Annotated in this window: 49 protein-coding genes and 1 pseudogene (2 of these 50 running past the window's edge); 17 read left to right on the top strand and 33 right to left on the bottom strand. The window is 71.0% G+C overall.

What is annotated here, in order from left to right; genetic code table 11:
- The 3 genes in view from ABZ877_RS21915 to ABZ877_RS21905 are tightly spaced (each overlapping or abutting the next) and all read right to left on the bottom strand, a layout consistent with a single transcriptional unit that may run on beyond the window.
- Positions 1 to 903 carry the 5' portion of an NADH-quinone oxidoreductase subunit C gene (locus tag ABZ877_RS21915; protein ID WP_361073725.1) on the bottom strand. Its footprint begins 456 nt before the window's first position, so the window shows 903 of its 1,359 coding nt (coding positions 1-903); the start codon lies at positions 901 to 903; its stop codon lies beyond the left edge, outside the window.
- Complete coding sequence (locus tag ABZ877_RS21910; RefSeq protein WP_361073723.1) at positions 900 to 1,541, bottom strand: NADH-quinone oxidoreductase subunit B family protein; 642 nt, start codon at positions 1,539 to 1,541, stop codon at positions 900 to 902. The genes ABZ877_RS21915 and ABZ877_RS21910 overlap by 4 nt, the downstream gene beginning before the upstream one ends.
- Entirely contained in the window at positions 1,532 to 1,945 is a 414-nt protein-coding gene (locus ABZ877_RS21905) for an NADH-quinone oxidoreductase subunit A (RefSeq protein WP_361073721.1), read from the bottom strand. Before ABZ877_RS21905 ends, ABZ877_RS21910 begins: the two co-directional genes overlap by 10 nt.
- A gap of 220 nt (positions 1,946 to 2,165) precedes the next feature.
- On the opposite strand from ABZ877_RS21905, the gene ABZ877_RS21900 reads away from it, so the two are divergent.
- The 5 genes from ABZ877_RS21900 (at position 2,166) to ABZ877_RS21880 (ending at position 9,017) form a co-directional block, all read left to right on the top strand.
- Entirely contained in the window at positions 2,166 to 3,332 is a 1,167-nt protein-coding gene (locus tag ABZ877_RS21900; protein WP_361073719.1) for a sensor domain-containing protein, read from the top strand.
- Positions 3,333 to 3,526: 194 nt separating this feature from the next.
- Positions 3,527 to 4,888 carry a sensor domain-containing protein gene (locus ABZ877_RS21895; protein ID WP_361073717.1) on the top strand — a complete coding sequence of 454 codons (1,362 nt, stop codon included), beginning with the start codon at positions 3,527 to 3,529 and terminating at the stop codon, positions 4,886 to 4,888.
- Positions 4,889 to 5,011: 123 nt separating this feature from the next.
- Positions 5,012 to 5,671 (top strand): response regulator transcription factor, encoded by a 660-nt coding sequence (locus ABZ877_RS21890; RefSeq protein WP_361073772.1) that lies wholly within the window; start codon positions 5,012 to 5,014, stop codon positions 5,669 to 5,671.
- A 276-nt stretch (positions 5,672 to 5,947) separates the two neighbouring features.
- Positions 5,948 to 7,900 (top strand): 2-oxoacid:acceptor oxidoreductase subunit alpha, encoded by a 1,953-nt coding sequence (locus ABZ877_RS21885; RefSeq protein ID WP_361073714.1) that lies wholly within the window; start codon positions 5,948 to 5,950, stop codon positions 7,898 to 7,900.
- 115 nt (positions 7,901 to 8,015) lie between these two features.
- On the top strand, positions 8,016 to 9,017 hold the full coding sequence (locus ABZ877_RS21880; RefSeq protein WP_361073770.1) for a 2-oxoacid:ferredoxin oxidoreductase subunit beta: 1,002 nt from the start codon (positions 8,016 to 8,018) through the stop codon (positions 9,015 to 9,017).
- A gap of 74 nt (positions 9,018 to 9,091) precedes the next feature.
- On the opposite strand, the gene ABZ877_RS21875 is transcribed toward ABZ877_RS21880, so the two are convergent.
- Positions 9,092 to 9,463 carry a helix-turn-helix domain-containing protein gene (locus tag ABZ877_RS21875; RefSeq protein ID WP_361073712.1) on the bottom strand — a complete coding sequence of 124 codons (372 nt, stop codon included), beginning with the start codon at positions 9,461 to 9,463 and terminating at the stop codon, positions 9,092 to 9,094.
- Between the two features lie 100 nt (positions 9,464 to 9,563).
- Here ABZ877_RS21875 and ABZ877_RS21870 point away from each other — a divergent pair, with 100 nt between their 5' ends.
- From ABZ877_RS21870 to ABZ877_RS21850, 5 genes are all read left to right on the top strand, one after another.
- Entirely contained in the window at positions 9,564 to 10,421 is an 858-nt protein-coding gene (locus tag ABZ877_RS21870) for an SDR family oxidoreductase (protein WP_361073710.1), read from the top strand.
- A 216-nt stretch (positions 10,422 to 10,637) separates the two neighbouring features.
- Positions 10,638 to 11,570: an EamA family transporter RarD gene (gene rarD / locus ABZ877_RS21865; protein WP_361073768.1), complete on the top strand. Its 933-nt coding sequence runs from the start codon at positions 10,638 to 10,640 to the stop codon at positions 11,568 to 11,570.
- A gap of 37 nt (positions 11,571 to 11,607) precedes the next feature.
- Positions 11,608 to 12,057, top strand: a complete 450-nt coding sequence (locus tag ABZ877_RS21860) for a VOC family protein (protein ID WP_361073708.1) — start codon at positions 11,608 to 11,610, stop codon at positions 12,055 to 12,057.
- Positions 12,058 to 12,720: 663 nt separating this feature from the next.
- A complete protein-coding gene (locus ABZ877_RS21855) occupies positions 12,721 to 13,689 on the top strand; it encodes a M28 family metallopeptidase (protein ID WP_361073706.1) in 969 nt (322 codons plus the stop codon).
- A 95-nt stretch (positions 13,690 to 13,784) separates the two neighbouring features.
- Positions 13,785 to 14,372: an NAD(P)H-dependent oxidoreductase gene (locus tag ABZ877_RS21850; RefSeq protein WP_361073704.1), complete on the top strand. Its 588-nt coding sequence runs from the start codon at positions 13,785 to 13,787 to the stop codon at positions 14,370 to 14,372.
- Here the strand turns inward: ABZ877_RS21850 and ABZ877_RS21845 are convergent, their stop codons facing one another.
- From ABZ877_RS21845 to ABZ877_RS21830, 4 genes are all read right to left on the bottom strand, one after another.
- The gene (locus tag ABZ877_RS21845) at positions 14,373 to 15,251 is read right to left on the bottom strand and encodes an ABC transporter permease (protein ID WP_361073702.1); all 879 of its coding nucleotides are present in this window, start codon (positions 15,249 to 15,251) and stop codon (positions 14,373 to 14,375) included.
- Positions 15,238 to 16,176: an ABC transporter ATP-binding protein gene (locus tag ABZ877_RS21840; protein WP_361073700.1), complete on the bottom strand. Its 939-nt coding sequence runs from the start codon at positions 16,174 to 16,176 to the stop codon at positions 15,238 to 15,240. The genes ABZ877_RS21845 and ABZ877_RS21840 overlap by 14 nt, the downstream gene beginning before the upstream one ends.
- Before the next feature lie 87 nt (positions 16,177 to 16,263).
- A complete protein-coding gene (locus tag ABZ877_RS21835; RefSeq protein WP_361073698.1) occupies positions 16,264 to 17,463 on the bottom strand; it encodes a DUF2092 domain-containing protein in 1,200 nt (399 codons plus the stop codon).
- A gap of 189 nt (positions 17,464 to 17,652) precedes the next feature.
- Positions 17,653 to 18,663 carry a polyprenyl synthetase family protein gene (locus ABZ877_RS21830; RefSeq protein WP_361073697.1) on the bottom strand — a complete coding sequence of 337 codons (1,011 nt, stop codon included), beginning with the start codon at positions 18,661 to 18,663 and terminating at the stop codon, positions 17,653 to 17,655.
- Between the two features lie 235 nt (positions 18,664 to 18,898).
- Between ABZ877_RS21830 and ABZ877_RS21825 the strand changes: the two genes are divergently transcribed.
- Both ABZ877_RS21825 and ABZ877_RS21820 read left to right on the top strand, forming a co-directional pair.
- Positions 18,899 to 20,419, top strand: a complete 1,521-nt coding sequence (locus tag ABZ877_RS21825) for a peptide MFS transporter (RefSeq protein WP_361073695.1) — start codon at positions 18,899 to 18,901, stop codon at positions 20,417 to 20,419.
- A 27-nt stretch (positions 20,420 to 20,446) separates the two neighbouring features.
- On the top strand, positions 20,447 to 22,453 hold the full coding sequence (locus ABZ877_RS21820; protein ID WP_361073693.1) for a CocE/NonD family hydrolase: 2,007 nt from the start codon (positions 20,447 to 20,449) through the stop codon (positions 22,451 to 22,453).
- Between the two features lie 15 nt (positions 22,454 to 22,468).
- On the opposite strand, the gene ABZ877_RS21815 is transcribed toward ABZ877_RS21820, so the two are convergent.
- The 4 genes from ABZ877_RS21815 to ABZ877_RS21800 form a co-directional block, all read right to left on the bottom strand.
- Entirely contained in the window at positions 22,469 to 23,272 is an 804-nt protein-coding gene (locus ABZ877_RS21815; protein ID WP_361073691.1) for an HAD family hydrolase, read from the bottom strand.
- Between the two features lie 347 nt (positions 23,273 to 23,619).
- A complete protein-coding gene (locus tag ABZ877_RS21810; RefSeq protein ID WP_361073689.1) occupies positions 23,620 to 24,609 on the bottom strand; it encodes a hypothetical protein in 990 nt (329 codons plus the stop codon).
- A gap of 220 nt (positions 24,610 to 24,829) precedes the next feature.
- Entirely contained in the window at positions 24,830 to 26,002 is a 1,173-nt protein-coding gene (locus ABZ877_RS21805; RefSeq protein WP_361073687.1) for an NAD(P)-binding domain-containing protein, read from the bottom strand.
- A complete protein-coding gene (locus ABZ877_RS21800; RefSeq protein ID WP_361073685.1) occupies positions 25,999 to 27,267 on the bottom strand; it encodes an ATP-grasp domain-containing protein in 1,269 nt (422 codons plus the stop codon). Before ABZ877_RS21800 ends, ABZ877_RS21805 begins: the two co-directional genes overlap by 4 nt.
- Before the next feature lie 142 nt (positions 27,268 to 27,409).
- Here ABZ877_RS21800 and fahA point away from each other — a divergent pair, with 142 nt between their 5' ends.
- Positions 27,410 to 28,669, top strand: a complete 1,260-nt coding sequence (fahA, locus tag ABZ877_RS21795) for a fumarylacetoacetase (RefSeq protein WP_361073683.1) — start codon at positions 27,410 to 27,412, stop codon at positions 28,667 to 28,669.
- Between the two features lie 130 nt (positions 28,670 to 28,799).
- Here the strand turns inward: fahA and recQ are convergent, their stop codons facing one another.
- A complete protein-coding gene (gene recQ, locus ABZ877_RS21790; protein ID WP_361073681.1) occupies positions 28,800 to 30,743 on the bottom strand; it encodes a DNA helicase RecQ in 1,944 nt (647 codons plus the stop codon).
- Between the two features lie 205 nt (positions 30,744 to 30,948).
- On the opposite strand from recQ, the gene ABZ877_RS21785 reads away from it, so the two are divergent.
- Positions 30,949 to 31,563 (top strand): Uma2 family endonuclease, encoded by a 615-nt coding sequence (locus tag ABZ877_RS21785; RefSeq protein WP_361073679.1) that lies wholly within the window; start codon positions 30,949 to 30,951, stop codon positions 31,561 to 31,563.
- Positions 31,564 to 31,633: 70 nt separating this feature from the next.
- Here ABZ877_RS21785 and nuoN read toward each other — a convergent pair whose 3' ends face one another.
- The 14 genes from nuoN to ABZ877_RS21715 are packed head-to-tail and all read right to left on the bottom strand — an operon-like array spanning position 31,634 to position 47,705.
- Positions 31,634 to 33,283, bottom strand: a complete 1,650-nt coding sequence (gene nuoN / locus ABZ877_RS21780; RefSeq protein ID WP_361073677.1) for an NADH-quinone oxidoreductase subunit NuoN — start codon at positions 33,281 to 33,283, stop codon at positions 31,634 to 31,636.
- Positions 33,280 to 34,875, bottom strand: a complete 1,596-nt coding sequence (locus ABZ877_RS21775; RefSeq protein ID WP_361073676.1) for an NADH-quinone oxidoreductase subunit M — start codon at positions 34,873 to 34,875, stop codon at positions 33,280 to 33,282. Before ABZ877_RS21775 ends, nuoN begins: the two co-directional genes overlap by 4 nt.
- Positions 34,876 to 34,880: 5 nt before the next feature.
- Positions 34,881 to 36,833 (bottom strand): NADH-quinone oxidoreductase subunit L, encoded by a 1,953-nt coding sequence (nuoL, locus tag ABZ877_RS21770; protein WP_361073673.1) that lies wholly within the window; start codon positions 36,831 to 36,833, stop codon positions 34,881 to 34,883.
- 15 nt (positions 36,834 to 36,848) lie between these two features.
- The gene (gene nuoK / locus ABZ877_RS21765; RefSeq protein ID WP_003974374.1) at positions 36,849 to 37,148 is read right to left on the bottom strand and encodes an NADH-quinone oxidoreductase subunit NuoK; all 300 of its coding nucleotides are present in this window, start codon (positions 37,146 to 37,148) and stop codon (positions 36,849 to 36,851) included.
- On the bottom strand, positions 37,145 to 37,969 hold the full coding sequence (locus tag ABZ877_RS21760; protein ID WP_361073671.1) for an NADH-quinone oxidoreductase subunit J: 825 nt from the start codon (positions 37,967 to 37,969) through the stop codon (positions 37,145 to 37,147). The genes nuoK and ABZ877_RS21760 overlap by 4 nt, the downstream gene beginning before the upstream one ends.
- The gene (gene nuoI, locus ABZ877_RS21755) at positions 37,969 to 38,610 is read right to left on the bottom strand and encodes an NADH-quinone oxidoreductase subunit NuoI (RefSeq protein WP_361073669.1); all 642 of its coding nucleotides are present in this window, start codon (positions 38,608 to 38,610) and stop codon (positions 37,969 to 37,971) included. Before nuoI ends, ABZ877_RS21760 begins: the two co-directional genes overlap by 1 nt.
- A complete protein-coding gene (nuoH, locus tag ABZ877_RS21750) occupies positions 38,603 to 39,976 on the bottom strand; it encodes an NADH-quinone oxidoreductase subunit NuoH (protein ID WP_361073766.1) in 1,374 nt (457 codons plus the stop codon). Before nuoH ends, nuoI begins: the two co-directional genes overlap by 8 nt.
- Positions 39,977 to 39,987: 11 nt before the next feature.
- Positions 39,988 to 42,489 (bottom strand): NADH-quinone oxidoreductase subunit G, encoded by a 2,502-nt coding sequence (locus ABZ877_RS21745; RefSeq protein ID WP_361073668.1) that lies wholly within the window; start codon positions 42,487 to 42,489, stop codon positions 39,988 to 39,990.
- Positions 42,486 to 43,844 (bottom strand): NADH-quinone oxidoreductase subunit NuoF, encoded by a 1,359-nt coding sequence (gene nuoF / locus ABZ877_RS21740; RefSeq protein WP_361073666.1) that lies wholly within the window; start codon positions 43,842 to 43,844, stop codon positions 42,486 to 42,488. Before nuoF ends, ABZ877_RS21745 begins: the two co-directional genes overlap by 4 nt.
- Positions 43,844 to 44,704: an NADH-quinone oxidoreductase subunit NuoE gene (gene nuoE, locus ABZ877_RS21735; RefSeq protein WP_361073664.1), complete on the bottom strand. Its 861-nt coding sequence runs from the start codon at positions 44,702 to 44,704 to the stop codon at positions 43,844 to 43,846. The genes nuoF and nuoE overlap by 1 nt, the downstream gene beginning before the upstream one ends.
- Complete coding sequence (locus ABZ877_RS21730; RefSeq protein ID WP_361073662.1) at positions 44,701 to 46,023, bottom strand: NADH-quinone oxidoreductase subunit D; 1,323 nt, start codon at positions 46,021 to 46,023, stop codon at positions 44,701 to 44,703. Before ABZ877_RS21730 ends, nuoE begins: the two co-directional genes overlap by 4 nt.
- Positions 46,020 to 46,760 (bottom strand): NADH-quinone oxidoreductase subunit C, encoded by a 741-nt coding sequence (locus ABZ877_RS21725; RefSeq protein ID WP_361073660.1) that lies wholly within the window; start codon positions 46,758 to 46,760, stop codon positions 46,020 to 46,022. The genes ABZ877_RS21730 and ABZ877_RS21725 overlap by 4 nt, the downstream gene beginning before the upstream one ends.
- The gene (locus tag ABZ877_RS21720; RefSeq protein WP_006133126.1) at positions 46,757 to 47,311 is read right to left on the bottom strand and encodes an NADH-quinone oxidoreductase subunit B; all 555 of its coding nucleotides are present in this window, start codon (positions 47,309 to 47,311) and stop codon (positions 46,757 to 46,759) included. The genes ABZ877_RS21725 and ABZ877_RS21720 overlap by 4 nt, the downstream gene beginning before the upstream one ends.
- 34 nt (positions 47,312 to 47,345) lie before the next feature.
- On the bottom strand, positions 47,346 to 47,705 hold the full coding sequence (locus ABZ877_RS21715) for an NADH-quinone oxidoreductase subunit A (protein WP_007383963.1): 360 nt from the start codon (positions 47,703 to 47,705) through the stop codon (positions 47,346 to 47,348).
- A 687-nt stretch (positions 47,706 to 48,392) separates the two neighbouring features.
- On the opposite strand from ABZ877_RS21715, the gene ABZ877_RS21710 reads away from it, so the two are divergent.
- Positions 48,393 to 49,250 carry a C40 family peptidase gene (locus ABZ877_RS21710; RefSeq protein WP_361073658.1) on the top strand — a complete coding sequence of 286 codons (858 nt, stop codon included), beginning with the start codon at positions 48,393 to 48,395 and terminating at the stop codon, positions 49,248 to 49,250.
- A gap of 78 nt (positions 49,251 to 49,328) precedes the next feature.
- On the opposite strand, the gene ABZ877_RS21705 is transcribed toward ABZ877_RS21710, so the two are convergent.
- Complete coding sequence (locus ABZ877_RS21705) at positions 49,329 to 49,655, bottom strand: putative quinol monooxygenase (protein WP_361073656.1); 327 nt, start codon at positions 49,653 to 49,655, stop codon at positions 49,329 to 49,331.
- A 34-nt stretch (positions 49,656 to 49,689) separates the two neighbouring features.
- On the bottom strand, positions 49,690 to 50,994 hold the full coding sequence (locus tag ABZ877_RS21700) for a geranylgeranyl reductase family protein (protein WP_361073654.1): 1,305 nt from the start codon (positions 50,992 to 50,994) through the stop codon (positions 49,690 to 49,692).
- Between the two features lie 96 nt (positions 50,995 to 51,090).
- Between ABZ877_RS21700 and ABZ877_RS21695 the strand changes: the two genes are divergently transcribed.
- Together ABZ877_RS21695 and ABZ877_RS21690 are read left to right on the top strand one after the other, a co-directional pair.
- Complete coding sequence (locus ABZ877_RS21695; RefSeq protein WP_361073652.1) at positions 51,091 to 51,594, top strand: GNAT family N-acetyltransferase; 504 nt, start codon at positions 51,091 to 51,093, stop codon at positions 51,592 to 51,594.
- Positions 51,595 to 51,768: 174 nt separating this feature from the next.
- Positions 51,769 to 52,119: a serine/threonine kinase gene (locus tag ABZ877_RS21690; RefSeq protein WP_361073764.1), complete on the top strand. Its 351-nt coding sequence runs from the start codon at positions 51,769 to 51,771 to the stop codon at positions 52,117 to 52,119.
- Here ABZ877_RS21690 and ABZ877_RS21685 read toward each other — a convergent pair.
- The 4 genes and pseudogenes from ABZ877_RS21685 to ABZ877_RS21670 all read right to left on the bottom strand — a co-directional run.
- Positions 52,103 to 55,012: a hypothetical protein gene (locus tag ABZ877_RS21685; RefSeq protein ID WP_361073774.1), complete on the bottom strand. Its 2,910-nt coding sequence runs from the start codon at positions 55,010 to 55,012 to the stop codon at positions 52,103 to 52,105. The two genes, ABZ877_RS21690 and ABZ877_RS21685, sit on opposite strands and share 17 nt — an antisense overlap.
- A 126-nt stretch (positions 55,013 to 55,138) precedes the next feature.
- A pseudogene (locus ABZ877_RS21680) lies at positions 55,139 to 55,207 on the bottom strand (zinc-ribbon domain-containing protein); the annotation flags it as partial.
- 130 nt (positions 55,208 to 55,337) lie between these two features.
- Positions 55,338 to 56,027, bottom strand: a complete 690-nt coding sequence (locus ABZ877_RS21675; RefSeq protein ID WP_361073650.1) for a demethylmenaquinone methyltransferase — start codon at positions 56,025 to 56,027, stop codon at positions 55,338 to 55,340.
- A gap of 612 nt (positions 56,028 to 56,639) precedes the next feature.
- Positions 56,640 to 57,219, bottom strand: the 3' portion of a protein-coding gene (locus ABZ877_RS21670; RefSeq protein WP_361073648.1) for a hypothetical protein. The gene runs 11 nt beyond the window's last position; 580 of the gene's 591 nt are visible here — the last part of the coding sequence; its start codon lies off the right edge, out of view — the gene reads right to left on this strand; it ends in the stop codon at positions 56,640 to 56,642.

Genomic DNA, 57,219 nt, shown 5'->3' with positions numbered 1-57,219 from the left:
GCTCCCCGGCGCCGCCGAAGCCGACGGCCGCTGACTCGCCGACCCCTCCGACACACTCCGCGACCGCCGCGCCGGGGTCGCGGACGCCTCCGCCGCACCCGCATCCGGACCACCCACCGGAGCCCCCGGCACCGCCGAAGCCGCCGGCCGCTGACTCGCCGACCCCTCCGACACGCTCCGCGCTCGCCGCGCCGGACGCGCCGGAGTCTCCGCCGCATCCGCACCGCTCGCCGGGGTCGCCGGGGTCGCCGAAGCCGCCGAGCGGCTCCGCCGTACCGGTCGCTCCCCCGCCCCCGCCGCGCCGCGCGCGGGCCGGGTCGGGGCCGGAGGGAGTTGGCCCTTCTGGGGGCCCCATTCGTTCGGGTCGGGGACGCCGGGGGGCAGCATCTGGCGGCGCTTGGGGGCGCCGTGTCCCGCCGAGGACTCGCCCGGCTCCTTCGCGCCCGGCCATGCCTTCGCGACCCGCGCCGCGAGGACGAAGTCCTTGCGCAGGGGGTGGCCCTCGAAGCCGTCGGGGAGGAGCAGCGGGACCAGGTGCGGGTGGCCCTCGAAGGTGACGCCGAACATTTCGTGCGTCTCGCGTTCGTGCCAGGCCGCGCCCGCGTACACGTCGACGGCCGAGGCGAGGACCGGCGCGGAGTGCGGGACGGTCGTGCGCAGCAGCAGGCGGCGTACGGAACCGGGGGCGACGGCGGCGACGTGCGCGCAGACGCGGAAGCCGGTCTCCGGTTCGTCGACGGCGCTCAGCCAGTCGAAGTAGGTGCAGCCCAGGCGCGTACGGGCGGTTTCGAGGGCGGTGGTCCAGGTGGCGGCGGGGACGTCGACGGTCAGGAGGTCGTACGCCTCCTCGACCGTCGCCTCGGCGCCGAACAGCTCCTCGACCGGGTCCGGCAGCCAGTTCACCGCTCCCCCTCGGGGGACTCGGCGGGCGGCTGGACGAGACCGCTGTTCAGCGCGGCCGCCGAAGGACGTCCGGCCGCCGCGTCCGCGGACGCGGACCCGTACCGCTCGCCGAGCGACTCGCGGGCGATCTTCTCCTGGAGCTTGAGGATGCCCTGGAGCAGCGCCTCGGGCCGGGGCGGGCACCCGGGCACGTACACGTCGACGGGGATGATCTGGTCGACGCCCTTGGTCACCGAGTACGAGTCCCAGTACGGGCCGCCGCAGTTGGAGCAGGCGCCGAAGGAGATGACGTACTTGGGCTCGGGCATCTGCTCGTACAGGCGTTTGACGGCCGGGGCCATCTTGTCGGTGACCGTGCCGGAGACGACCATCAGGTCGGCCTGGCGCGGGCCGGGCGCGAACGGGATGACGCCGAGCCGGATGAAGTCGTGCCGGGCCATGGACGCGGCGATGAACTCGATGGCGCAGCAGGCGAGGCCGAAGTTGAAGACCCAGAGGGAGTAGCGGCGGCCCCAGTTCAGGACCACCTTCATCGGCTCGGGCGCCAGACGGGAGAGCACGCCGAGCCGCTTCGGCTCCGGCAGGAGAACGGGAGCGGAGACGGGCTCGGGCTCGGGGGTCACGCGGCTCACGTCCATGTGAGGACGCCCTTCTTGTATGCGTACAGCAGGCCCACGGCGAGGAAGCCGAGGAAGATGAACATCTCCACGAGCGTCGTCGCGCCGTAGCCGGGCGCGGCGAAGACCGTCGCCCAGGGGAAGAGGAAGATCGAGTCGACGGCGAAGATCACGTAGAGGAAGGCGTAGACGTAGTAGCGGACCTGGGTGTGGGCCCAGCCCTCGCCGACGGGGTCGACGCCGCACTCGTACGTCAGGAGCTTCTCGGGGGTCGGCACCACCGGGCGCAGCAGCCGTCCCGCGCCGAAGGCGACCGCGACGAAGAGCACGCCGACGACGGCGAGCAGTCCGACCACCGAGTACGAGTGGAAGTAGTCGGCCGCGCCGACGGTCACGGCCGCCCGGTCCGTCACGTCCGTCGCCACGTCTGTCGGCACCTCTTACGCCCCTCGCGTGTTCGTGTGTTCGTGTTCGACGATGTACGCACGGGAGTCTAGGGCCTGTTAAAGGGAGGGTAAGCAGCCCGTACGGAGCGCGGCGGCCGAAAGTGGCGCTGGGCCCCTTCCGGGGTGGGGTTATCCCCCGTCCGTCCCCGGCAGCCCACCTCATGGCGTCCCGGCCCGCGCGCAAGGCACTCTTTCGCTTATGACCGACCGACTCGACTTCTCCGGCGACCGCGAGGTGTCGCCGCCGCGCTTCGCCTACGACGCGCACACCTGGAAGGAGATCTCGTTCCTCCTGTCCAGCTTCCCCCTGGCCCTGTTCGGTTTCGTGTACGCGGTCACGCTGCTCGCGGTCGGCGCGGGGCTGACCGTCACGGTGATCGGGCTGCCGCTGATCGCGGCGGGGCTCTCCGGGGCGCGCATGCTCGGCAAGGCGGAGCGGGCGCGGGCCCGGCGGCTGCTGGGGGTGCGGGTCGAGGAGCCGAGCCCGTTGCCGCGCCGGAAGGGGGACGGTTTCCTCGGCTGGCTGTGGACCGCGCTGAAGGACTCGGTGGGCTGGCGCACGGTGCTGTACGAGGTGATGCGGCTGCCCTGGGGCATCCTGACGTTCGCGGTGACGCTGACCGGCCTGTTCGTGCTGTGGCCGGTGCTCCCGTTCATCGTCCGGGGGCTGACCAACGCGGACCGGGCGATGGTGCGCGGCCTGCTCTCGCCCTCCGACGAGCTGGAGCGGCGGATCGCCGAGCTGGAGTCGGACCGGGGTGTCGTGGTGGACACGGCCGCCGCCGATCTGCGCCGCATCGAGCGTGATCTGCACGACGGCGCGCAGGCCCGCCTCGTCAACCTCGCCATGGGGCTCGGCCTCGCCAAGGAGAAGCTCCTGGAGGACCCGGACGCGGCGGCGGACATGGTCGACGAGGCGCACGGCGAGGTGAAGCTCGCGTTGCAGGAGCTGCGGGACCTGGCGCGCGGCATCCATCCGGCGGTCCTCACCGACCGCGGTCTGGACGCGGCGCTGTCCTCGGTGGCGTCGCGGTGCACGGTCCCGGTGAAGGTGACCGCGGATCTGCCGGCGCGGCCCGCCGCCGCGATCGAGGGCATCGCCTACTTCACCGTCTCCGAGCTGCTCCAGAACGTCAGCAAGCACAGCCGCGCCACGACGGCCTCCGTCGACGTGTGGCGGGCGGACGACCGGCTGCTCATCCAGGTGCACGACGACGGCCGGGGCGGCGCCAGCGTCGACAAGGGCACCGGCATGGCGGGGCTCGCGGAGCGGCTCGGCGCGGTCGACGGCCTGTTCGTCGTGGACTCCCCCGAGGGCGGCGGAACGACGGTCACCGCCGAACTGCCCTGGCGCGACCGCTCGTAGCGGCCGTAGCGGAGGCCGGGGGTGGGGAAAACCCCCGGTCCAAGACGCCGACCCGCCGCATGGCCGAAGGACCCCGCCGCCCGGGATTCTGAAGACGGACAAGGACAGAGACGGGAACGGGACGGCGGCGCGGCGCACGCGACGACCCACCGGACACGATCACGACCGGACACGATCAGGAACGGACGACGCCCATGGCCACGCACCAGTACGGATACCGCAGCGAGTACTCGTACGACGACGAGCCGCGCCCCGCGCGCCACGGGCTCGGCCGGCTGCCGGCCGGGCTGCGCGCCCCGGTCGAGGGACGGGCCTGGCGCGAGTTCGCCTACCTGCTGCTGAGCCTGCCGATCGCCATCGCGGCGTTCGTCTGGTCGGTGACGATGCTCTCGCTCGGCGCGGGGCTCCTCATCACCTTCATCGGCGTGCCGGTGCTCGCCGCGGCGCTGGCCGGGGCGCGCGGCATCGGCGCCCTGGAGCGGGCGCGGGCGCGGGCCCTGCTCGGCCTGGAGATCGGCTCGCCGGAACCGGTGCGGCCCCGCACGGGCGGCCCGCTCGCCTGGCTCGGCGCGACACTCAAGAGCGGCGTCTCGTGGCGCCACGCCGTCTACACGGTGCTGCACTTCCCGTGGGCGGTCTTCGCGTTCTCCGTGGCGGTCACGTTCTGGACGACCGGCTGGACGCTGCTCACGTATCCGCTGTGGCAGTGGGTCTACCCGATGTACGGCGGCCAGGGCGGTCTGCAGTTGTACGGGGACGAGGCGCACTCCGTGTACCTCGACAACCCGTTCGAGATCACGCTGACCGCGGCCGTCGGGCTGCTCGTCACGCTGGCCACGCCGTGGATCGTGCGGGCGCTGACCACGGTGGACCGGCTCCTCGTCGTCGGGCTGCTCGGCCCGTCGCGGCTCGCCACGCGCGTGGTGGAGCTGGAGTCCGACCGCGGCGTCGTCGTGGACACGGCCGCCGCCGACCTGCGCCGCATCGAGCGCGACCTGCACGACGGCGCGCAGGCCCGCCTCGTCAACCTCGCCATGGACCTGGGTCTCGCGAAGGAGAAGCTGAGCGAGGACCCGCAGACGGCGGCGCGGATGGTCGACGAGGCGCACGGCGAGGTGAAGACGGCCCTCCAGGAGCTGCGCGACCTGGCGCGCGGCATCCACCCCGCGGTCCTCACCGACCGCGGCCTGGACGCGGCCCTGTCCGCGGTCGCCTCGCGCTGCACGGTCCCGGTGACCGTCGAGGTCGACCTCCGCGAGCGCCCGGCGCCCGCCATCGAGGGCATCGCCTACTTCACCGTCTCCGAGCTGCTGCAGAACATCAGCAAGCACAGCCGGGCGACGCGCGCCGGCGTCGACGTCTGGCGCTCCGGCGACCGCCTCATGCTCCAGGTCAGCGACAACGGGGTGGGCGGCGCGGACGCCTCCGCCGGTTCCGGGCTCGCGGGCCTCGCCGAGCGGCTCGACGCGGTCGACGGCATCCTCCTCGTCGACTCGCCGCCGGCCGGTCCGACCCGGGTCACGGCGGAGCTGCCCTGGCGCTCCGTACGGCTCTGAGCGCCTCCTTTTCCGCCGCGTGGGAGCAGCCCGGCCCGGTTCCTGGAATGCTGGCCCTGTCAGAACTGGCCCCTGTGACAGGTGCACAGGGGCGCTGGGGGGCCGAGAAACGTGGAGGACAGGGTGCGGGTGGTCATCGCCGAGGATTCAGTGCTGCTCAGGGAGGGCCTGACCCGGTTGCTGACCGACCGCGGGCACGAGGTCGTCGCCGGTGTCGGTGACGGGGAGGCGCTGGTCAAGACCATCACCGACCTCGGGGCGCAGGATCTGCTCCCCGACGTGGTCGTCGCGGACGTACGGATGCCGCCGACGCACACGGACGAGGGGGTGCGCGCCGCGGTGCAACTGCGCGGCCGGTACCCCGGGCTCGGGGTGCTGGTCCTTTCGCAGTACGTGGAGGAGCAGTACGCCACCGAGCTGCTCGCGGGGTCGAGCCGCGGGGTGGGCTATCTGCTCAAGGACCGGGTGGCCGAGGTGCGGGAGTTCGTGGACGCGGTGGTCCGCGTCGCGGAGGGCGGCACGGCGCTCGACCCGGAGGTGGTCGCGCAGTTGCTCGGGCGCAGCCGCAAGCAGGACGTGCTCGCCAACCTCACGCCGCGCGAGCGGGAGGTCCTCGGCCTGATGGCGGAGGGCCGGACGAACTCGGCGATCGCCCGTCAGCTCGTCGTCAGCGACGGCGCGGTCGAGAAGCACGTCAGCAACATCTTCCTGAAGCTGGGGCTCTCGCCGAGCGACGGGGACCACCGGCGTGTTCTGGCCGTTCTGACCTATCTGCGGAACTGACCGGCTGACACCGCGTCAGCGGGTGCGGCGGGGGCGGGAACCGGCCAGGATCCCGCCCAGAACCGGGGAGCGCGCGCGGAGCGTCCTCCAGAACGTCTCGAGCGGCGCTCCACAGGGGCGGCAGATCATGGCAAAACGGGACGACATGCCGTCTCAATTCTAAGGCCATCATGCGAACGTTCAGAGGTAGGCACCCCTTGCAGACGTAGGGTGGGCCTGGGGAAGGCCAGTGGGACGGCCCTGCCCGAACAGCCGCCTCGAGGGAGGTCCAGTTCAGTGACCAGCCAGGTCAGTAGTCCAGCCGAGCAGGCAGGCGGGACCGACAGCGCAGTGGTCGGGGAACAGCGCACAGCCGCGGGTGAAGGTGGATCGGGCAAGGACGTCCGGCGTCTGGACCGGGTGATCATCCGTTTCGCGGGTGACTCCGGTGACGGCATGCAGCTCACGGGCGACCGGTTCACATCCGAGACGGCGACGTTCGGCAACGACCTGTCGACGCTGCCGAACTTCCCCGCCGAGATCCGGGCGCCCGCCGGGACGCTGCCGGGCGTGTCGTCGTTCCAGCTGCACTTCGCCGATCACGACATCCTCACCCCCGGCGACGCGCCGGACGTACTGGTGGCGATGAACCCGGCGGCGCTGAAGGCGAACATCGCGGACGTGCCCCGCGGCGCCGAGATCATCGTCAACACCGACGAGTTCACCAAGCGGGCGATGGCCAAGGTCGGCTACGCCGCCTCCCCGCTGGAGGACGGCTCGCTGGACGGCTACTCGGTGCATCCGGTGCCGCTGACCACCCTGACGGTGGAGGCGCTCAAGGAGTTCGAGCTGTCCCGCAAGGAGGCCGAGCGCAGCAAGAACATGTTCGCGCTGGGCCTGCTTTCGTGGATGTACCACCGGCCGACCGAGGGCACCGAGCGGTTCCTGAAGCAGAAGTTCGCCAAGAAGCCCGAGATCATGAAGGCGAACCTGGCGGCGTTCCACGCGGGCTGGAACTTCGGCGAGACCACCGAGGACTTCGCGGTCTCCTACGAGATCGCCCCCGCCGCCTCCGCGTTCCCCACGGGCACCTACCGCAACATCTCGGGGAACCTGGCGCTCGCCTACGGGCTGATCGCCGCCTCCCAGCAGGCCGACCTGCCGCTGTACCTGGGCTCCTACCCGATCACCCCGGCCTCGGACATCCTGCACGAGCTGTCCCGGCACAAGAACTTCGGCGTGCGCACCTTCCAGGCCGAGGACGAGATCGCCGGGATCGGGGCGGCCCTCGGCGCCGCGTTCGGCGGTGCGCTGGCGGTCACCACCACCTCCGGGCCGGGCGTGGCGCTGAAGTCGGAGACCATCGGGCTCGCCGTCTCGCTCGAACTGCCGCTGCTGGTCGTGGACATCCAGCGCGGCGGGCCCTCGACCGGCCTGCCGACCAAGACCGAGCAGGCCGACCTGTTGCAGGCCATGTACGGGCGCAACGGTGAGGCACCGGTCCCGGTCGTCGCCCCGCGCACCCCGGCGGACTGCTTCGACGCGGCCCTGGAGGCGGCCCGCATCGCGGTCACCTACCGCACCCCGGTCTTCCTCCTCTCCGACGGCTACCTGGCCAACGGCTCGGAACCGTGGCGCATCCCGGAGCTGGACGAACTGCCTGACCTGCGCACCCAGTTCGCCTCCGGCCCCAATCACACGCTGGACGACGGCACCGAGGTGTTCTGGCCCTACAAGCGGGACGCGGAGACGCTCGCGCGGCCGTGGGCGGTGCCGGGCACGCCGGGACTCGAACACCGCATCGGCGGCATCGAGAAGCAGGACGGCAGCGGGAACATCTCCTACGACCCCGCCAACCACGACTTCATGGTCCGCACCCGGCAGGCCAAGGTCGACGGCATCAAGGTGCCCGACATCGAGGCCGACGACCCGTCCGGGACGGCCACCACCCTTGTCCTCGGCTGGGGTTCGACGTACGGGCCGATCACCGCGGCGGTGCGGCGGCTGCGCGGCGCCGGCGAGCGCATCGCGCAGGCCCATCTGCGCCACCTCAACCCCTTCCCGCGGAATCTCGGCGAGGTCCTGAGGCGTTACGACAAGGTGGTGATCCCCGAGATGAACCTCGGTCAGCTCGCCACCCTCATCCGGGCCAGGTACCTGGTGGACGCCCACAGCTACAACCAGGTCAACGGAATGCCGTTCAAGGCCGAACAGCTCGCCACGGCTCTCAAGGAGGCCATCGATGGCTGATACGCGGACCAGGGAGTCCACGGAGGAGACGGAGAAGGCGGAGGGGGCCGGCAAGGCCGGGGGCGGCGCGGAGACGCTCCTGTCGCTCGTCCCCAAGGCCGAGGCCAAGCAGTCCATGAAGGACTTCAAGTCCGACCAGGAAGTGCGCTGGTGCCCCGGATGCGGTGACTACGCGATCCTCGCCGCCGTGCAGGGCTTCATGCCCGAACTCGGCCTGGCCAAGGAGAACATCGTCTTCGTCTCCGGCATCGGCTGCTCCTCCCGCTTCCCGTACTACATGAACACCTACGGGATGCACTCCATCCACGGCCGTGCCCCCGCCATCGCCACCGGCCTCGCCTCCTCCCGCCGCGACCTGTCCGTGTGGGTCGTGACGGGGGACGGCGACGCGCTCTCCATCGGCGGCAACCACCTCATCCACGCCCTGCGCCGCAACGTCAACCTCAAGATCCTGCTCTTCAACAACCGGATCTACGGGCTGACCAAGGGGCAGTACTCGCCGACGTCGGAAGTCGGGAAGATCACCAAGTCGACGCCGATGGGCTCGCTCGACGCCCCCTTCAACCCGGTGTCGCTCGCCCTCGGCGCCGAGGCGTCCTTCGTCGCCCGGACCGTCGACTCCGACCGCAAGCACCTCACCGAGGTCCTGCGGCGGGCCGCCGCGCACCCCGGCACCGCGCTGGTCGAGATCTACCAGAACTGCAACATCTTCAACGACGGCGCCTTCGAGGTCCTCAAGGACAAGCAGCAGGCCGAGGAAGCCGTGATCCGGCTCGAACACGGACAGCCGATCACCTTCGGCACGGAAGGGTCCAAGGGCGTGGTGCGGGACGCGGCCACCGGGGATCTGAAGGTCGTCGCGGTGACCGACGAGAACCGGGGCGACGTCCTCGTGCACGACGCGCACGCCGCCTCCCCGACCACCGCGTTCGCCCTGTCCCGGCTCGCCGACCCCGACACGCTGCACCACACGCCCATCGGCGTCCTGCGCGACGTCGAACGGCCCGTCTACGACACCCAGATGGCCGACCAGCTCGACACCGCCATCGAACAGCACGGCAAGGGCGACCTCGCCGCGCTGCTCGCCGGCGGGGACACCTGGACCGTGGTCGGCTGAGGCCGGTCCGGCACAGCCGTGCCGTGCCGTCGAGGGCCCGGACGCTTTGTCGCGTCCGGGCTCTTTCGCGTTTCTTACGCCGTCGGGCTTGATCGCGTCTCGTCGTACCTCGCGCGCGCCTGCGCCACGTCCGCCATGCGGCGCTCCGTCCAGTCCGACAGCGCCCGCACCTGCGCCGCCGCCTCCCTGCCGAGGTCCGTCAGCGAGTAGTCGACGCGGGGCGGGATGACCGGCTTGGCGTCGCGGTGCACCATGCCGTCGCGCTCCAGCGTCTGCAACGTCTGCGTCAGCATCTTCTCGCTGACCGTGCCGATCTCCCGGCGCAGCTCGCTGAACCGGTACGACCGCTCCTCCAGCGCGAGCAGCACGAGCACACCCCAGCGGCTCGTCACGTGCTCCAGGACCAGGCGCTGCGGGCAGTCGACGTCAATGGCGCTCACCTTCATGCCAGTACCTTACTTCAAAGTGGGTACTTTCGAAATGACAGTGCAGGTCTTACGGTGAGGAGCGAATCGTTTCGTAAAGGTCTATCGGGAGATATCCGTCATGAGCCTCGTCATCACCGGAGCCACCGGGCACCTCGGCCGTCTCGTCGTCGAAGGGCTGCTCGACGCGGGCGTGCCCGCCGGTGAGATCGCCGCCGTCGTCCGCGACAAGGAGAAGGCCGCCCCGCTCGCGGCCCGCGGCGTCGAACTGCGCGTCGCCGACTACAACGCCCCCGAGACGCTGGGCGACGCCTTCCGCGCCGGCGACAAGGTGCTGCTGATCTCCGGCAGCGAGGTCGGGCGGCGCGCCGCGCAGCACCAGGCCGTCATCGACGCCGCGAAGGCCGCCGGCGTCGCCTCGCTCGCCTACACCGGCATCCTCGGCGGGCCCGACGCCGACTTCGCGCTCGCCGACGAGCACAAGGTCACCGAGCAGGCGATCCTCGACTCCGGCCTGCCGTACACGTTCCTGCGCAACGGCTGGTACCACGAGAACTACACCGGGAACCTCGGCGTCGTCCTCGAACACGGCGCCGTCGTCGCCTCCGCCGGCGAGGGCCGGGTCGCCTCCGCCTCCCGCGCCGACTACGCGGCCGCCGCGGTCGCCGTCCTCACCGGTACGGGGCATGAGGGCCGCGCGTACGAGCTGAGCGGGGACGAGGCCTGGTCGCTCGCCGAGTACGCCGCCGAGGTCGCCAAGCAGTCCGGGAAGGACGTCGTGTACCGGGCCGTGACGCCGGAGCAGAACCTGGAGGTGCTCCTCGGCGCCGGGCTGCCCCAGCCGTTCGCCGAGATCCTCGTCGGGGTCGACACCGCCATCGGGCGAGGGCTGCTCGCCCGGCGCAACGGGGATCTGGCGCGGCTCATCGGGCGGCCCACTACACCTGTCGCCGACGCGATCGCCGACGCGCTGAAGTGACGGCGTGACCGTACGGCGTGAACCGTCAGGACCGTATGGCGATACGGGCATGACATGGGCGGGCTCGCGGCGCTACCTTTCTCGTGGCCGCCGCGGGGCTGCCAGCCAGTGTCATGAGGAGGGTCCGTGCGGGACGGTTCGCCCACAGCGGCTTCGGCCGGGGTCAAGAAGAGCGAGGCTCGTACGGGGCTGATCAACGGGTTCGCCGCCTACGGCATGTGGGGGCTCGTGCCCCTCTTCTGGCCGCTGCTCAAACCCGCCGGGTCCGTCGAGATCCTCGCCCACCGCATGGTGTGGTCGCTGGCCTTCGTCGGCGTCGCCATGCTGTTCGTCCGCCGGTGGGGATGGGCGCGTGAACTGCTGCGGCAGCCCAGGCGGCTAGGACTCGTCGCGCTCGGCGCCGCCGTGATCACCGTCAACTGGGGCGTCTACATCTGGTCCGTGAACTCCGGGCACGTCGTGGAGGCGTCCCTCGGGTACTTCATCAACCCCCTCGTCTCCATCGCGCTCGGCGTCCTCCTCCTCAAGGAGCGGCTGCGGCCCGCGCAATGGGCCGCCGTCGGGGTCGGGCTGCTCGCCGTCCTCGTCCTCGCCATCGGGTACGGGCAGCCGCCCTGGATCTCGCTCGTCCTCGCGTTCTCCTTCGGGACGTACGGGCTCGTGAAGAAGAAGGTCAATCTCGGCGGGCTCGAATCCCTCGCCGCCGAGACGGCCGTCCAGTTCCTGCCCGCGCTCGGGTACCTGCTGTGGCTCGCGGCGCAGGGGCGGTCCACGTTCGGCTCCGAAGGTGTCGGGCACGCCGCGCTGCTCGCCTCCACCGGGCTCGTCACCGCCGTGCCCCTCGTCTGCTTCGGCGCGGCGGCGATCCGGGTGCCGCTGTCCACGCTCGGGCTGCTGCAGTACCTCGCGCCCGTCTTCCAGTTCGTCCTCGGGATCCTCTACTTCCATGAGGAGATGCCGGCGGAACGGTGGGCCGGGTTCGGGCTGGTGTGGCTGGCGCTGGCGGTGCTGACCTGGGATGCGTTGCGCTCCGCTCGGGTTGGGCGGGTTGCGTTGGCGCGGGCGGCGGCGGAAGCGGAAGCGGGGGTTGTGGCGGCGGGGGCGGTTGAGGCGGCCGGGGAGGTCGAGGTTCAGGCGCGGCTGAAGTAGGACGGTGGCTGACCTATTTCGTGTCTACAACTAATGCATGACCTTTGACTGGAAGCTCGTCGTCGATGCCGCCGATCCTCATGCCCAGGTGGAGTTCTGGGCCGCCGCCCTCGGCTACGAGATCGAGGACAACTCCGCGTTGATCGAACGGCTCCTCGGGTTCGGGGCCGTACGCCCCGACGAGACCGTCGAACGGTGGGGGCGGCTCGCCTTCCGCGACCTCGTCGCCGTCCGGCACCCCGGCGATCCCGTCGACGAACAGACGGGGACGGGGCTCGGGCGGCGGATCCTGTTCCAGCGGGTGCCCGAGGCCAAGTCCGGCAAGAACCGGCTGCACATCGATGTGCATGTCGGGGCGGACCGGCGGGCGGCGGAGGTCGAACGGCTCGTGGGGGCCGGGGGGCGGGTCGTGCGGGAGGTGGAGGAGCGCGGGGGGCGATGGGTGCTGATGCGGGACCCTGAGGGGAATGAGTTCTGCGTGCAGTGAGTACGCGGCCGGCTGGGATGGTGGGTCGGGGCCGCGCCGGGGTACCTCCTCGGCCGGATAGGTCCGATCGCCCGCTGTCCGCCCAGAGGTCGCGTACCCGGCCCGGGATTCCGGCGGTGTCCTGCGGGGGCACCCCGCCACGTCCCCTCCCGCCGCCACGCGTGTGCACCCCGGTGGCCCATACGGTCACCAAATCCGGCCTCGGCGGGTGCACTGAACCCGACCCCATGCCGCCGCCTTGGGCAACCCGCCGCTCCCCGCACCTCCCACCCCGGGGGCGCCCCGCCCCGCCTTGGGCAGTCTGCCGCCTGGGGCGGCACGGGTGGGCAAGGCGGCACCCCAGCGCCGGGCCACCGGTGAAACAGGCTCCCGCGAGTGTCCCGGTCGGTGGCATCCAGCGCCGGAAGGTTCGTGGGAGAGGCCCGCACATGGGTCCGGGTGACCCGGGGACGGGTAAGCGGCCCGCACGGCACAAGCGACCCGGGCAAAACACCCGCCCCCCTAATTCGATCCGGTCACCTCCCCCACCCCGCCCCACCGCATACCCCGACCTCAGACCAACCCCGCCCGGTATGCGGACACGGGTGACCAGAATCCGCTCTTGACGCTGCGTCAGACCCCCAGCACCATCGGGCCACCCAAAAAGGAACCAGGAGCCCCCACATGCCCCTGCACCCCAACCCCATACGCGCGCGGCTGACCGCCGCCGCCCTCCTCACGGCCGCCGCCCTGATCGGCACGGGAGCCACCCCGGTCGGCGCGGCCCCGGCCCCGAATCCGGCCCCGGCCCCGCTCGCCGCCCCGGACATCCCCGTCGCCTCCGTCAAGGCGCATCTCAGCTCCTTCCAGTCCATCGCCACCGCGAACGGCGGCAACCGCGCCCACGGCCGCCCCGGCTACAAGGCTTCCCTGGACTATGTGAAGGGCAAGCTGGACGCCGCCGGGTTCACGACCTCCGTCAAGCAGTTCACGTCCGGCGGTCGCACCGGCTACAACCTCGTCGCCGACTGGCCCGGCGGCGACACCAACCAGGTCGTCATGGCCGGCGCCCACCTGGACAGCGTCACCGCGGGCCCGGGCATCAACGACAACGGTTCGGGTTCGGCCGCGATCCTGGAGACCGCGCTGGCGGTGTCCCGCGCCCAGTTCAAGCCGACGAAGCATCTGCGGTTCGCCTGGTGGGGCGCCGAGGAGCTGGGCATGGTCGGGTCGCGGAACTACGTGAACTCGTTGTCCGTGACCGATCGGTCGCGGATCGCCGGGTATCTGAACTTCGACATGATCGGGTCGCCCAACCCCGGCTACTTCGTCTACGACGACGATCCCGCCCTGGAGAAGGTGTTCAAGGACTACTACGCCGGGATCGGCGTTCCCACCGAGATCGAGACCGAGGGGGACGGCCGCTCCGACCACGCCCCGTTCAAGAACGCCGGGATCCCGGTCGGCGGTCTGTTCAGTGGCGCCGACTACTACAAGACCACCGCCCAGGCCCAGAAGTGGGGCGGCACCGCGGGCCGCGCGTTCGACCCCTGCTACCACTCGTCCTGCGACCGGTCCACGAACATCGACACCACCGCCCTCGACCGCAACAGTGACGCCATCGCCCACGCCGTCTGGGAGTTGGCCCAGTAGGCCCTCTCCCCCGGTCCCCTTCCGCGAGCTACTTGCGCGTGCATATACTGCACGCGCAAGTAGCTCGTCGCGTCCGTCCACGCGCAGGGGGAACCATGTCCGACCGCACTTTCCTGTTCCTGCTCGGCAGCAGCCGCAGCGGTGGCAACACCGAGATCCTCGCCCGCGCCGCCGCCGAGCAACTGCCCTCCGGCGTCGAGCAGCGGTGGATCGATCTGGCCGCGCATCCGCTCCCCGACTTCGAGGACCTGCGGCACGACTCCGACCACGTACGGCCGCAGGGCGATGACGTCGCACTGTTGCTCGACGCCACGCTCGCCGCCACCGACATCGTCATCGCGTCGCCGCTGTACTGGTATTCGCTCTCCGCCTCGACCAAGCGCTACCTGGACTACTGGTCGGGCTGGCTGCGCACCCCGGGCGTCGACTTCAAGGGCACCCTCGCCGGGCGCACCCTGTGGGGCGTGACCGCGCTCGCGGACGAGGAGGACGGCGTCGCCGATCCGCTGATCGCCACGCTGCGCAACTCGGCCGCGTTCATGCGGATGCGCTTCGGCGGCGTGCTCCTCGGCAACGGCAGCAAGCCCGGTGACGTACGCAAGGACACACGGGCGCTGGCCCGCGCCAAGACGTTCTTCGCGCAGGAGGCGCCGCTCGCCCGGTTCCCGTACGAGGAGGAGTAGTCACGCGGTGATGTCCTTCGCCGTGAAGCGGGCCCATGCCGCCGAGCCGAAGACCGCCGCGTACAGCGCCTGGAGTTCGAGGTTCTTGACCAGGTCGTCCCAGTAGACGGGGTCCCGCATCAGGTCCGCGAAGGACAGCCAGTGGTGGGAGAAGAGGTAGGGCTGGATCGCGTGGAGCTGCGGGATCTGGTCCAGGATCTGGACCGTGATCAGCAGGCCGACCGTGGTCGCCATCGCCGCGATGCCGCTGTTGGTGAGGGTCGAGATGAACAGGCCGAGCGCCGCGATGCCGATGAGCGACGCCGCCACCGTGAGGGCGATCAGCAGTGCTCGCCACAGGCCCTCGCCGAAGGTGATGCGCGTTCCGGAGATCGTCACCATGTCGCCGAGCGGGAAGAGGAGTGCTCCTGTCAGCAGTGCCGAGACCGCCACGACCAGGGTGGCCAGGACGCAGAACGCCAGGGTCGTCGCGTACTTCGTCAGGAGCAGGCGGGTGCGGCCCGCCGGGGCCACGAGGAGGTAGCGCAGGGTTCCGGCGTTCGCCTCGCCCGCCACCGCGTCGCCCGCTATCACCCCGACCGCCATGGGCAGGAAGAACGGGAGCGTCGCCGCCAGCGCGGTGAACACCAGGAACAGTCCGTTGTTGGTGATCTGCGCGATGAACGCCGGGCCGCCGCCCTCGGGGCCGCCGCCGACCGACGAGCCGTCGCTCGTCTCGATCCTCACCGCCACGCCGATCAGGACGGGCACGCCCGCCAGGACCGCGAGCAGGGCGAGCGTGCGCCAGCGGCGCAGCGTCGTCGTCAGCTCGTTGCGCAGCAGGCCCAGGGTCCAGAGCGGGTGCGGACGGTCCCTCACGACCGGGTCAGCCTGCGACATCGAAGCCCTCTCCTGTCAGGGCCACGAAGGCGTCCTCCAGCGATGCCCGCCGCACGCCGAAGCCTCGTACGCGGACGCCCGCGGTGACCAGCGCCGTGTTCAGGTCCGACAGTTCCGTGCCGGGCGGCGGAGGGTCCGCCGTCACCTCCGTGTCCGTCGTCTCCAGGACGGTGATGCCCTGTTCCTTCAGTACGCGCGCCGCGTCCGCCGGGTCCGGGGTCGTCACCGTCAGCTTGCCCCGCGCCCCCGCCGCCAGCTCCGCCACCGGGCCCTGCGTGAGGAGGCGGCCCTGCGCCATCACCGCCGCGTGCGTGCAGACCTGTTCGATCTCGTCGAGGAGGTGGGAGGAGAGGAAGACCGTGGTGCCGTCCGACGCCAGCGCGCGGACGAGTGTGCGGATCTCGCGCATGCCCTGCGGGTCCAGGCCGTTCGTCGGCTCGTCCAGGACCAGGAGGCGGCGCGGTTGCAGGAGCGCCGCGGCCAGGCCGAGGCGCTGCTTCATGCCGAGGGAGTACGCCTTCGCCTTCTTCGTCGCCGCGGCCGTCAGGCCGACCCGGTCCAGGGCCCGCGCGACCCGCGCCGTACGGGTGCGGGGGTCCGCGGTCGGGTCCGCCGCGTCGTAGCGGAGCAGGTTGTCGCGGCCGTTCAGGAAGCCGTACAGGGCCGGGCCCTCGATGAGCGCGCCGACGTGCGGCAGGACGGTGCCGGCGGCGCGCGGCATCGGGTGTCCGAGGACCCGGGCGGTGCCCGAGGTCGGTTCGATCAGGCCCATCAGCATGCGGATGGTGGTGGTCTTGCCCGAGCCGTTCGGCCCGAGGAAGCCGAAGACGGCGCCTTCCGGGACGGTGAGGCTCAGCCGGTCGACGGCGAGCTGGCCGCCCCGGTACCGCTTGGTCAGCTCCCGGGTCTCGATGACCGGCGCCATGCCCCTCCCCTGTCACATGCGCTGTCACGTGCGGTGGCGGGGGACCGCGCGCACCGGTCCCCCGCCCGCTGGCTCACCGCTGTCGCGTCAGCCCGCGTCGGCCGCCTTCACCAGCGCGGACTTGGTGACCGCGCCCGCGTACACCTTCCCGTCCTCGGTGATCAGTACGTTCACCAGGCGGGTCGAGTAGACGGTGCCGGAGCCGAACGCCCCGGTGACCTTGTCGCCGAGGGAGTTCAGGAACTTCTGCGCGTCGGCCGGCATGCCGTCCGGTGCGGAGCCGGAGGCCAGGCCCGCCGCGTCCGCGCCGCCGGGCAGCTTCAGCTCGGCGATGGACGTCCAGCCCTTGCCGAGCACGTCGAACCCGTCGAGGCCGGTGGCGCTCGGGGTCCGTCCGGCCCGGCCGTGGTCCTGCTTCGGCAGGTCGTCGGCCTCGGTGACCTTCGTGCCCTTGGAGGGCTTGAAGTCGAAGGTGGACGCCTTCGGCCTGGAGAAGTCGACCTTGGTGAAGCCCGCGTCGATCACGGCGGCGCCGCCGCTCGCCGGGGTCAGCGTGAACTTCAGCGGCGTACCCGTCTTCGCGTCCACGGAGACCGTGACCGCGCCGACCGTCGACCCCGGCTGCTTCGGCTTGATCTGGAGCCGGTACGCGTCACGGCCCGCGACCTGCGCCGTCCCGTCGACCGTGAACGACGTGGTGTCGGCGGACGCCTTCAGGATCTCGTCCGTGAGCTGCTTCGGTGTCGCCGGGACGTCCCTCGACCGCTTCTTCGCGCCCTCGTCCGGCTTCTGCTCGGCCTTCGCGTGGAACGCCTGGTCGGAGGCGCTGTCGTAGGCCCAGACGTCCGCGCCGTCGTGGATCACGCTGTACTCGGACGCGTCGTCCAGGATCGACAGCTTCTGGCGGTCCTCGCCGTCCGCGGCGACGCGGAGGGTGTGCGTGCCGGTGGCGAGCTCCGTCAGCTTGTCGCGCGGGTCCGCCGAGGCCGAGCCCTTCTCCCCGCCGTTCCCGCCGGTCAGGCCCGCGGCCGCGTCGCCGAACGACGGCAGGCCGAGGTCCGTGTGGATCTTGATGGTGCCGGACAACCGCTCGGTGTCCGACTTGGCAATCTTCTCGATGAGTTCCTGGGCCGTGATCTTCGGCAAGTCCGGGTCGCCGGAGTCGGCGAGCGCCGGGACGAGCCCGATCGTCGCCGCCGCCACCCCCACGACGGCCACGGGGACCGCGTACCGGCCCAGCTTGCGGCGCCCGGCGCCCTGGCTGCTGTCGGAATCGTACGGTGCCATGCTGATGCCCTACCTCCGTCTTCGGCGGCGGCGCCCTGCGTACTCGTCCACCCCAAGCCGCCATTCTCACCCGAATTGGTAAGGAGTGGTGTACCCAATCTGACCAAACCGGCCACCACGAAGCGTCAGACCGCGGGATCAACTCGGCGTACACCCAGGGGATGACACGCACTCCTCCCCTCTCAGGGTTCAGCCCGCCCGGTGCACCACCGCGTCGCAGAGTTCGACGAGCGCGGCCTTCGCCTCGCACTCCGGGAGCGGGGTCAGGGTGGCGCGGGCCTCCTGCGCGTACCGCACGGTGTCGCGGCGGGCCTGCTCCAGGGCCGGGTGGGCGCGGAGCCGGGAGATCGCGTCGGCGAGCTTGGCGTCGTCGGAGAGGTCGGAGTCGAGGAGGTCGACGAGGGCCTGGTCCTCGGGCAGGCCGAGCAGGCGGGCGCGCTCGCGCAGGCGCAGGACCGGCAGCGTGGGGATGCCCTCGCGCAGGTCGGTGCCGGGGGTCTTGCCGGACTCGTGGGAGTCGGAGGCGATGTCGAGCACGTCGTCGGCGAGCTGGAAGGCGACGCCGAGCCGCTCCCCGTACTGGGTGAGGACGTCGACGACCGTCTCGTCGGCGCCGGACATCATGGCGCCGAAGCGGCAGGCCACGGCGATGAGCGAGCCCGTCTTGCCGCTGAGCACGTCCAGGTAGTGGTCGACCGGGTCGCGGCCGTCGGCCGGGCCCGCGGTCTCCAGGATCTGGCCGGTGACCAGGCGCTCGAACGCCTCCGCCTGGATGCGGACGGCGTCCGGGCCGAGGTCGGCGAGGATGTGCGAGGCGCGGGCGAAGAGGAAGTCACCGGTGAGGACGGCGACGGAGTTGCCCCAGCGCTGGTTGGCGCTCTCCACGCCGCGCCGCACGTCCGCCTCGTCCATCACGTCGTCGTGGTAGAGCGTCGCGAGGTGCGTCAGCTCGACGACGACGGCGGAGGGCACGATGCCCGGCGCGTACGGGTCGCCGAACTGGGCGGCGAGCGTCACGAGCAGGGGCCTGAAGCGCTTGCCGCCGGCCCGCACCAGATGCTGGGCGGCCTCGGTGATGAAGGGGACCTCGCTCTTGGTGGCTTCGAGCAGCCCCTCCTCGACAGCCGTCAAACCGGCCTGGACATCGGCTTCGAGAGCCTGGTCCCGCACGCTAAGACCGAAAGTCCCGACGACGGTCACGAGAGGTTCTCCTGTCTGCTGACGATCACGACGCTCACATGGCGAACTCGGTCGATCATTTGGTCTTCACTCGGTCGATGACACGGTTTGTCGATGTGTCGCTGCCATCACTCAAGTCAGCGTATCCGGTCGCGTTTCGATCACAGGGGGCGCCCGCCCGGACAACCCGGACCAGGCGGCTCGATGACACCCCCGGTATGTTCTTGATCAGCCCATACGACCGGGAGTACGCATTTTGTCCCGCACCACCGACACCACCGGCCCCGGCTCCGGCTCCGAAGCGGGGGCCCAGCCGCCGCCCGGCGACGGCACCGCCTTCCTCGGACAGCCGCGCGGTCTGCTCACGCTGTCCGGCCTGGAGGTCTGGGAGCGGTTCTCGTTCCTCGGCATGCAGGCCATCCTCGTGCTGTTCTTCGCCGACACCGTCGCACACGGCGGCATGGGAATGTCCGCGGGGACCGCCGCGTCGGTCTCCGCCGCCTACGGCACGCTCGTCTACCTGGTCTCCGTCGCCGGCGGCTGGCTCGCCGACCGCATCCTCGGCTCGTACCGCGCCGTGCTCTGGGGCGGCGTCCTCATCGCCTGCGGCCACTACTCGATGGCCGTGCCCACCGCCGCGATGACCTGGGTCGGGCTCGGCCTGATCAGCGCCGGCACCGGGCTGCTCAAGCCGAACGTCGCCTCGATGGTCGGCAAGCTCTACCGCACCGACGACGAGCGCCGCGACGCCGGGTTCGCGCTGTACTACATGGGCATCAACATCGGCGCCTTCGCCGGACCGCTGATCACCGGCTGGCTCGGCGACCACAAGGGCTGGCACTGGGGGTTCTCCGCCGCCGCCGTCGGCATGACCCTCGGCCTGATCCAGTACGTGGCCGGACGGCGTCACCTGGCCGGACGCAAGCACGCCGCCGAGTACGCGCTCGCGCCCGAGGGGATGCGGCGCGCGGTGCGGATGATCGTCGCGGGCGTGGTCGTCGTGGCCGCCCTCGCCGTGCTGCTCGCCTCCGTGGGCTGGCTGACCATGGACCGGTTCGTGGACTGCCTCACGGTCATCTCGGTGATCGCACCCGTCGTCTACTTCACGGTGATGTTCCGCAGCCCGCGCGTCACGGCCGAGGAGCGCGGGCGGCTCCGCCCCTACCTGGTCCTCTTCATCGCGTCGGTGGCCTTCAACTTCATCCTCTTCCAGGCCTACTCGACCATGATCCTGCTGGCCTCCACCAACGCCGAGACCTCGCTCCTCGGCTTCCACTTCCCGGCCGGCTGGTACGCCTCCGCGCTCGGTGCCTTCGAGGTCGCCCTCGCGCCCGTCGTCGCCGGGGTGTGGGCGCGGATGGGGCGCCGCCAGCCGCACGCCTCCAACAAGATCGCGTTCGGCGTCGTCCTCGGCGGTCTGTCGTTCCTGCTCATGGTCGTGCCGACCGCCGGGCACGGCGGGGGCGCGTACCGGATGGCCGTCTGGTGGATCGTCGGCTCCTACCTGCTGCTCGGGCTCGGCGACATCCTCGTGGAGACCTCCGGCATGTCGGCCACCACGAAGCTCGCCCCGCGCGCCTTCGCCAGCCAGACCATGTCCCTCTGGTTCCTCTCGCTCGCCCTCGCCAACGGCATCCAGGCCCAGACCGTGAAGTTCTACGGCGAGGTGTCCGACCCCGCCTACTTCGGCGTCAACGGCGCGATCGCCGTCGCGGTCGGGGCCGGCGTCATCGCCCTGGCGCCGTGGCTGCGCCGCACCATGCACCCCGTTCACTGAGCCCTCCGACGCCAGCGAGGTTCCGCCATGAGTACTCCGAAGATCCAGACGACATTCCCGTACGGGACGGTCCGCGAGGACATCCGCGTACCCCTCTCGGACGGGACGACGCTCTTCGCGCGCGTCTGGCGGCCGGTCACCGACGAACCCGTGCCGGTCCTCCTCGAATACCTGCCGTACCGGCTCTCCGACTGGACGGCGCCCCGCGACTGGCAGCGCCACCCCTGGTACGCGGGGCACGGCTACGCCTCCGTCCGCGTCGATGTGCGCGGGCACGGCAACTCCGAGGGGATGCCGGGCGACGAGTACGACGCGCAGGAGCTCAGCGACGGCGTGGAGGTCGTCAACTGGCTGGCCGCGCAGGAGTGGTCCTCGGGCAAGGTCGGCATGTTCGGCATCTCCTGGGGCGGGTTCAACTCCCTCCAGATCGCGGCCCTCGCGCCCGAGCCGCTCAAGGCGATCGTCACCGTGTGCTCCACGGACGACCGCTATGACAACGACGTGCACTACATGGGAGGTTCCGTCCTCGCGGTGGACATGCACGCGTGGGCGGCGACCATGCTCGCCTTCGTGTCGCGCCCGCCCGACCCGATGTTCGTCGGCGACCACTGGCGGCAGATGTGGACGGACCGCCTGGAGGCCGTCGAACCGTTCGTCCACACCTGGCTGACCCACCAGACCCGTGACGCCTACTGGCGCCACGGCAGCGTCTGCGAGGACTACTCCGCGATCAAGGCGGGCGTCCTCGCGGTCGGCGGCTGGCACGACCCGTACCGCGACACGGTCCTGCGGCTGGTGGAGGCGCTTCCCGACGATCAAGTACGCGGCATCATCGGCCCCTGGTCGCACCAGTACCCGGACCGGGGCCTGCCGCCGGGCCCGGCGATCGGCTTCCTCCAGGAGACTCTGCGCTGGTGGGACCACTGGCTGAAGGGTGACGACACCACGAACGTCATGTCCGAGCCCAAGCTCCGCTCCTGGATCAGCGACTCCCACCCGCCCGCCACCGTCTACGAGGAGCTGCCGGGCCACTGGGTCGGCGACCCGTCCTGGCCCTCCCCCAACGTCTCCCCCGTCACCTACGCCCTCCAGGGCAGCCCCGTCCTGGTGCGCTCCCCGCAGCAGACGGGCCTCGACGCGGGCCGCTTCTTCCCCTTCGGCAACGACGCGGACCTGCCGCCCGACCAGCGCGACGAGGACGCCAAGTCGGCCTGCTTCGAGTTCGAGGTCGAGGAGGACGTACGGGTCCTGGGCCGCCCGCGCATCACGGCCCGGATCACCAGCCAGGTCCCGCGCGGCCAGGTCATCGCCCGGCTCTGCGACATCGCCCCCGACGGCTCCTCCACCCTGGTCACCCGGGGCGTGCTCAACCTGGGCGCGCGCCACGGCCGGGCCGCGTCCGTCCCCTGGCTGCCGGGCACGACCGAGGACGTCACCTTCGAGCTGAACGGCATCGGCCACACCTTCCCCGCCGGACACCGCATCCGCCTCGCCGTCTCCTCCGTCTACTGGCCCTGGATCTGGCCCCAACCCGGCTCGGCCAACGGCTTCACCCTCGACCCGGCGGGCAGTTCCCTCGAACTCCCGGTGCGCAACGGCGATCTCGGCGGCGTCATCTCCTTCGGCGAGCCCGAGCAGTCCGAACCGCTCGGCGTCGTGTACCCGGCGTCGCTCGACGAGCCGCGCCCCGAACGCCTCGTCGTCCGCGACGTCGCCAAGGGCGAATGGCGCCTGGAGGTCGACCCCCGCTACGGCGGCACCCGCGTCTACCCCGACGGCCTCGAATTCACCGAGGACGCCTTGGAGACGTACACCATCCAGGAGGACGACCCGCTGACCGCCCGCACCCGCTCCGACTGGTCGATCCGGCTCCACCGGCCGGAACTGGCGTGGGACGCGACCGTCCGGAGCCGCTCGGAAATCGCTTGCACGGAAGACGAGTTCGTCACGACGAGTGAGGTCGTGTGCCGCGACGGGGGTGAGGTGGTGTTCCACCGGACGTGGGAGAAGCGGATCCCGCGGACGGCGGGGTGATTCCGGCATCGCCGCTCAGGTGTACAGCCGCTCCAGGACCACGGCCACCCCGTCCTCCTCGTTGGACGCCGTGACCTCGTCGGCGACGGCCTTCAGCTCCGGGTGCGCGTTGGCCATGGCCACGCCGCGCGCCGCCCAGCCGAACATCGGGACGTCGTTCGGCATGTCACCGAAGGCGAGGGTGTCGTCGGGGCCCGCGTCGAGGCTGCGGGCCGCGAGGTTCAGGCCGGTCGCCTTGGTCACCCCACGCGGCTGGAGCTCCACGGTGCCGGGGCCCGACATGGTGACGGAGGCGAGCGGGCCCACCGCGGCGCGGGCCACCGCCGCCAACTCGTCGTCGCCCAGGTCGGGATGGCGCAGCAGCACCTTGCTGATCGGCTCCGCCCACAGGTCCTCGCGGCGGCGGACGCGGACGGCCGGGAGCGTGGGGTGCGGCATCAGATACTGCGGCTCGATGAGGGTCAGCCCGTCGACCCCGTCCTGGTCGACGGCCGCGTGGACCTGGCCGACCTCCGCCTCGATCTTCCCGAGCGCCTGCTCGGCCAGCTCCCGGTCGAGCGTCAGCGACCACAACAGGCGCCCGCTCGCCGCGTCGTAGAGCTGCGCCCCCTGCGCGCACACGGCGAGCCCGGCCCCGCCGAGATCATCCAGGAGCGGCCGGACACGGGGTGCGGGCCGCCCCGTCACCACGATGTGCCGGGCCCCGGCCCGGACGGCTGTCGCGAGCGCGGCCCGCGTGCGGTCGGAGACCGTGTCGTCGCCGCGCAGCAGCGTTCCGTCCAGGTCGGTGGCGATGAGGGCATATGCGGGAGCGGCCATGATCCGAAGAATACGGACACGTCGGCCGTGCGAGTTGTCGAGTACCGGTGGGGTGGCGTGAGTGTGGTAATGGGGCGGAGTTCGGGATCTGGGCGGGCGTGTAGGGGCTCGGGGCGGGGCTGCGGGGCTGCGGGGCTGCGGGGCTGCGGGGCTGCGGGGCTGCGGGGCTGCGGGGCTGCGGGGCGATGATGCCGTGGCCCCCCGGCGGACGGGCGATCCACGCGTCGCGTTATTCGGGTGGCGCGTCCCCGGGCAGGAGTCGGTCCGGCTCCGTGCGGACCGACCACGAGCGGACGATCGCCGCGCGCGCCCACTCCGGCTCCCCGTCAGGCGGCGACAGCGGCCGCCTACCGGTCGACGGCCCGCCAGCGCCGCACCACGTCCCCCTCCGCCGTGAGCCATGTCCCGTCGCCGAGCGCCAACGGGTCGGCGCAGGTCGTGCCCGCGTAATCGAGCTCGGCGACCGGCTGGAGCGTGTGGGCGTCCAGGAGCAGGTGGCGGCTGTCGCCCGGGGCCTGGTCCTCGGCGACGGCCGCGAGGACCCGGTCCTTGTCCAGGAACCCGGCGCGCGGGCCCACGAAGAGAAAGCCCTCGGGCAGGACGTCCTCCGCCTCAACGATCACGTCCTCCCGGCCCTCCTGCGAGCGGCTCAGCCAGCCGCCGCCGACGTCCGCCTTGAGCACCGCGCCGTCCCGGCACAGACCGGCGATCGGGTCGTTCTCCAGGCCGACCTCCGCCACGGCCGGCCGGTCCCCGCCGTCCGCCGTGACCTGAAGGCCGTAAAACGTGTCGCCCTGGAGCGCGCTCAGCAGGATCTGCGCCGGGTCGGTGAGGGACTGCTGAAAGGCGTACGCCGCTGTCGCGGAGGGGAGCACCGCCTCCGCGACACGGCGGCCGTCCGCGAGGTCCAGGGCGACGCACAGGTCACCGGCGTAGGCGCCGTCGCCCGTGTCGGGGCCGGGGACGGTGACCAGCAGCCGGCGGCCGTCGGCGGTGTCCACGCAGGACGCCGACGCGTTGTTACGGTCGGCCCAGCCCCCGAAGACGTACTCCCACCGCACACGTGCGCCCGCGTCGTACACCACGACCCGGTCCGCGCCCGCCACCGCGAGGCCGCCGTCCTTGAGCGGCGACACGAAGCCACGCCCGGCGCCTGCGCGGCAGCGCTCGTCCAGGATTCGCGAGACGTCCGCGGAGACCCGGCCCGCCCATGGTCCGTCCTCGCTCTCGGCCACCAGCCAGCAGGCCCGGTCACGGATCAGGAACGAGTCGCACCGGGCGAACCGGGCCCCGTAACCCGGCACTTCTTCCTCGGCGAGGAGCTCGGCGGCGGTCACCGCGCGCTTGCCCAGGACTCGTAGCAGTACGACTCGTAGGAGTACTCGGCCTCGGAGACGATCATAAGTCTGCGTTCGCGGAGCTTTTGTCGCAGCCTGCTTGCCACTGCATCGCTCCCGTGCGTAGTAGATGTGGTGCCCGGTCAGCTCCTGCCGGGTGCGCCGGACGATAGTTGCAGAGATCGAGGCGTGGGGGCAGAGGGCCCGTGACAGCCCCGCGTCACCCGTGCGTCGCCGCCAGGTGCCGGGCGAGGCGCGGTGACGCGAACGCCGTTCCGCACACGAAGCGCATCAGCGGACCGTACGAGGACCCGCTCAGCACGCCCGTGAAGTACAGCCCGGGGACGGACGAGACGTAACCGGCGCCCAGGCGCGGCGTTCCCCGGCTGACGGTGATGCGGGCCCGCAGCCCGTCGTCGAGGAACGGCAGGGCGGCCAGGTCGACGCGGTAGCCCGTCGCCGCGATCGCATGGTCGGCGGTGAGCTCCTGACGGCGGCCGTCGTGGGTGCGGACGGTGAGGGCAGGGGCGCCGCCCGACACGTGCGCCGCTTCGACGGCGGCGACCTCCCGCACCGCCACCTTCCCCTCGAACCGCTCGCGCAGCCACCAGGCACCGAGGGGGCCGAGGACGCGGCGCGCGAGGAAGTGGCGTACGTGCGGCGGCAGTCGGCGGTACTGGTGCGGCCAGCACGTGAGCGCGTACAACGACCACGCCCGGCCGAACGGCGTCCCCGGCCGCCATCGCGGCTGCTCCCACGGCGGCGCGCCGAACCGCACCCGGCCCCGGCCGCGCGCCACCACCCGTACGCTCGCCCCGGCCTCGGCTGCGAGGGCCGCCGTTTCGAGGGCGGACTGGCCCGCCCCGATCACGAGCAGTTCCTTGCCCGCGAAACGGGACAGGTCGTGGTGGTGGGCGCTGTGCGGGAGCGGCGCCAGTTCGGGCGGGACATGGGCGAGGCCGGACAGGCCGGTGGCGACGACGACGGCGCGGGCCGTGAACCGTTCGCCCGAGTCCAGGCCCAGCTCGAACCCGGGTCGGTTGTCACTCCGGCCCACCGAGACGACCCGCGCGCTCTCCAGGCCGGGCACGAGTCCGCGCCGGAACCAGTCCCCGTACGCGACGAACACGTCGGCGGGGATCAGGTCCTCGTCCCTCACCAGGCGCTCGGTCCCGGTCGCGGCGCAGAAGTCGCCGAGGGTGTGTCCGCGTCGCGGCGCGTCGATGGTGGAGGCGGCCGGCGTGGACTTGAGGATCATGCCTACGGGCATGTGCGCGCGCCAGTTCTCCATCGGCTCGCCGAAGACGCGGACGGGCAGGCCGTGCGCCTGGAGGTGGGCGGCGGTGGACAGGCCGTAGGGGCCCGCGCCGATGACGGCCACCGGCGGGATCACCCGGCCCTCCCGGTGGGGCGGCGGGCCAGGCGGTGGGTCCGCCAGAGCCGGTGGAGGTGGCCCGGCGCCGGTCCGGCGGAGCGGGCGAGCATCGTGAGGAACGGGAGCGGGTCGTCGGCCGCCCACCACGCGCGTTCCGTGCCGTGCGCGCGGGCCGGTGCCGTGCGCGTGTCGGCTTTCCGCCGGTACGCGAGCCGGGCCGGCAGGTCGATGTTCTCGACGACGTACCGCCGCCCCGCCCGCCGCGTCCCCGCCGGAACGTCGCGGCCGGTGAGCGAGAGGTGCAGGGCGCGGACGACGTCGACGCCCGCATCGTCCTCGAAGAGACGGAACTGGGCGCCGACCCGCGGGTTGAAGTCGAGCAGCTTGTACTGCCCGTCGCGCCGGTCGAGCCGTAGGTCGAGGTCGATGATCCCGGTGTAGCCGAGCTGTTTGACGAAGTGGGCGACGGCGTCCGCGAGTTCGGGGTTCTCGGCCACGTACGCGTACGCCGTCATCCCCGCGTACGGCGGCCATGAGCGGATCTTGACGCCGGTGAACAGGGTGCGGGGCGTGGCGTCCGGGCCGACGTAGGCGTGCACGATCCAGTCCTCGGCGTGCTCGCGCGGCACATACTCCTGGAGGACGACGGCAGGCGGTTCGGGCCAGCCGCGTGCCAGTTGCCGCAGCCCGGCGGGGGTGCGGACGACCGTCGTACCGCTCACCGCCGGGGCGCCGCGGCGCGTGAACGCCTCGCGGTTCTTCACGACGACAGGGAAGCAGGCGGGCCGCCCCGCGAACTCCTCGATCTCCGCGCGGCTGCGGGGGAACACCGTCTCTGCCGTCGGCACCCCGTGCTCCGCGCACAGTTCGTACAGCCCCTGCTTGCTGGCGAGGCGGCGCGGCAACGTCCGTTCCACGCGCGGCAGAAGGTATCCGGCGTCGGCGAGCGGCTCCTGGTGCTCGGCGACGAGGACGGCCGCCTCCTCGTCGGTCGGGATCAGCACGGTCGGCCGCCCGACGCGGCGCGCGATCCGCAGCAAGCCGTCCACCAGGTACCGGGGCTCCTCCGTCCCGGTGGTCCGCCACGGGAAGGCGCGGCACAGGTACCGGGACATGGCGGCGGGCGTCCAGCGGTCCTCGGTGATCGCGTACACGGGCACTCCGAGCCGGCCCAGGCTGCGGATGGCGCCCACGCCGCCGTGATGCAGCGGATAGGCGCCGAACTTGACGATCAGGCCCGGCACGTCCCGGTCCAGGGCGGGGGGCGCGGGCGTCGCCGTCATGACGGCGACGGTAAGCCTGAACCGCCCCTCCCACAACGGGTGATCCGGACATGGCACACATGGCGCACTCTTTGGGCCCTGCCCGAACGCGCGTCTCCCCCGTAACGTGATCCGCACGCGATGGAAAGTGAGGAAAGCAGGCATGACCGGCATGGCTGGCACGTCCGAGCACACCCCGCTCGACCTCCCCGAGGGCGACCCCTTCGGCCCGCACAACCTTCCCTACGGAGTCTTCTCCGACAGCGCCGACGGGCCCGCCGGATCCGCCGGTGCGCGCCGGGTCGGCGTCCGCATCGGTGACCACGTCCTGGACGCGGGCGCGGCGGCCGAGGCGTTCGGCTTCCCGCACGCCGCACTCCTGGCGGCCCCGACCCTCAACCCGCTCCTTGCGGCGGGCCGCGCCGTCTGGTCCGAGGTGCGCGCCGCGCTGACCGCGTGGCTGACGGAGCCCGCGCACCGCGCGACCGTCCTGCCCCTGCTGCGCCCGCTCTCCGCGGTCACCCTGCACCTGCCGTTCGAGGTCGCGGACTACGTCGACTTCTACGCCTCCGAGCACCACGCCTCCAACCTGGGCCGCCTCTTCCGCCCGGACGAGGAGCCGCTGAAGCCCAACTGGAAGCATCTTCCGGTGGGGTATCACGGCCGCGCGGGCACGGTCGTCGTCTCGGGCACGGACGTCGTACGCCCCTCCGGGCAGCGCAAGGGCCCGTCCGACCCGGCCCCCGTCTTCGGCCCCTCGGTCCGCCTCGACATCGAGACGGAGGTCGGCTACGTGGTCGGGGTGCCCTCCGCGCAGGGCACCGCCGTGCCCCTCTCCTCCTACCGTGACCACGTCTTCGGCATCTGCCTCCTCAACGACTGGTCGGCGCGCGACATCCAGTCCTGGGAGACCGTGCCGCTCGGCCCGCACCTCGGCAAGTCCTTCGCGACGTCGATCTCCGCGTGGATCACGCCGCTGGAGGCCCTGGACGCGGCGCGCGTGCCCGCCCCGCCGCGCACGGTCCCGCTCCTCCCCTACCTGGACGACGCGGACCCGTCCCTCGACCCCGCCGGATACGACCTGCGCATCACGGTGTCCCTGAACGGCCACACCATCTCCGAGCCCCCGTTCTCCACCATGTACTGGACGGGCGCCCAGATGCTGGCCCACATGACGGTCAACGGCGCCTCCCTGCGCACCGGCGACCTCTACGGCTCCGGCACGATCAGCGGCCCCGGCGAACACGAACGCGGCTCCCTCATCGAGATCACCTGGAACGGCCAGCGGCCTCTCGAACTCCCCGACGGCAAACGGGGCTTCCTGGAGGACGGCGACGTGGTGACCCTGGAGGCATGGGCCCCGGGCCCGGACGGCGCCCGAGTGGCCCTGGGCGAAGTGACGGGCAGGATCGTGACCCCCTAGGGGCGCGGGGTACTGCGCGGGCGGCCACGACGGCGCGGCGCCCGCGCGACCCACGCCACCGTCAACGGTCTGAGGCGCTGACGGCGCCCCCGGCACAGGCCCAGGCCCAGGCCCCGGCCCCGGCCCCGGCTCACCAGTCGATCTCCTCGGGCTCGGGCTCGGGTCCGAAATCGGGCTCGGGCCCGAAGTCCGGCTCGGGCTCGGCCCCGGCAGCCACGGTCCGGGCGCCGCCCCCGTCCAGCCCGGCCAGAACCTCCAGCACGCCCGCGCCCCACGTCGCCAGCTTCTTCTCCCCGACCCCGCCGATGGTCCCCAGCTGGGCCAGTGACGTGGGCCGTTGCACCGCGATCTCCTTGAGCGTCGCGTCGTGGAAGATGACGTACGCCGGAACCCCGTTCTCCTTCGCCTGTGCCCCGCGCCAGGAGCGCAGCGCCTCGAAGACCGGCAGCAGCTCCTCGGGCAGGTCCGCCGCCGGCGTCTTGGCCTTACGGTCGCGGGCGGTGGCGCGCGGCGCCGCCGCCTTCTTGGGCTCCTTGCGCAGCCGTACCTCACGCTGCCCGCCGAGCACGCTCGCGCTCTCCTCGGTGAGCACCAGTGTCCCGTACTCGCCCTCGACCGCGATGAGGCCCTGCGCCAGCAACTGCCGTACCACGCCCCGCCATTCGACCTCGGTCAGCTCCTCGCCGATGCCGAAGACGGAGAGCTGGTCGTGGTCGAACTGGATGACCTTCGCCGTGCGCTTGCCGAGCAGGATGTCGATGATCTGGCCCGCGCCGAACTTCTGCCGCCGCTCCCGGTCGAGCCGCACCACCGTGGAGAGGATCTTCTGCGCGGCGACCGTGCCGTCCCACGTCTCGGGCGGGGTCAGACACGTGTCGCAGTTTCCGCAGGCGGCGGACTTGGGGTCCTGGCCGAAGTACTGGAGCAGTTGCGATCTGCGGCACTCGGCCGTCTCGCAGAGCGCCAGCATCGAGTCGAGGTGGGCGGAGGCGCGGCGGCGGAACGCCTCCCCGCCCTCCCCCATGTTGATCATCTTGCGCTGCTGGACGACGTCCTGCAGCCCGTACGCCATCCAGGCCGTGGACGGCAGGCCGTCGCGCCCGGCGCGGCCCGTCTCCTGGTAGTAGCCCTCGACGGACTTCGGCAGGTCCAGGTGGGCGACGAAGCGGACGTCCGGCTTGTCGATGCCCATGCCGAACGCGATGGTCGCGCAGACGACCAGGCCCTCCTCGCGCAGGAAGCGGGCCTGGTGCGCCTGGCGTGTGCCCGCGTCGAGGCCCGCGTGGTAGGGCACGGCCTCGATCCCGTTCCGGCAGAGGAACTCCGCCGTCGCCTCGACGGACTTGCGCGACAGGCAGTACACGATGCCCGCGTCGCCCTCGTGCTCCTGCTTGAGGAAGGTGAGGAGCTGCTTCTTCGGGTCGGCCTTGCCGACGATCCGGTACTGGATGTTGGGCCGGTCGAAGCTGGCGACGAAGTGCTTGGCGTCGGGCATGCCCAGGCGCTGGGTGATCTCCTGGTGCGTGGCGTGCGTCGCCGTCGCGGTGAGCGCGATGCGCGGCACGTCGGGCCAGCGCTGGCCGAGGATCTCGAGGGCGAGGTAGTCGGGGCGGAAGTCGTGGCCCCACTGGGCGACGCAATGCGCCTCGTCGATGGCGAAGACGGAGATCTTGCCGCGCGAGAGCAGTTCGAGGGTGGAGTCGAGCCGCAGCCGCTCCGGCGCCAGGTAGATGAGGTCCAGCTCACCTGCGAGGAACTCGGCCTCCACGGTGCGCCGCTCGTCGAAGTCCTGCGTCGAGTTCATATACCCGGCGCGCACGCCGAGCGCCCTGAGCGCGTCCACCTGGTCCTGCATGAGTGCGATCAGCGGCGACACCACGACGCCCGTACCCGGCCTGACCAGGGCCGGGATCTGGTAGCAGAGCGACTTGCCGCCACCGGTCGGCATGAGGACGACGGCGTCCCCACCGCTCACCACGTGCTCGATGACCGCTTCCTGCTCACCACGGAAGCTGTCGTACCCGAAGACGCGATGCAGCGTGGCCAGCGCCTCGCTCTCGATGACCTCACTCATGTCCCAGTCCCGTCCTGCCGCTCGCCGCTCGCCACTGTCGCTCTCGACTTCCCCCGCAACGATAGGGGCCCGGACCGACAGCCCGTGAGTTGTCCACAGCAGCACCTGTGGATAACTTCGTCACAACTGCTACGTCGTTCACACGTCCGTGGGAGACTGGATCATTACCGACCGTCACCCCGAAGGCCCGGCCAGACTCCGTCGCATGGAAGCACCGACGAGCGTCGAACCGAAGGCGCCCCGCGCACCGACCTGGCCAAGACCGCCCGTGGGCGGCTACACCGCTGATGACCTGGACCGGCTTCCGGATCTCCCTCCGCATACTGAGCTGATCGACGGGGGTCTGGTCTTCGCGAGTCCGCAGAACGTGTTTCACAACCGCAGCATCAGCTTCTTCGCAGGGCGGCTGGATTCCCAGGCGCCGGCTCACTACGAAGTCGTCCGCGAGTTCACCATCGACATCGACCGCCAGAACCGCCCCGAGCCGGACGTGATCGTCGTCCGGGAGGATGTTGTCGAGGACCCGGACCAGACCCGCTTCCCCGCCGAAGCCGTGATCCTGGCCATCGAGGTCGTCTCCCCCGACTCCGTCTCCCGCGACCGCGAGACCAAGCCCCTCAAGTACGCCCGCGCGAAGATCCCGCACTACTGGCGCGTGGAGAACGAGAACGGCAAGGCCGTGGTCCACGCCTTCGAGCTGGAGCCCACCACCGGTGCCTACGTCAGTGTGGGGATCTTCCGTGAGCGCATGAAGGTCGACGCCCCCTTCACAGCGGACCTGGACCTCACGGCGATCAAAGCAAAACGCGACCGGGGCTGAGCCCTCCGGACACGGGTGAAGCCCGGCACCCCCACCAGGGCGCCGGGCTTCCCGCGATCTCAGCGGAGCGCTACCGCACGAACACCCCCGCCTGGCTCGCCAGGTCCAGGAAGTACTGCGGGGCCAGGCCGAGCACGACCGTGACGGCCACGCCCACCGCGATCGTCGTCATGGTCAGCGGTGACGGCACGGCCACGGTGGGGCCGTCCGCCTTCGGCTCGCTGAAGAACATGAGGACGATCACGCGGATGTAGAAGAAGGCGGCGATCGCGGACGAGATCACGCCGACCACGACGAGCGCGCCCGCGCCGCCGTCCGCCGCCGCCTTGAACACCGCGAACTTCCCCGCGAACCCGGAGGTCAGCGGGATACCGGCGAAGGCGAGCAGGAAGATCGCGAAGACGGCCGCGACCAGCGGGGAGCGGCGGCCGAGCCCCGCCCACTTCGACAGGTGCGTCGCCTCGCCGCCCGCGTCGCGCACCAGCGTCACCACGGCGAAGGCGCCGATCGTGACGAAGGAGTACGCGCCCAGGTAGAAGAGGACCGACGAGATGCCGTCCGGGGTGGTCGCGATGACACCCGCGAGGATGAACCCGGCGTGCGCGATCGACGAGTACGCCAGGAGCCGCTTGATGTCGGTCTGTGTGATCGCGACGATCGCGCCGGCCAGCATCGTGACGATGGCGACGGCCCACATGACCGGCCGCCAGTCCCAGCGCAGGCCGGGCAGGACCACGTAGAGCAGACGCAGGAGCGCGCCGAACGCGGCGACCTTCGTGGCCGCCGCCATGAAGCCGGTGACCGGCGTCGGGGCGCCCTGGTAGACGTCCGGCGTCCACATGTGGAAGGGCACGGCGCCGACCTTGAAGAGCAGGCCCATGACCACCAGCGCCATGCCGATGAGCAGCAGCGCGTCGTTGCCCATGGTGTCGGCGAGGGCCGGGTCGATGTCGCTCACCGAGCCGTCGGCGACGCTCGCGATGGTGGCGTACGAGACGGAGCCCGCGTAGCCGTACAGGAGCGCGATGCCGAACAGGGTGAAGGCCGAGGCGAAGGCGCCGAGCAGGAAGTACTTGACGGCGGCCTCCTGCGACATGAGCCGCTTGCGGCGGGCCACGGCGCACAGCAGGTACAGCGGGAGGGAGAAGACCTCCAGGGCGATGAAGAGCGTCAGGAGGTCGTTGGCCGCCGGGAAGACCAGCATGCCGCCGATCGCGAAGAGGACCAGCGGGAAGACCTCGGTGGTCGTGAAGCCCGCCTTGACCGCGGCCTTCTCGCTGTCGCTGCCGGGCACGGAGGCGGCCTGCGCGGCGAAGGAGTCGACGCGGTTGCCGTGCGCCTCCGGGTCGAGCCGCCGCTCGGCGAAGGTGAAGACGGCGACGATCCCCGCGAGCAGGATGGTGCCTTGCAGGAAGAGGGCCGGGCCGTCGACGGCGATCGCGCCCATGGCCGCGATGTGCGCCTTGGTGGTGCCGTACCCGCCCGCCGCGAGCGCCACGACCGCGGCGAAGGCGGCGGCGAGCGCGACGACCGACAGGAACACCTGTACGTAGTAACGGGTCTTGCGGGGCACGAACGCCTCGACCAGGACCCCCAGGACGGCGGCGCCGACGACGATCAAGGTCGGGGACAATTGCCCGTACTCGATCTTCGGGGCGTCGATCTTGGAGATCGGATCGGCGGCAGTTGTCCACAGGCTGTGGACGGCAGATGCGCTCACTTGTGGGCCGCCTCCACTTCCGGCTTCGGGTCCTTCTTCTGGACGTCGGACAGGGTGTGCTTGACCGCCGGGTTCACCAGCTCGGTGAGCGGCTTCGGATAGACACCGAGGAAGATCAGTACGGCGATCAGCGGGACCACCACCGCCAGCTCACGCACGCGCAGGTCCGCGATGCCCTCGGTCGACGGCTTCACCGGGCCCGTCATGGTGCGCTGGTAGAGCACCAGCGTGTAGAGCGCGGCGAGGACGATGCCGATGGTGGCGATGATGCCGATGACCGGGTAGCGCGAGAACGTGCCGACCAGGACGAGGAACTCGCTCACGAACGGGGCGAGCCCCGGCAGCGACAGCGTCGCGAGACCGCCGATCAGGAACGTGCCCGCGAGCACCGGGGCGACCTTCTGCACGCCGCCGTAGTCCGCGATGAGCCGCGAGCCGCGCCGCGAGATCAGGAACCCGGCGACGAGCATCAGCGCCGCCGTCGAGATGCCGTGGTTGACCATGTAGAGCGTCGCGCCGGACTGGCCCTGGCTGGTCATTGCGAAGATGCCCAGGATGATGAAGCCGAAGTGCGAGATCGACGCGTACGCCACCAGGCGCTTGATGTCGCGCTGGCCCACCGCGAGCAGGGCCCCGTAGACGATGCTGATCAGGGCCAGCACCAGGATGACCGGCGTCGCCCACTTGCTGGCCTCCGGGAAGAGCTGGAGGCAGAAGCGGAGCATGGCGAACGTGCCGACCTTGTCGACCACCGCCGTGATCAGCACCGCGACCGGCGCCGTGGCCTCGCCCATCGCGTTCGGCAGCCAGGTGTGCAGCGGCCACAGCGGGGCCTTCACCGCGAAGGCGAAGAAGAAGCCGAGGAACAGCCAGCGCTCGGTGTCGGTCGCCATGTCGAGCGAACCGTTCGCCCGCGCCTCGGCGATCTCCTGGAGCGAGAAGTTCCCCGCGACCACGTAGAGGCCGATGACGGCCGCCAGCATGATCAGGCCGCCGACCAGGTTGTAGAGGAGGAACTTGACGGCCGCGTACGAGCGCTGGGTCGCCGCCTCCTTCTCGCCGTGCGGGCCCGCGCGGTCGCCGAAGCCGCCGATGAGGAAGTACATCGGGATGAGCATGGCTTCGAAGAAGATGTAGAAGACGAAGACGTCCGTGGCCTCGAAGGAGATGATCACCATCGCCTCGACCAGGAGGATCAGGGCGAAGAAGCCCTGCGTCGGCCGCCACCGGCCCGCCGCGACGCTGCGGGACTCGACGCCCTCCTCCTGCGGGTCCGCGTCGTGCCACCCGGCGAGGATCACGAACGGGATGAGCAGCGCGGTCAGGGCGACGAGCGCCACCCCGATGCCGTCCACGCCCAGTTCGTAGCGGACGCCGAAGTCCGCGATCCAGGCATGGGACTCGGTGAGTTGATAGCGGCCGCCGTCCGGGTCGAAGCGGACCGCGACGATCGCCGCGAGGACGAGCGTGGCGACCGAGAAGAGGAGCGCGAGCCACTTGGCCGCGGTGCGCTGTTTCGCCGGCACGGCGGCCGTCACGACGGCGCCCACGGCCGGGAGCGCCGCCGTCGCTGTCAGCAGAGGAAAGGACATCGGTATCAGACCGCCCTCATCAGCAGGGTCACGGCGGTGATGACCGCCGCACCGCCGAACATCGAGACGGCGTACGAGCGCACGTAGCCGTTCTGGAGCTTGCGCAGCCGTCCTGAGAGGCCGCCCATCGACGCCGCCGTCCCGTTGACCACCCCGTCGACCAGGGTGTGGTCGACGTAGACGAGGGAGCGCGTCAGGTGCTCGCCGCCGCGGACGAGGACGACGTGGTTGAAGTCGTCCTGGAGCAGGTCGCGGCGGGCCGCCCGGGTGAGCAGCGAGCCGCGCGGGGCGACCGCCGGGACCTCCCGGCGCCCGTACTGGAGCCAGGCGGTGCCGACGCCGATGACGAGGCAGACCATGGTGGCCCCGGTGACGACGCCCGCGCTGATCGGCGGGTGCCCGTGCTTGTGTCCGGTGACCGGCTCCAGCCAGTCCAGGAAGCGGTCGCCGAGGGAGAAGAAGCCGCCCGCGAAGACCGAACCGACGGCAAGGAGGATCATCGGGATCGTCATGGACGACGGCGACTCGTGCGGGTGCGGCTCGTCGTGGGCGCCGCGCGTCTCGGCGGCGGGCTCCGCGCTGGGCTGCTCCGGCGAGGCGGTGGCCCGGTTCTTCCAGCGCTCCTCACCGAAGAACGTCATGATCATCACGCGGGTCATGTAGAACGCGGTGATGGCGGCGCCGAGCAGGGCGACGGAGCCGAGGATCCAGCCCTCGGTGCCGCCCTTGGCGAAGGCCGCCTCGATGATCTTGTCCTTGGAGAAGAAGCCGGACAGGCCGGGGAAGCCGATGATGGCGAGATAGCCGAGGCCGAACGTCACGAAGGTGACCGGCATGTACTTCCTGAGGCCGCCGTACTTACGCATGTCGACCTCGTCGTTCATGCCGTGCATGACCGAACCGGCGCCGAGGAAGAGGCCCGCCTTGAAGAAGCCGTGCGTCACCAGGTGCATGATCGCGAAGACGTAGCCGATCGGGCCGAGGCCCGCGGCGAGGATCATGTAGCCGATCTGCGACATCGTCGAGCCGGCGAGGGCCTTCTTGATGTCGTCCTTCGCACAACCGACGATCGCACCGAAGAGCAGCGTGACCGCGCCGACGATGGTGACGACCAACTGCGCGTCAGGAGCGGCGTTGAACAGCGCCCCGGAGCGGACGATCAGGTACACGCCCGCGGTGACCATGGTCGCGGCGTGGATGAGGGCCGAGACCGGGGTCGGGCCCTCCATCGCGTCCCCGAGCCAGGACTGGAGCGGGACCTGCGCCGACTTGCCGCACGCGGCGAGCAGCAGCATCAGGCCGATCGCGGTCAGCTTGCCCTCGGAGGTGTCCCCGACGCTGCCGAGGACAGGGCCGAAGGCGAACGTCCCGAACGTCGTGAACATCAGCATGATCGCGATGGACAGGCCCATGTCGCCGACGCGGTTGACCAGGAACGCCTTCTTCGCGGCGGTGGCCGCGCTCGGCTTGTGCTGCCAGAAGCCGATGAGGAGGTACGAGGCGAGGCCCACGCCCTCCCAGCCGACGTACAGGAGCAGGTAGTTGTCGGCGATGACGAGCAGCAGCATCGCCGCGACGAACAGGTTCAGGTAGCCGAAGAAGCGGCGGCGCCGCTCGTCGTGCTCCATATAGCCGATCGAGTACAGATGGATCAGCGTGCCGACACCGGAGATCAGCAGGACGAACGTCATCGACAGCTGGTCGAGCTGGAAGGAGACGTCCGCCTGGAACCCCTCGACGGGGATCCAGCTGAACAGGTGCTGGCGGAAGGTGCGGTCCTCCGCGCCCTTGCCGAGCATGTCGGTGAAGAGGACGGCGGCGATCACGAAGGAGACGGCCGCGAGCAGCGTGCCGAGCAGGTGGCCCACCCGGTCGAGCGCCCGGCCGCCGCACAGCAGGACGGCCGCTCCGAGCAGGGGCGCCGCGACGAGCAGCGCGATCAGGTTCTCTGCGTTCATGTGGTTCGCGGCCCCTTACAGCTTCATCAGGCTGGCGTCGTCGACCGAGGCCGAGTGGCGGGAACGGAACAGCGACACGATGATCGCGAGGCCGACCACGACCTCCGCGGCGGCGACGACCATCGTGAAGAACGCGATGATCTGGCCGTCGAGGTTGCCGTGCATCCGGGAGAACGCGACGAACGCGAGGTTGCACGCGTTCAGCATCAGCTCGATGCACATGAACACGACGATCGCGTTCCGCCTGATGAGCACGCCGGTGGCGCCGATCGTGAACAACAGGGCGGCGAGGTACAGGTAGTTGACGGGATTCACTTCGTCGCCTCCTCTGAACGCTCGAGGCGGTCGGCCGAGCGCTGCTCCAGGGCCTTCAGATCGCTGAGCGCCTCGCCCGAGACGTCACGGATCTGACCGCGCTCGCGCAGCGTCCCCATGACGGTGAGCTCGGACGGGGTGCCGTCGGGCAGCAGGCCCGCGATGTCCACCGCGTTGTGCCGGGCGTAGACGCCGGGGGCGGGCAGCGGCGGCAGGTGCTTGCCCTCGCGGATGCGCTGCTCGGACAGCTCGCGCTGGGTCTTCGCGCGCTCGGTGCGCTCGCGGTGCGTGAGCACCATCGCGCCGACCGCGGCGGTGATCAGCAGGGCACCGGTGATCTCGAAGGCGAAGACGTACTTGGTGAAGATGAGCGCGGCGAGGCCCTCCACATTGCCGCCCGCGTTCGCCTTGCCGACGCCGTTGTAGTGCGAGAGCGAGGCGTTGGCGATGCCCGCGATCAGCAGGACGCCGAAGCCCAGCCCGCACAGGGCGGCGAGCCAGCGCTGTCCCTTGACGGTCTCCTTGAGGGAGTCCGCGGCGGTGACGCCGACGAGCATGACGACGAAGAGGAACAGCATCATGATCGCGCCGGTGTAGACGACGATCTGCACGATGCCCAGGAAGTACGCCCCGTTGGCCAGGTAGAAGACCGCGAGGATGATCATGGTTCCGGCGAGGCACAGCGCGCTGTGCACGGCCTTCTTCATCAGGATCGTGCACAGCGCGCCGATGACGGCGACGGTGCCGAGGACCCAGAACTGGAAGGCCTCGCCGGTGGAGGTCCCAGCGGAAAGAGTTGCTGCGGCGGCGAGCTGCGTCATCACCGGATCACCTGCTCCGACGCGGGCTCGCCCTCACCGAACGTACTGGCCGCCTCCTGGGGCGTCTCGCCCTTGCTGACGGCGACCTGGCGCTCGGTGCCGGGCGCGGCCTCGGTGACCAGACCCCGGTAGTAGTCCTGCTCGTCCATGCCGGGGAAGATCGAGTGCGGCGAGTCGACCATGCCCTCCTCCAGACCGGCGAGCAACTGCTCCTTGGTGTAGATGAGGTTGGCGCGGCTGCTGTCGGCCAGCTCGAACTCGTTCGTCATCGTCAGCGCGCGCGTGGGGCACGCCTCGATGCACAGGCCGCACAGGATGCAGCGGGCGTAGTTGATCTGGTAGACGCGGCCGTACCGCTCGCCCGGCGAGTAGCGCTCCTCGTCGGTGTTGTCCGCGCCCTCCACGTAGATGGCGTCCGCCGGGCAGGCCCAGGCGCACAGCTCGCAGCCGACGCACTTCTCCAGGCCGTCCGGATGGCGGTTGAGCTGGTGCCTGCCGTGGAAGCGGGGAGCGGTGGTCTTCTTCTGCTCCGGGTACTGCTCGGTGAGCCGCTTCTTGAACATGGCCTTGAAGGTCACGCCGAAGCCGGCCACCGGGTTCATGAACCCGGGCGTGGTGTCCTTCTCGTTCTCGTCAGCCATCGGACGCCTCCTTTCCATCACGAGATCCACCGAGTGATTCGTCACTCGCAGTATCGGGTCCGCCACTGACAATCAGCTCGCGCTCCCGGCGCGGGCGTCGCCGCGGCACCGGTGGGAGGGTCTGCCCGGGCAGCGGCGGCACCGGGAACCCACCCGCCATCGGGTCGAACGCGGCCGGCTCGTCGGCCTCCGCGCGCTCCTTGGCGCCCCGGTCGCGGACGATGTCCACGACGAAGGAGAGGAGCAGGATCACGAGGATGGCGCCGCCGATGTAGAGGGCGATGTCGGCGAAGTCGTAGTTCTCGTTGTGCAGGGTCCGCACGGTGGCGACGAGCATCAGCCACACCACGGAGACCGGGATGAGGACCTTCCAGCCGAGCTTCATCAGCTGGTCGTAGCGGACACGGGGCAGCGTGCCGCGCAGCCAGATGAAGAAGAACAGCAGCAACTGCACCTTGACGACGAACCAGAGGAGCGGCCACCAGCCGTGGTTCGCGCCCTCCCAGAACGTGGAGACGGGCCACGGTGCGCGCCAGCCGCCCAGGAAGAGCGTCGTGGACACCGCGGAGACCGTCACCATGTTCACGTACTCGGCGAGCATGAACATCGCGAACTTGATGGACGAGTACTCGGTGTTGAAGCCGCCGACGAGGTCGCCCTCGGACTCCGGCATGTCGAACGGGGCGCGGTTGGTCTCGCCGACCATCGTCACGATGTAGATCAGGAACGACACCGGCAGGAGCACGATGTACCAGCGGTCGTGCTGCTGGGCGACGATCTCCGAGGTCGACATCGAGCCCGAGTACAGGAACACCGAGGCGAACGCGGCGCCCATCGCGATCTCGTAGGAGATCATCTGCGCGCAGGAGCGCAGGCCGCCGAGGAGCGGGTACGTCGATCCGGAGGACCAGCCCGCGAGAACGATGCCGTAGATGCCGACCGAGGCGACCGCGAGGATGTAGAGCATCGCGATCGGCAGGTCGGTGAGTTGCATCGCCGTACGGTGGCCGAAGATCGAGACCTCGTTGCCCGACGGGCCGAACGGGATGACGGCGATCGCCATGAACGCGGGGATCGCGGCGACGATCGGCGCGAGGACGTAGACGACCTTGTCCGCGCGCTTGACGATGACGTCTTCCTTGAGCATCAGCTTGATGCCGTCGGCGAGCGACTGGAGCATGCCCCAGGGGCCGTGCCGGTTCGGGCCGATGCGCAGCTGCATCCAGGCGACGACCTTGCGCTCCCACACGATGGAGAACAGCACGGTCACCATCAGGAAGGCGAAGCAGAACACCGCCTTGACGACCACCAGCCACCACGGGTCGGTGCCGAACATGGACAGGTCTTCGCTCGCCAAGGGGCTCAGTGCCATGGGGCTCATGACTGCACCTCCGGGGCCGCGGCGGGCGCCGGGCCGATCTTCACCAGGTCGCCGGGGACGGCACCGGTGTCCGAAGCGACGCCGCCGCCCGCGGAGTTGAGCGGCAGCCACACCACGCGGTCCGGCATGGGCGTGACCTGGAGCGGCAGCGCGACCGCGCCCGTGGGCCCGGTGACCGCCAGCGCGTCGCCGTCCTTGACGCCGAGTTCGGCGGCGGTGGCGGCGGACACGCGCGCGTGGGCGGCGTGCCGGGTCCCGGCGAGCGCCTCGTCGCCGTCCTGGAGGCGGCCCTGGTCGAGCAGGAGCCGGTGCCCGGCGAGGACGGCCTCACCGGCCGCCGGGCGCGGCACCGGGGCGCCGGTCTCCAGGGGTTCGCTCGCGTGCGGCCCGTCCCAGTTGCCGAGCCGGTCCAGCTCGCGGCGCGCGGCGCGCAGGTCGGGCAGGCCGAGGTGGACGTCCATGGCGTCGGCCAGCATCTGGAGCACGCGCGCGTCCGTCGGTGCGACGCGGCGCGTCATCTGGTCGGGCTTGAGCGCGGCCTCGAACATCCGCGCCCGGCCTTCCCAGTTGAGGAACGTGCCCGCCTTCTCGGCGACCGCGGCCACCGGCAGGACGACGTCCGCGTGTTCGGTGACCTCGCTCGGCCGCTGCTCCAGGGAGACCAGGAAGTCCACCTCGTGAAGGGCTTCACGCGCGCGTGCCGGGTTCGGCAGGTCCGCGACCTCCACCCCGGCGACGACCAGCGCCCGCAGTTCACCACCGGCGGCGGCCTCGACGATCTGCCCCGTGTCCCGTCCGAAGCGGTGCGGCAGCGCGGCCACGCCCCAGACGGCGGCGACCTCGTCCCGCGCGCGCGGGTCGGTCGCCGGACGGCCGCCCGGAAGCAGCGACGGCAGCGCGCCCGCTTCGACGGCGCCGCGCTCACCGGCCCGGCGTGGGATCCACACCAGCTCGGCGCCGGTCGCGGACGCGGCCCGTACGGCGGCGGTGAGGCCACCGGGGACGACCGCGAGCCGCTCACCGACGACCAGGACGGCGCCCTCGGCGCGCAGCGCCTCTGCGGCGGCAGCACCGCCTTCGCCCTCCAGGCCGACCCCGGAGGCGAGCGCGTCCAGCCACTCCGTCTCGGTGCCCGGCGCGGCGGGCAGCAGCGTGCCGCCCGCCTTCTCCAGGCCGCGCGTCGCGTGCGTGGCGAGGGAGAACACCTTCTGGCCGTGCTTGCGCCACGCCTTGCGGAGCTTGAGGAAGACGCCGGGCGCCTCCTCCTCCGACTCGAAGCCGACGAGCAGCACCGCGGGCGCCTTCTCCAGCTTCGTGTACGTGACGCCCGTGCCGTCCAGATCACGGCCCCGGCCCGCCACGCGCGCGGCGAGGAAGTCGGCTTCCTCGCTGCTGTGCACGCGCGCGCGGAAGTCGATGTCGTTCGTGCCGAGGGCGACGCGGGTGAACTTGCTGTACGCGTAGGAGTCCTCGACCGTGAGGCGGCCACCGGTCAGGACGCCGGTACGGCCGTGCGCCGCGCCGAGCCCGCGCGCGGCGACCTCCAGAGCCTCCGGCCAGGAGGCGGCCCGCAGCTCACCGGAGTCGGCGTCGCGCACCAGGGGCGTCGTCAGCCGGTCGGGACGCTGCGCGTACCGGAAGCCGAACCGGCCCTTGTCGCAGATCCACTCCTCATTGACCTCCGGGTCGTTGGCCGCCAGGCGGCGCATGACCTTGCCGCGCCGGTGGTCGGTGCGGGTCGCGCAGCCGCCCGCGCAGTGCTCGCACACCGACGGCGAGGAGACGAGGTCGAAGGGGCGGGAGCGGAATCGGTACGCCGCCGAGGTCAGCGCGCCGACCGGGCAGATCTGGATGGTGTTCCCGGAGAAGTACGACTCGAACGGGTCGCCCTCACCGGTACCGACCTGCTGGAGCGCGCCGCGCTCGATCAGCTCGATCATCGGGTCGCCCGCGATCTGGTTCGAGAACCGGGTGCAGCGCGCGCAGAGCACGCACCGCTCGCGGTCGAGCAGCACCTGCGTGGAGATCGGCACCGGCTTCTCGTAGGTCCGCTTCTTGCCCTCGAACCGGGACTCGGACTGCCCGTGCGACATCGCCTGGTTCTGCAGCGGGCACTCGCCGCCCTTGTCGCAGACCGGGCAGTCCAGCGGGTGGTTGATGAGCAGCAGCTCCATCACGCCGACCTGCGCCTTCTCGGCGACGGGCGAGGAGAGCTGGCTCTTGACCACCATGCCGTCGGTGCAGGTGATGGTGCAGGACGCCATCGGCTTGCGCTGGCCCTCCACCTCCACGATGCACTGGCGGCAGGCGCCGGCCGGGTCGAGGAGCGGGTGGTCGCAGAATCTGGGGATCTCGATGCCGAGGAGTTCGGCGGCGCGGATCACCAGGGTGCCCTTGGGCACGCTGATCTCGATGCCGTCGATCGTCAGCGAGACGAGGTCCTCGGGCGGAACGGCCGCCTCGCCGCCCCCGGAGGGAGCGCTGGTCGTGACGGTCATGCGTTCACCTCCGTGCGGTGCTGGTCGGCCCAGACAGTGGAGCGGGCCGGGTCGAAGGGGCAGCCCTTGCCCGTGATGTGCTGCTCGTACTCGTCGCGGAAGTACTTGAGCGAGGAGAAGATCGGCGAGGCGGCGCCGTCGCCGAGGGCGCAGAACGACTTGCCGTTGATGTTGTCGGCGATGTCGTTGAGCTTGTCGAGGTCACCGAGCGAGCCCTTGCCCGCCTCGATGTCGCGGAGCAACTGCACGAGCCAGTACGTGCCTTCGCGGCAGGGCGTGCACTTGCCGCAGGACTCATGGGCGTAGAACTCGGTCCACCGCGTGACCGCGCGCACGACGCACGTGGTCTCGTCGAAGCACTGGAGCGCCTTGGTGCCGAGCATCGACCCGGCGGCGCCGACGCCCTCGTAGTCGAGGGGGACGTCGAGGTGCTCCTCGGTGAACATCGGGGTGGAGCTGCCGCCGGGGGTCCAGAACTTGAGGCGGTGGCCGGGGCGCATCCCGCCGCTCATGTCGAGGAGCTGGCGCAGGGTGATGCCGAGCGGGGCCTCGTACTGGCCGGGCGAGGCGACGTGGCCGCTCAGCGAGTACAGCGTGAAGCCCGGGGACTTCTCGCTGCCCATCGAGCGGAACCAGTCCTTGCCCCGGTGCAGGATCGCGGGAACCGAGGCGATGGACTCGACGTTGTTCACCACAGTGGGGCACGCGTACAGGCCCGCGACGGCCGGGAAGGGGGGACGCAGTCGCGGCTGACCACGACGGCCCTCGAGCGAGTCCAGGAGTGCGGTCTCCTCACCGCAGATGTACGCGCCCGCGCCCGCGTGCACGGTGAGTTCGAGGTTGAGACCGGACCCGAGGATGTTCTGCCCGAGGTACCCGGCGTCGTACGCCTCGCGGACGGCCTCGTGCAGCCTGCGCAGTACGGGGACGACCTCGCCGCGCAGGTAGATGAAGGCGTGCTCGGAGCGGATCGCGTAGCAGGCGATCACGATGCCCTCGATGAGGCTGTGCGGGTTGGCGAAGAGGAGCGGGATGTCCTTGCAGGTCCCCGGCTCCGATTCGTCGGCGTTGACAACCAGATAGTGCGGCTTGCCGTCGCCCTGCGGGATGAACTGCCACTTCATGCCCGTCGGGAAGCCCGCGCCGCCTCGGCCGCGCAGGCCCGCGTCCTTCACGTACGCGATGAGGTCGTCCGGCTCCATGGCGAGGGCCTTGCGCAGCCCCTCGTAGCCGTCGTGGCGCCGGTAGACGTCCAGGGACCAGGACTTCTCCTCGTCCCAGAACGCGGAGAGGACCGGTGCGAGCACCTTCTCCGGGCTGGTGTCGTTGTTCTCGACTTCGGTCGCCAAGGTCATCACTCCCCCTCCTCGGCGGCGGGGCCCGCCGGGTGGGCCGGGTCGGAGGCCGAGGTGTCCTGCGGCGCGTCGTGCGAGCTGAGGTGCTCGGAGGGCGACGGGTCGTGGGGCGCATGGCCCTCGGCGTGTTCCGCGCGCGGGTGGACCACGCGCGCGGGCTCCGCCTCGCCCTTGGCGAGACGCAGTCCGATCAGGGAGGCGGGGCCCGCGCTGCCGCTCGCCTCGACGGCGCCCTCGCGCTGGTCGGGGAAGCCGGCCAGGATGCGCGCCGTCTCCTTGAAGGTGCACAGCGGGGCGCCGCGCGTCGGGGAGACCGGCGCTCCCGCGCGCAGGTCGTCGACGAGGCGCTTGGCGGACTCCGGCGTCTGGTTGTCGAAGAACTCCCAGTTCACCATCACCACGGGCGCGTAGTCACAGGCCGCGTTGCACTCGATGTGCTCCAGGGTGATCTTGCCGTCGTCCGTGGTGCCGCCGTTGCCGACGGACAGGTGCTCCTGGAGCGACTCGAAGATCGCGTCGCCGCCCATGACGGCACACAGGGTGTTGGTGCAGACGCCGACCTGGTAGTCGCCGCTGGGGGCGCGCCGGTACATCGTGTAGAAGGTGGCGACGGCCGTGACCTCGGCGGTGGTCAGGCCCAGCATGTCGGCACAGAACTGCATGCCGGTGCGCGTGACGTGGCCCTCCTCCGACTGGACGAGGTGGAGCAGCGGGAGCAGCGCCGAGCGGGAGCCGGGGTAGCGGGAGATGATCTCCTTCGCGTCGGTCTCGAGCCGGGCTCGGACGTCGTCCGGGTAGGCGGGCGCGGGCAGTTGTGGCATGCCCAGGCTCACGCCCTGCTCCGAGGAGTTGATGGTCACCGGTCGACGCCTCCCATCACGGGGTCGATGGAGGCGACGGCGACGATGACGTCGGCGACCTGGCCGCCCTCGCACATCGCGGCCATCGCCTGAAGGTTGGTGAAGGACGGGTCGCGGAAGTGGACCCGGTAGGGGCGGGTGCCGCCGTCGGAGACGACGTGCACGCCCAGCTCGCCCTTGGGCGACTCCACGGCGGTGTACGCCTGTCCCGGCGGGACCCGGAACCCCTCGGTCACCAGCTTGAAGTGGTGGATGAGGGCCTCCATGGAGGTGCCCATGATGTTCTTGATGTGGTCGAGCGAGTTGCCGAGCCCGTCGGGGCCGAGGGCCAGCTGGGCGGGCCAGGCGATCTTCTTGTCGCCGACCATGACCGGGCCCGGGGCGAGCCGGTCGAGGCACTGCTCGATGATGCGCAGCGACTGGCGCATCTCCTCCAGGCGGATCAGGAAGCGTCCGTAGGAGTCGCAGGTGTCGGCGGTCGGGATGTCGAAGTCGTACGTCTCGTAGCCGCAGTACGGGTCGGTCTTGCGCAGGTCGTGCGGGAGGCCCGCGGAGCGCAGGATCGGTCCTGTGGCGCCGAGCGCCATGCAGCCCGCGAGGTCGAGGTAGCCGACGTCCTGCATACGGGCCTTGAAGATGGGGTTCCCGGTGGCGAGCTTGTCGTACTCCGGGAGGTTCTTCTTCATCTTCTTCACGAACTCGCGGAGCTGGTCCATCGCGCCGGGCGGCAGGTCCTGGGCGAGTCCGCCGGGCCGGACGAACGCGTGGTTCATGCGCAGGCCGGTGATCAGCTCGTAGAGGTCGAGAATGAGTTCACGATCACGAAAGCCGTAGATCATGATCGTGGTGGCGCCGAGCTCCATGCCGCCCGTGGCGATGCAGACCAGGTGCGAGGACATCCGGTTCAGCTCCATGAGGAGCACGCGGATGATGTTCGCCCGGTCGGGCACCTGGTCCTCGATGCCGAGCAGCTTCTCGACGCCGAGGCAGTACGCCGTCTCGTTGAAGAACGGCGTCAGGTAGTCCATGCGCGTCACGAACGTGGTGCCCTGCGTCCACGTGCGGTACTCGAGGTTCTTCTCGATGCCCGTGTGGAGGTAGCCGATGCCGCACCGGGCCTCGGTCACCGTCTCGCCGTCGATCTCCAGGATGAGGCGGAGCACGCCGTGCGTGGACGGGTGCTGGGGACCCATGTTGACGATGATGCGCTCGTCGTCGGACTTGACCGCCGACTCGACGACCTCGTCCCAGTCGCCGCCGGTGACCGTGTAGACGGTGCCTTCGGTGGTCGCGCGAGGGGTTGCCTGGGGAGTGGTCATGAGTACGACCTCCGCTGGTCCGGAGCCGGGATCTGGGCGCCCTTGTACTCGACGGGGATGCCGCCGAGGGGGTAGTCCTTGCGCTGCGGGAAGCCCTGCCAGTCGTCCGGCATCATGATCCGGGTCAGCGCGGGGTGGCCGTCGAAGACGATGCCGAAGAAGTCGTACGTCTCGCGCTCGTGCCAGTCGTTGGTCGGGTAGACGCCGACCAGGGACGGGACGTGCGGGTCGGTGTCCGGCATGGAGACTTCCAGGCGGATCAGCCGGCCGTGGGTGAGCGACCGCAGGTGGTAGACGGCGTGCAGCTCGCGCCCCTTGTCACCGGGGTAGTGGACGCCGCTGACGCCTGTGCACAGCTCGAAGCGCAGGGCCGGGTCGTCGCGCAGCGTCCGTGCGACGCGGACCAGGTGCTCGCGCTCGATGTGGAAGGTCAGCTCGCCGCGGTCGACGACGGTCTTGTCGATGGCGTTCTCGGGGACGAGGCCCTGTTCCTCCAGGGCGCCCTCCAGCTCGTCCGCGACCTCGTCGAACCAGCCGCCGTAGGGGCGAACGGATTCGCCAGGCAGGCGGACAGAGCGGACAAGTCCGCCATAACCGGAGGTGTCGCCGCCGTTGTTGGCGCCGAACATGCCGCGCTGGACGCGGATCTCCTCACCCTGGTCGCCGCGCTGCCCCGGGAGGTTCGCGGTGCTGAGGTCCTTCTCGGGGTTGGCCCCGTCGTTCTGCGCGTCACTCACCGCAGCAGCCCCTTCATCTCGATCGTCGGGAGCGCCTTGAGCGCCGCTTCCTCCGCCTCACGGGCCGCCTCCTCGGCGTTCACGCCGAGCTTGGAGGACTGGATCTTCTGATGGAGCTTGAGGATCGCGTCCATCAGCATCTCGGGCCGGGGCGGGCAGCCGGGCAGATAGATGTCGACCGGGACGACGTGGTCGACGCCCTGCACGATCGCGTAGTTGTTGAACATGCCGCCCGACGAGGCGCAGACGCCCATGGAGATGACCCACTTGGGGTTCGGCATCTGGTCGTAGACCTGGCGCAGGACGGGCGCCATCTTCTGGCTCACCCGGCCCGCGACGATCATCAGGTCCGCCTGGCGCGGCGAGCCGCGGAAGACCTCCATGCCGAACCTCGCCAGGTCGTAGCGGCCCGCGCCGGTCGTCATCATCTCGATGGCGCAGCACGCGAGGCCGAACGTGGCGGGAAAGACGGACGACTTGCGCACCCAGCCCGCGGCCTGCTCGACGGTGGTCAGCAGGAAGCCGCTCGGCAGCTTTTCTTCGAGTCCCATTGGTCTGTGGCTCCCGGTCTCCCCTGTACGGGGCTCAGTCCCATTCCAGGCCGCCGCGCCGCCACACGTACGCGTACGCGACGAAGACGGTGAGCACGAAGAGGAGCATCTCCACGAGCCCGAAAACGCCCAGCGCGTCGAAGGTGACGGCCCAGGGGTAGAGGAAGACGATCTCGATGTCGAAGACGATGAAGAGCATCGCCGTCAGGTAGTACTTGATGGGGAAGCGCCCGCCACCGGCCGGCGTCGGGGTCGGCTCGATCCCGCACTCATAGGCTTCAAGCTTGGCCCGGTTGTACCGCTTTGGACCGATAAGCGTGGCCATGACCACGGAGAAGATCGCAAAGCCTGCCCCGAGGGCTCCCAGTACGAGGATGGGCGCATACGCGTTCACCGCTCCTCGCTCCTCTCAGTCGGCACTGACTGCTGGCGGTTGCAATGAGCTCGCGGCCCCACTCCCCACCACGTAAGCGGTTGAAGATCGCTTACATGTGAAGCAGGTCACAAGCCCAACTTGCCCCGCATCCTATGCCTGCCACTCTGTGATCTGCGACACGGGGTACGCCAACTACTTTGTGATCTCCACCACCTGACGAACGATCATGAAGTCGGATGAGCGGTGATCTTCACACTCGAAGCGCCTGAGTGATCACCAGTGGTGACATCTTGGCCTGTCATGGCTGGTGAGAGAGGTGTTGCACTATCAAGAAGGGAACCGCGCAGGCAAATTGGCGCTGGACACGGGTGGCTGATAGTGGACGCCGTTCACACATCAGGGTGAGAGGTGTGGACGGAAGTGGACGCGAGGCCGACCCCTAGGGGTTGTTTGTGACCTGCGTCACGCGACGGAGGGGCCGACGGAAACCGGGCTTGGCCAACGGTGTCAACAGGTGGTAAGCGCCGGGCAATTCGGACGAATTGCGGAAAGACCGTGATCACAGCCTCGATCAAGGCTGTCCGTATTGCCCGTTACGGCGTCAATAAGGCCCGCCACGGCCGGTTTTCACGCCGCCGCTTCACAACTGTGGCGCACCACACGTTTCTTGAAGGGAACCGTGAAGCCCTGATAGCGGTTGTACTCATGTCCCACACCGCTCACATACCCAGCCACCGGAAGCCCCGCCGCAGCGCCTCGAAGATGGCCCTGCGCGCCGGAGTCACCGGTGGCGTGCTCAGCACCCTCGCCGTGGCTGGTGCGTCCGGTGCGGCGAACGCTGCCGAGCCGGTCACGCAGACCATCGAGCTGCCCACGCTCACCACCGACCTGTCCACGCAGGTCGCCCAGTCCGCGGACGCCACCCAGCAGGCCGCGGCCAACTACCAGCTCCAGGCCGAGCGCGACGAGGCCTTCGCGAACGCCGCGAAGCAGGCGAAGAAGGACCAGGCCGCCGCCGAGAAGAAGGCGGAGGCCAAGAAGAAGGCCGAGGCCGAGGCCGCCGCCAAGGAGAAGGCCGAGCGCGAGGCCGCCCAGCAGGCCGCGTCCCGCTCCGCCGAGCGCACGACGCTCGCCGCCACCGGCAGCAGCACCGGCACCGCCACCACCGGCGCCTCCACGGCCTCGACGACCGTGGCCGCCCCGGCCAGCGGCTCCGTCGGCGCCGTCATCAGCTTCCTGAAGGCCCAGGTCGGCGACGCGTACGTGATGGGTGGCACGGGCCCCAACTCCTGGGACTGCTCGGGCCTCGTGCAGGCCGCGTTCAAGCAGGCCGGCGTCGACCTGCCGCGCACCTCGCAGGAGCAGTCGACCTTCGGCACCCCGGTCTCGCTCTCCAACATCCAGGTCGGCGACATCCTCTACTGGGGCGGCGCGGGCTCCGCGTACCACGTCGGCGTCTACATCGGCGGTGGCCAGTACCTGGACGCCGCGAACCCCTCCAAGGGCGTCGTGATCCAGGACCTGTCGGGCTACCCGGCGAGCGGCGCGGTCCGCGCCCTCTGAGCCCCTCGTACGTACGGCGAAGGCCGCCGCCCCCGGTTCGGGGTGCGGCGGCCTTCGCGCGTGCGCCGACTGCCCGGCTCAGTCCTGCGGGGACAGCTCCCCCATCGCGCCCCAGCCCTCGTTCGGGATGTCGGCGTTGATGATCTCGGGGGTGGAGGCGATCAGCGGGGCCATGGCGGCGAGGCCGGCCTTGAAGTGGTCGGAGGCGACGTGGACGGCGCCCGCGTCGGCGTCCCGGAAACCCTCCAGGAGGACGAACTGGTTCGGGTCCTCGACACTGCGCGACCAGTCGAAGAAGAGGTTGCCCTCCTCGGCGCGGGTCGCCTCGGTGAACGCGCGGGTCTTCTCCAGCCAGGAGTCGGCGTGCTCGGGGCGGGCGGTGAACTTCACAGCGATGAAAATCATGGCTCCACCGTATGACCCCGAGCCGCCGTGCCGCTCACGCCTTCGGCGCGACCTTGCTCAGGCCGTTGATGATGCGGTCCATCGCGTCGCCGCCGGTCGGGTCGGTGAGGTTCGCGAGCATCTTCAGCGTGAACTTCATCAGGATCGGGTGCGTCAGCCCGCGCTGCGTCGCGATCTTCATGATCTTCGGGTTGCCGATGACCTTCACGAAGGCGCGGCCCAGCGTGTAGTACCCGCCGTAAGTCTCCTTCAGGATCCGCGGATAGCTCTGCAGCGCCAGCTCGCGCTGGGCCGGGGTCGCCCGCGCGTGGGCCTGCACGATGACGTCGGCGGCGATCTGCCCCGACTCCATGGCGTACGCGATGCCCTCGCCGTTGAACGGGTTGACCAGGCCGCCCGCGTCACCGACCAGGAGCAGGCCCTTGGTGTAGTGCGGCTGGCGGTTGAAGGCCATCGGCAGGGCGGCGCCGCGGATCGGCATCGTCATGTTGTCCGGGGTGAAGCCCCAGTCCTCCGGCATCGACGCGCACCACGCCTTCAGGACCTCGCGCCAGTCCAGCTCCTTGAACGCCTTGGAGGAGTTGAGGATGCCGAGGCCCACGTTGGACGTGCCGTCGCCCATGCCGAACACCCAGCCGTAGCCGGGCAGGAGGCGGTCCTCGCCGGGGCCGCGCCGGTCCCACAGCTCCAGCCAGGACTCCAGGTAGTCGTCGTCGTGGCGGGGCGAGGTGAAGTACGTACGCACCGCGACGCCCATCGGCCGGTCCTCGCGCCGGTGCAGACCCATGGCGAGGGACAGCCGCGTCGAGTTGCCGTCGGCGGCGACGACGAGCGGGGCGTGGAAGGTGGTCTCGGTCTTCTCCTCGCCGAGCTTGGCGTGGACGCCCGTGATACGCCCTGTGCGGTCGTCGATGACCGGCGCCCCGACGTTGCAGCGCTCGTAAAGGCGTGCGCCCGCCTTCTGCGCCTGGCGGGCGAGCTGCTCGTCGAAGTCGTCGCGCTTGCGGACGAGGCCGTAGTCCGGGTAGCTGGCCAGCTCCGGCCAGTCGAGCTGGAGGCGGACGCCGCCGCCGATGATGCGCAGGCCCTTGTTGCGCAGCCAGCCCGCCTCCTCCGAGATGTCGATGCCCATGGAGACGAGCTGCTTGGTGGCGCGCGGGGTCAGGCCGTCACCGCACACCTTCTCGCGGGGGAACGCCGTCTTCTCCAGGAGCAGGACGTCCAGACCCGCCTTCGCGAGGTAGTAGGCGGTCGTCGAACCGGCAGGACCGGCCCCGACGACAATCACATCTGCGCTGTGCTCAGCGTTGTCAACGAGTCGCTTGGGCTGCTCGGTCACGGCGGGTTCTCCCCAGGCTCGAAAACAGGTGTGCCGTCCGGCACGGACATGGGCAGTCTATTCAGCGGCATCGATCACCCAGCGAAGGGTCAGCCCATGAGTCGAGTCCTGCCCGCCGTGGACCTGCGCGTCCCCACCCACGAGGACGCCTTCGCCTGGCACCGGGTCTTCGACGACCCCGAGGTCATGGAGTTCCACGGGGGCCGCCCGGCCGAGCTGTCCGTGTACGAGGAGCTGACCGCCCGCCAGCGCCGGCACGACGCCGAGCGCGGCTTCTGCCTGTGGACGATGACGGACGAGTCGCACCAGGTCATCGGCTTCACGGGCGCCCAGCCCTGGGAACGCCCCTGGGGGCCGACCGGCGAGATCGAGATCGGCTGGCGGCTCGGCCGCGCGTACTGGGGCCAGGGGTACGCGACGGCCGCCGCGTTCGCGACCCTCGACCGTGTACGGGCGTCGGGCGTCACCAGTGTCGTCGCGATGGTCGACGCGCTGAACGAGCGGTCGATCGCGGTGACGCGGCGGCTCGGCATGGAGCGCACGGAGACGTTCGTGACGCCGTCCGGGCGCCAGGGGCACTGCTTCCGCCTGGAGTTGTAGCGGAGGCGTCGGGGGCGGCGGCTCGCGCCGGGGCGTTTCGCGCGGCGCCCCGCGGGGCTACCCTTCCGGTACCTCCTGGGGGTGACGTCTGTGCACATACCACCCGAGAACCCCGGGTACCCCGCGTACCCGGAGTACCCGCCGGAAGTCCGGGTCCCGAAGTTCGTCGGCCTGATGGCGGCCGACGCGCGCGGCCTGGCCGCGGCGCACGGGGTCCGGCTCACCGCCCCCGACCGGCCCGACTTCGCGGCCACCACCGTCGACTACGTCGTACGCCAGTACCCGCTGCCCGGCGTCGAGGTCCCCCGCGACGCCGCCGTCACCGTCTGGTTCGACCTCGGCGAGGGCGAGGCGGGTGGCGGCGGCGCGGGTGTGCGCGTGCCCCGCGAGCCGGGGCCGCGGGGCGGGGGGATGCGCCGTGAACTCGACGAGCCGGACGAGTCGGACGGGTTGAACGGGACGGACGGGACGGACGGGTCCACCGAACCTGCGCGGTCTGCCGGGCGGTTCAGTCGATGTCCGTGAGCCGCCAGGAGTCCAGACCGACCTGATACGTGCCGGCGAGATCGGTCCACAGGTCCTCCTTGCCGGTCAGGAAGATCGTGTACTCGGTGCCGTCCGGGGTGATGTACGACTGGTCGATGCCGTGGATCGTCTGCCCGGCCTCGTTCTCGTACGTGTACTCCCAGAGGGCGCCCTCCCGGCCCTGGAAGGTGTTCGTTTCCAGGCGGATCCGCTGATAGTTGCTCTTTTTCGAGTCCTCCTCAAGATGCTTCTCCATCGCCAGGAGGTTCTCGTGGGAGGTGTACGGCGCGTTCCGGATGACGCCGATGACGTACTTCTCCATGCCGGTGCTGCCCGCGTACGTGATCTGGCTGCCGTTCCGCATGCCCACGCGGTCCCAGACGTCCGGGATGACGAACGAGAAGCCCTTCTCGTCGAAGACCTGGTGGTAGCCGGCCGGGACGTCGGGCATGCCGGTGGGGGCGGCGTCGGAGGCGAGCACGGAGGGGGTCGGGCTGTCGGTCGGGGTAGGGGTAGGGCTCGGGGTGGATGAGGCGGGCCCGGGCGGTGTCTGCGTCTGGCCCTGACTCTGCCCCTGGTCTTGACTCTGGCTCTGGGTCGGAACCGGCTCGCCGCCCTTGCCGTCCTGCTTGTCGCCCCCACCGTTGTCCATGAGCAGCAGCACCCCGGCCGCGGCACCACCACCGATGACGATGGCACCGACGATGGTCCCGACCCAGACACCGACGCGCCGCGAGGGGCTGTCGCCGGTGGGGGCTACGGGGGTTGGGTGCGGGGTGAGTTGATAGGGGCCCGGGGTGTGACTGTGGCCCAGGGGGACGACGGTCGGGGTGTACGGGGTCGAGGTCTCGGCCCCGTCCGGCTTGCTCAGCGACAGGGGCTGGGCGGGTACGCCGGGTGCCGGAGGCTGGGCGGGTGCGCCGGGTGCGGGGGCCTGGGCGGCAGGCAGCAGGGTCTGATCGGCCGTCGGCAGCTGGTCCAGGGGGGCGGGGGGAGTCTCCGACGGGGTTGCGGACGGAGACGCGGGTGGAGTCTCGGAGGGGGCGGTGGGCGGGGCCGCGGGTGGAGTGTCGGACGGGGCTGGGGACGGAGGCGTCTGGTCGGCCGTCGGGGTCTGGCCCGGCGCCGACGGATGGTTGGCCGTCGACGACTGATCCGGCGCCGGTGACTGACCGGCTACTGGCGACTGATCCGGCGTCGGTGACTGGTCGGCCATTGGTGCCTGGCCCGGCGCCGACAACTGATCCGGCGTCAGCAACCGGTCGCCCGTCGCCGACTGGCTCGGCGTCGGCCACTGACCGGCCTCTGGCGACTGATCCGACGTCGGCGGCTGGTCAGCCTTCGACGACTGACCAGCCATCGGCTGCTGACCCTCCAACGGCGACTGACCGGCCGTCGGTGACTGGTCCGGCATCGCGGGCGCCGGGGTCTGCCCCGACACACCCGGAAGCGAAGCCTGACCCGGCACACCCAGAAGCGGGCCCTGGCCCGGTGCACCTGCGTGCGGGGCCTGGCCCGGCACGCCCGGGAGCGGAGTCCGGCCCAGTGCGCCTGGCAGCGGGGTCTGGCCCAGTGCCCCCGGGAGCGGGGTCTGGCCCAGCATTGCTGGGAGCGGGGTTTGGGCGATGGCCGTTGGCATGCCTGTCAGTTGCAGCAGGTATGGCGTCAAGAATGTCGCCGCGGCGATCCACAGCAGTCCGAACAGCAGTGCGTCGGGGACGCTGACGCCCAGGTCGACTCGGCCCGCGCCGCTGCCGAAGAAGTCGAGGTCGCCCGCGAACTCCGCGCCGATGCCGCCGACCCCGGCGAGCAGCAGGAACAGGCCGAAGAACAGGGCCGCCGAAAGGAACTGCTCGCGGCGGTCGAGGGAGCGCCGGGCCGTCAGGACACCGACGACCAGGGCGCAGACCAGCCCGATGGCGAGGGCGTAGACCACCGCGCCGGAGCCGAGTTCGTCGCCGAGCCGGGACAGCCCGAACGACTCCTTCTCGTAGCGCCCGCCCCCCAACGACGACGACCCGCGCCCCTCGAACTGCAGCGGAGCGCCCCAGCTCAGGCCGAGCACGCCGAGCGCGAGGTTGGGCAGGAGCATGAAGAAGACGCCGAGCGCCGCCGCGTCCGAGCCGTCGAAGTCGGAGGAGTCGGCGAGGTCGGACGGGTTCGAGGACCCGTCGTCACCGAAGATCGCGAGGCCGATCCAGCCGAGCACGGCGGCGATCAGCAGCACCCAGCCCATGGCCCGGACGGCCGTGCCGAACGCCCGCACCGACATCCGTACGCCCGGCCGCGCACCCGCGATCCGGTACTTCAGGTCGTCGCCGTGCAGCACGCCCCCGGCGACCGCGAACGCGAGCAGCAGCGTCCACAACGCCGTCAGGAACGGCGCCGTGTGCAGCGACGCCTCCCGGATGTCCGGCTGCCCGATCAGGGCCAGGACGAGCGTCGCCCCGGTGACGAGCAGCGCGACCCGCACGGCCGCCTCAAGGCCCGCGCTCGCGCCGCCCGGCGCCCCGGGCACGGTCCGCGCGTACAGGCGCGTCCGCAGCATCCGTACGCCGATGACGAGCGCGACGATCCACACCACGGTCACCAGGAGCGGGATGACGGAGAGCGAGGCGGTACCGGCGGAACCGGAGTCGTAGCCGCCGCCGTACATCGAGCCGCCGGAGCCGCGGCCGGAGACCTCCAGGCTGCCGCCGAGCCCCTGAAGCAGCACGGCCAGGGCGACCCGCATCCGGTCCGCGAACCCGAGCACGACGTCGTCGGGGTCCTGCCCGTACGAAGGGATGGCCAGGGCGAACGCGGCGACCACGAGCAGCCCGACCGGCCACAGCGCGGCCTGCGCGGCCCCGGCCCAGTCGCCGCGCATCGCACGCCCGAGGAACTGTCCCAAGGCCGAGGGCTGAGCGGGGCCCGGGGCGTGGGTGGGCGGCGGCGGTGTGGGGGCACCGGCGGGGGCCGCGGCGGGAACGGGGGGCGTGCTGGGCGGGGGCGGAGTGGCGGCGGGTGACCGTTCCCGCCCGCATCTCATGCAGAAACGGGCCTCTTCGGGAGCCTCGGCTCCACAGTGCGGGCAGAACGACGGCATCGGGATGCTCCGTGACGATGATCCGGGGACGACCGGGTGACGCACCGTCACCCGGTCGTCACCACGTACTCAACGGACACATCTTTCCGGCCGACCGGTTCCCGTCAACTGCAATAGGCGAAGGCGTACTTCACTTGGTACCGCGGTGCAACGCGACGATGCCGCCGGTCAGGTCCCGCCAGGCCACCTTCTTCCACCCCGCGCCCTGCAACCGGGCGGCCAGTTCCGGCTGGGTGGGCCAGGCGCGAATCGACTCCGCGAGATAGACGTACGCGTCCGGGTTCGAGGAGACGGCGCGCGCGACCGGGGGCAGCGCGCGCATCAGGTACTCGGTGTAGACCGTGCGGAACGGGGCCCACGTCGGGTGGCTGAACTCGCAGATGACGACGCGTCCGCCCGGCTTGGTGACCCGGTACAGCTCGCGCAGCGCCTGGTCGGTGTCCTGGATGTTGCGCAGCCCGAAGCTGATCGTCACCGCGTCGAACGTGTCGTCCTTGAACGGCAGCCTTGTGCCGTCACCGGCGGTGAACGGCATCCAGGGGTGGCGCCGCTTGCCCACGCGGAGCATCCCGAGGGAGAAGTCGCAGGGGACGACGTACGCGCCGGCCCGGGCGAACGGCTGCGACGACGTCGCCGTCCCCGCCGCGAGGTCGAGGATCTTCTGCGCCGGGCGCGCGTCGACGGCCTTGGCGACCTCCTTGCGCCACAGCCGGGCCTGTCCCAGGGACAGCACGTCGTTGGTGAGGTCGTACTTCTCCGCCACGTCGTCAAACATGGAGGCGACTTCGTGGGGCTGCTTGTCCAGCGATGCGCGGGTCACTTGACCATTGTGGCAGGACCGGGTCCGTCACCGGGTGACCGGGACCTGTCTAGGATGCGGGGGCACGTGGCCGGACGGAGGGGTGGGCGCGTTGGGGGCGGCACGACGTTGGGCGGCCGGGGCGTGGGTGGCTATGGCCGCGGGGGGCTGGGTGGCGACGCAGGCCCTGGAGGGCGGCATCGAGCCGACGAACGGGCCGCGGCCGGCGGGTCAGGCTCCGCCGTCGGTGGCCCCGGTCACCTTGCCGGACGCCTGCCCGTCCCACCGCCCCCGAACCCCACCACCGGCCCCGACGGCAAACCCCGAACCGTCCTCACCCGCCGCCGTCACGGCAAGAGCAACCTTGACCGCGCACGCCCAGTTCGAGGCCCGCGACACCGCATCGAGCAACGACGCCTCCACAAACTGCGTAACCGTCACCACCCGCTGACCCACCCCAGAGACACCGCACACGGCACACCCTCAGGGGCGCGAGGAACGGCGCGACCAGCCACCACGAACCCGCAGACGAAGTACCGATCGGGCAGCGCACGCAGTGCGCGTCCTAGGGGCGCGGGGAACGGCGCGACCAGCCACAAACGGCCCGCACCCGGCGACCCGCCCCGCGGAGCGCTACCGCCCCCGGTACACCAACCGCCCCCTGATCACCGTCGCCACACACGTCGACGCCCCCTGCCGCACCAGATCCTCCCGGTCCGCCACGTCGAACACCGCGAACCTCGCCGCCCCGCCCACCGAGAACCCTGGCAGCAGAACCAACGGCTTGGGTGAGAAGGAGACGGGCCCGGGCAGCCCCTCGGGCCGTCCGGCGAAGGCGAGGCCCGAGCGCTGGGCGACCTCGAGGACGGGCTTGGCCTGCAACCGCCCGGCCACGGCCACCGTCCCGTGCGCGAACAACCGCTGAACCCCCCGCCGCGCACTCGCCCCGAGCCGCGAGGGATCCCGCCGGAAGATTTCCCGCGCCCGCTCCCCGCCGATCGGAACCGTCCCGTACGTGTCGGCCTCGCGCGGATCGGGGTGGTAGGTCTGCTCCAGGATCTCGGGCCCGTACGGGTTGAGGAGTCCGGGCGTGAGGATGCCGGGCCAGCGCCGCACCCGTACGCCGGGGTGCGCGGCGGCCAGTTCCTCGTACGGTCCGAGCGCCTTGATGGTCTCCCCGTCGACGAGGAGGGCGGCGTCGGCGGTGGCGTGC

The sequence above is a fragment of the Streptomyces sp. NPDC046939 genome (genome assembly GCF_040644575.1).
In the GTDB taxonomy this organism is placed as follows: domain Bacteria; phylum Actinomycetota; class Actinomycetes; order Streptomycetales; family Streptomycetaceae; genus Streptomyces.
The sequence above is the reverse complement of the archived record's forward strand: the minus strand, read 5'-3'. Positions and strand labels throughout refer to the sequence as shown.

Coding starts and splice junctions, on each gene's coding strand:
- ABZ877_RS21800 (WP_361073685.1), bottom strand. CDS start 27,267: ATGACGGCGACGCCCGCGCCCCCCGCCCTGGACCGGGACGTGCCGGGC.
- ABZ877_RS21705 (WP_361073656.1), bottom strand. CDS start 49,655: ATGATTTTCATCGCTGTGAAGTTCACCGCCCGCCCCGAGCACGCCGAC.
- fahA (WP_361073683.1), top strand. CDS start 27,410: ATGACCGGCATGGCTGGCACGTCCGAGCACACCCCGCTCGACCTCCCC.
- ABZ877_RS21870 (WP_361073710.1), top strand. CDS start 9,564: ATGAGCCTCGTCATCACCGGAGCCACCGGGCACCTCGGCCGTCTCGTC.
- ABZ877_RS21710 (WP_361073658.1), top strand. CDS start 48,393: ATGTCCCACACCGCTCACATACCCAGCCACCGGAAGCCCCGCCGCAGC.
- recQ (WP_361073681.1), bottom strand. CDS start 30,743: ATGAGTGAGGTCATCGAGAGCGAGGCGCTGGCCACGCTGCATCGCGTC.
- ABZ877_RS21850 (WP_361073704.1), top strand. CDS start 13,785: ATGTCCGACCGCACTTTCCTGTTCCTGCTCGGCAGCAGCCGCAGCGGT.
- ABZ877_RS21840 (WP_361073700.1), bottom strand. CDS start 16,176: ATGGCGCCGGTCATCGAGACCCGGGAGCTGACCAAGCGGTACCGGGGC.
- ABZ877_RS21860 (WP_361073708.1), top strand. CDS start 11,608: ATGACCTTTGACTGGAAGCTCGTCGTCGATGCCGCCGATCCTCATGCC.
- ABZ877_RS21695 (WP_361073652.1), top strand. CDS start 51,091: ATGAGTCGAGTCCTGCCCGCCGTGGACCTGCGCGTCCCCACCCACGAG.
- ABZ877_RS21775 (WP_361073676.1), bottom strand. CDS start 34,875: ATGTCCTTTCCTCTGCTGACAGCGACGGCGGCGCTCCCGGCCGTGGGC.
- ABZ877_RS21875 (WP_361073712.1), bottom strand. CDS start 9,463: ATGAAGGTGAGCGCCATTGACGTCGACTGCCCGCAGCGCCTGGTCCTG.
- ABZ877_RS21815 (WP_361073691.1), bottom strand. CDS start 23,272: ATGGCCGCTCCCGCATATGCCCTCATCGCCACCGACCTGGACGGAACG.
- nuoF (WP_361073666.1), bottom strand. CDS start 43,844: ATGACCTTGGCGACCGAAGTCGAGAACAACGACACCAGCCCGGAGAAG.
- rarD (WP_361073768.1), top strand. CDS start 10,638: ATGTGGGGGCTCGTGCCCCTCTTCTGGCCGCTGCTCAAACCCGCCGGG.
- ABZ877_RS21690 (WP_361073764.1), top strand. CDS start 51,769: ATGGCGGCCGACGCGCGCGGCCTGGCCGCGGCGCACGGGGTCCGGCTC.
- nuoI (WP_361073669.1), bottom strand. CDS start 38,610: ATGGCTGACGAGAACGAGAAGGACACCACGCCCGGGTTCATGAACCCG.
- ABZ877_RS21785 (WP_361073679.1), top strand. CDS start 30,949: ATGGAAGCACCGACGAGCGTCGAACCGAAGGCGCCCCGCGCACCGACC.
- ABZ877_RS21895 (WP_361073717.1), top strand. CDS start 3,527: ATGGCCACGCACCAGTACGGATACCGCAGCGAGTACTCGTACGACGAC.
- ABZ877_RS21760 (WP_361073671.1), bottom strand. CDS start 37,969: ATGACGCAGCTCGCCGCCGCAGCAACTCTTTCCGCTGGGACCTCCACC.
- ABZ877_RS21900 (WP_361073719.1), top strand. CDS start 2,166: ATGACCGACCGACTCGACTTCTCCGGCGACCGCGAGGTGTCGCCGCCG.
- ABZ877_RS21845 (WP_361073702.1), bottom strand. CDS start 15,251: ATGTCGCAGGCTGACCCGGTCGTGAGGGACCGTCCGCACCCGCTCTGG.
- ABZ877_RS21820 (WP_361073693.1), top strand. CDS start 20,447: ATGAGTACTCCGAAGATCCAGACGACATTCCCGTACGGGACGGTCCGC.
- ABZ877_RS21720 (WP_006133126.1), bottom strand. CDS start 47,311: ATGGGACTCGAAGAAAAGCTGCCGAGCGGCTTCCTGCTGACCACCGTC.
- ABZ877_RS21730 (WP_361073662.1), bottom strand. CDS start 46,023: ATGACCACTCCCCAGGCAACCCCTCGCGCGACCACCGAAGGCACCGTC.
- nuoL (WP_361073673.1), bottom strand. CDS start 36,833: ATGAACGCAGAGAACCTGATCGCGCTGCTCGTCGCGGCGCCCCTGCTC.
- ABZ877_RS21855 (WP_361073706.1), top strand. CDS start 12,721: ATGCCCCTGCACCCCAACCCCATACGCGCGCGGCTGACCGCCGCCGCC.
- ABZ877_RS21910 (WP_361073723.1), bottom strand. CDS start 1,541: ATGGACGTGAGCCGCGTGACCCCCGAGCCCGAGCCCGTCTCCGCTCCC.
- ABZ877_RS21880 (WP_361073770.1), top strand. CDS start 8,016: ATGAAGGACTTCAAGTCCGACCAGGAAGTGCGCTGGTGCCCCGGATGC.
- ABZ877_RS21745 (WP_361073668.1), bottom strand. CDS start 42,489: ATGACCGTCACGACCAGCGCTCCCTCCGGGGGCGGCGAGGCGGCCGTT.
- ABZ877_RS21835 (WP_361073698.1), bottom strand. CDS start 17,463: ATGGCACCGTACGATTCCGACAGCAGCCAGGGCGCCGGGCGCCGCAAG.